General features: G+C 65.4%; 56 protein-coding genes (2 of these 56 only partly in view). 27 read left to right on the top strand and 29 right to left on the bottom strand.

The genetic code is table 11. The features are described 5' to 3' along the window. Positions 1-949, bottom strand: the 5' portion of a protein-coding gene (locus tag ACVINW_RS33995; protein WP_456755309.1) for an MFS transporter. The gene continues 539 nt to the left of window position 1, outside the view; 949 of the gene's 1488 nt are visible here — the first part of the coding sequence; its start codon is at positions 947-949; its stop codon lies beyond the left edge, outside the window. 141 nt (positions 950-1090) lie between these two features. On the opposite strand from ACVINW_RS33995, the gene ACVINW_RS33990 reads away from it, so the two are divergent. From ACVINW_RS33990 to ACVINW_RS33975, 4 genes are all read left to right on the top strand, one after another. Next, a complete protein-coding gene (locus ACVINW_RS33990; RefSeq protein WP_456756561.1) occupies positions 1091-1342 on the top strand; it encodes a hypothetical protein in 252 nt (83 codons plus the stop codon). A gap of 181 nt (positions 1343-1523) precedes the next feature. Then, a complete protein-coding gene (gene guaB, locus ACVINW_RS33985) occupies positions 1524-3014 on the top strand; it encodes an IMP dehydrogenase (RefSeq protein ID WP_456755308.1) in 1491 nt (496 codons plus the stop codon). 235 nt (positions 3015-3249) lie between these two features. Continuing rightward, the gene (locus tag ACVINW_RS33980; RefSeq protein ID WP_456755307.1) at positions 3250-4272 is read left to right on the top strand and encodes an NADP-dependent oxidoreductase; all 1023 of its coding nucleotides are present in this window, start codon (positions 3250-3252) and stop codon (positions 4270-4272) included. A gap of 143 nt (positions 4273-4415) precedes the next feature. Beyond that, positions 4416-4676, top strand: a complete 261-nt coding sequence (locus tag ACVINW_RS33975) for a hypothetical protein (protein ID WP_456755306.1) — start codon at positions 4416-4418, stop codon at positions 4674-4676. A gap of 178 nt (positions 4677-4854) precedes the next feature. On the opposite strand, the gene ACVINW_RS33970 is transcribed toward ACVINW_RS33975, so the two are convergent. After that, entirely contained in the window at positions 4855-5691 is an 837-nt protein-coding gene (locus ACVINW_RS33970; RefSeq protein WP_456755305.1) for a metallophosphoesterase family protein, read from the bottom strand. Positions 5692-5818: 127 nt separating this feature from the next. After that, positions 5819-6256, bottom strand: coding sequence for a hypothetical protein (locus ACVINW_RS33965; RefSeq protein WP_456755304.1), 438 nt, complete (start codon positions 6254-6256; stop codon positions 5819-5821). 139 nt (positions 6257-6395) lie between these two features. On the opposite strand from ACVINW_RS33965, the gene ACVINW_RS33960 reads away from it, so the two are divergent. Then, entirely contained in the window at positions 6396-6818 is a 423-nt protein-coding gene (locus ACVINW_RS33960) for an MAPEG family protein (RefSeq protein WP_456755303.1), read from the top strand. A 22-nt stretch (positions 6819-6840) separates the two neighbouring features. Further along, positions 6841-8139, top strand: coding sequence for an RsmB/NOP family class I SAM-dependent RNA methyltransferase (locus tag ACVINW_RS33955; RefSeq protein ID WP_456755302.1), 1299 nt, complete (start codon positions 6841-6843; stop codon positions 8137-8139). A gap of 144 nt (positions 8140-8283) precedes the next feature. On the opposite strand, the gene ACVINW_RS33950 is transcribed toward ACVINW_RS33955, so the two are convergent. Beyond that, positions 8284-9531 (bottom strand): MFS transporter, encoded by a 1248-nt coding sequence (locus ACVINW_RS33950; protein ID WP_456755301.1) that lies wholly within the window; start codon positions 9529-9531, stop codon positions 8284-8286. A 129-nt stretch (positions 9532-9660) separates the two neighbouring features. Here ACVINW_RS33950 and ACVINW_RS33945 point away from each other — a divergent pair, with 129 nt between their 5' ends. Further along, positions 9661-10113, top strand: a complete 453-nt coding sequence (locus tag ACVINW_RS33945; protein WP_456755300.1) for a winged helix-turn-helix transcriptional regulator — start codon at positions 9661-9663, stop codon at positions 10111-10113. A 162-nt stretch (positions 10114-10275) separates the two neighbouring features. Here ACVINW_RS33945 and ACVINW_RS33940 read toward each other — a convergent pair whose 3' ends face one another. Both ACVINW_RS33940 and ACVINW_RS33935 read right to left on the bottom strand, forming a co-directional pair. Further along, positions 10276-10608, bottom strand: a complete 333-nt coding sequence (locus ACVINW_RS33940) for a DHCW motif cupin fold protein (RefSeq protein ID WP_456755299.1) — start codon at positions 10606-10608, stop codon at positions 10276-10278. 198 nt (positions 10609-10806) lie between these two features. Next, positions 10807-11178, bottom strand: coding sequence for a nuclear transport factor 2 family protein (locus ACVINW_RS33935; protein WP_456755298.1), 372 nt, complete (start codon positions 11176-11178; stop codon positions 10807-10809). Positions 11179-11313: 135 nt separating this feature from the next. On the opposite strand from ACVINW_RS33935, the gene guaA reads away from it, so the two are divergent. Both guaA and ACVINW_RS33925 read left to right on the top strand, forming a co-directional pair. Continuing rightward, positions 11314-12912 (top strand): glutamine-hydrolyzing GMP synthase, encoded by a 1599-nt coding sequence (guaA, locus tag ACVINW_RS33930; RefSeq protein ID WP_456755297.1) that lies wholly within the window; start codon positions 11314-11316, stop codon positions 12910-12912. 253 nt (positions 12913-13165) lie between these two features. After that, positions 13166-14557, top strand: a complete 1392-nt coding sequence (locus ACVINW_RS33925; protein WP_456755296.1) for a hypothetical protein — start codon at positions 13166-13168, stop codon at positions 14555-14557. A 79-nt stretch (positions 14558-14636) separates the two neighbouring features. On the opposite strand, the gene ACVINW_RS33920 is transcribed toward ACVINW_RS33925, so the two are convergent. Both ACVINW_RS33920 and ACVINW_RS33915 read right to left on the bottom strand, forming a co-directional pair. Continuing rightward, entirely contained in the window at positions 14637-15923 is a 1287-nt protein-coding gene (locus ACVINW_RS33920; RefSeq protein ID WP_456755295.1) for an RNA-directed DNA polymerase, read from the bottom strand. Between the two features lie 780 nt (positions 15924-16703). Beyond that, a complete protein-coding gene (locus tag ACVINW_RS33915; RefSeq protein WP_456755294.1) occupies positions 16704-17267 on the bottom strand; it encodes a TetR/AcrR family transcriptional regulator in 564 nt (187 codons plus the stop codon). Positions 17268-17381: 114 nt separating this feature from the next. Here ACVINW_RS33915 and ACVINW_RS33910 point away from each other — a divergent pair, with 114 nt between their 5' ends. Next, the gene (locus ACVINW_RS33910) at positions 17382-18035 is read left to right on the top strand and encodes a glutathione S-transferase (protein WP_456756560.1); all 654 of its coding nucleotides are present in this window, start codon (positions 17382-17384) and stop codon (positions 18033-18035) included. 136 nt (positions 18036-18171) lie between these two features. On the opposite strand, the gene ACVINW_RS33905 is transcribed toward ACVINW_RS33910, so the two are convergent. Next, positions 18172-18771, bottom strand: coding sequence for an NADPH-dependent F420 reductase (locus tag ACVINW_RS33905; RefSeq protein WP_456755293.1), 600 nt, complete (start codon positions 18769-18771; stop codon positions 18172-18174). Positions 18772-18843: 72 nt separating this feature from the next. Next, complete coding sequence (locus ACVINW_RS33900; protein WP_456755292.1) at positions 18844-19578, bottom strand: SDR family NAD(P)-dependent oxidoreductase; 735 nt, start codon at positions 19576-19578, stop codon at positions 18844-18846. A gap of 293 nt (positions 19579-19871) precedes the next feature. On the opposite strand from ACVINW_RS33900, the gene ACVINW_RS33895 reads away from it, so the two are divergent. Further along, the gene (locus tag ACVINW_RS33895) at positions 19872-20768 is read left to right on the top strand and encodes a LysR family transcriptional regulator (RefSeq protein ID WP_456755291.1); all 897 of its coding nucleotides are present in this window, start codon (positions 19872-19874) and stop codon (positions 20766-20768) included. An 86-nt stretch (positions 20769-20854) separates the two neighbouring features. Here ACVINW_RS33895 and ACVINW_RS33890 read toward each other — a convergent pair whose 3' ends face one another. Continuing rightward, positions 20855-21091 (bottom strand): hypothetical protein, encoded by a 237-nt coding sequence (locus ACVINW_RS33890; RefSeq protein ID WP_456755290.1) that lies wholly within the window; start codon positions 21089-21091, stop codon positions 20855-20857. 231 nt (positions 21092-21322) lie between these two features. Next, complete coding sequence (locus tag ACVINW_RS33885; RefSeq protein ID WP_456755289.1) at positions 21323-21961, bottom strand: glutathione S-transferase family protein; 639 nt, start codon at positions 21959-21961, stop codon at positions 21323-21325. A 911-nt stretch (positions 21962-22872) separates the two neighbouring features. Between ACVINW_RS33885 and ACVINW_RS33880 the strand changes: the two genes are divergently transcribed. After that, a complete protein-coding gene (locus ACVINW_RS33880; protein WP_456756559.1) occupies positions 22873-23349 on the top strand; it encodes a VOC family protein in 477 nt (158 codons plus the stop codon). Between the two features lie 65 nt (positions 23350-23414). Here the strand turns inward: ACVINW_RS33880 and ACVINW_RS33875 are convergent, their stop codons facing one another. Continuing rightward, complete coding sequence (locus ACVINW_RS33875; RefSeq protein ID WP_456755288.1) at positions 23415-24398, bottom strand: toll/interleukin-1 receptor domain-containing protein; 984 nt, start codon at positions 24396-24398, stop codon at positions 23415-23417. Between the two features lie 176 nt (positions 24399-24574). Here ACVINW_RS33875 and ACVINW_RS33870 point away from each other — a divergent pair, with 176 nt between their 5' ends. Then, the gene (locus tag ACVINW_RS33870) at positions 24575-25837 is read left to right on the top strand and encodes a serine hydrolase domain-containing protein (RefSeq protein WP_456755287.1); all 1263 of its coding nucleotides are present in this window, start codon (positions 24575-24577) and stop codon (positions 25835-25837) included. Positions 25838-25962: 125 nt separating this feature from the next. Here the strand turns inward: ACVINW_RS33870 and ACVINW_RS33865 are convergent, their stop codons facing one another. From ACVINW_RS33865 to ACVINW_RS33850, 4 genes are all read right to left on the bottom strand, one after another. Continuing rightward, positions 25963-26460 (bottom strand): peptide deformylase, encoded by a 498-nt coding sequence (locus ACVINW_RS33865; protein WP_456755286.1) that lies wholly within the window; start codon positions 26458-26460, stop codon positions 25963-25965. 69 nt (positions 26461-26529) lie between these two features. Then, the gene (locus ACVINW_RS33860) at positions 26530-27402 is read right to left on the bottom strand and encodes a bifunctional helix-turn-helix transcriptional regulator/GNAT family N-acetyltransferase (protein WP_456755285.1); all 873 of its coding nucleotides are present in this window, start codon (positions 27400-27402) and stop codon (positions 26530-26532) included. 70 nt (positions 27403-27472) lie between these two features. Further along, positions 27473-28333, bottom strand: a complete 861-nt coding sequence (locus tag ACVINW_RS33855) for a DMT family transporter (RefSeq protein WP_456755284.1) — start codon at positions 28331-28333, stop codon at positions 27473-27475. Continuing rightward, positions 28330-28836, bottom strand: a complete 507-nt coding sequence (locus ACVINW_RS33850; RefSeq protein ID WP_456755283.1) for a MarR family winged helix-turn-helix transcriptional regulator — start codon at positions 28834-28836, stop codon at positions 28330-28332. Before ACVINW_RS33850 ends, ACVINW_RS33855 begins: the two co-directional genes overlap by 4 nt. Before the next feature lie 209 nt (positions 28837-29045). On the opposite strand from ACVINW_RS33850, the gene ACVINW_RS33845 reads away from it, so the two are divergent. Next, a complete protein-coding gene (locus tag ACVINW_RS33845; RefSeq protein WP_456755282.1) occupies positions 29046-29843 on the top strand; it encodes a DUF899 domain-containing protein in 798 nt (265 codons plus the stop codon). Between the two features lie 33 nt (positions 29844-29876). Here ACVINW_RS33845 and ACVINW_RS33840 read toward each other — a convergent pair whose 3' ends face one another. After that, positions 29877-30779: a LysR family transcriptional regulator gene (locus ACVINW_RS33840; protein ID WP_456755281.1), complete on the bottom strand. Its 903-nt coding sequence runs from the start codon at positions 30777-30779 to the stop codon at positions 29877-29879. A gap of 104 nt (positions 30780-30883) precedes the next feature. On the opposite strand from ACVINW_RS33840, the gene ACVINW_RS33835 reads away from it, so the two are divergent. Genes ACVINW_RS33835 through ACVINW_RS33825 form a run of 3 tightly spaced genes read left to right on the top strand, consistent with a single transcriptional unit; the run spans position 30884 to position 34327 of the window. Next, positions 30884-31642, top strand: a complete 759-nt coding sequence (locus ACVINW_RS33835; protein ID WP_456755280.1) for a GNAT family N-acetyltransferase — start codon at positions 30884-30886, stop codon at positions 31640-31642. Continuing rightward, positions 31639-32817 carry an MFS transporter gene (locus tag ACVINW_RS33830; protein ID WP_456755279.1) on the top strand — a complete coding sequence of 393 codons (1179 nt, stop codon included), beginning with the start codon at positions 31639-31641 and terminating at the stop codon, positions 32815-32817. The genes ACVINW_RS33835 and ACVINW_RS33830 overlap by 4 nt, the downstream gene beginning before the upstream one ends. Positions 32818-32863: 46 nt before the next feature. Next, the gene (locus ACVINW_RS33825) at positions 32864-34327 is read left to right on the top strand and encodes a M20/M25/M40 family metallo-hydrolase (RefSeq protein WP_456755278.1); all 1464 of its coding nucleotides are present in this window, start codon (positions 32864-32866) and stop codon (positions 34325-34327) included. Positions 34328-34344: 17 nt separating this feature from the next. On the opposite strand, the gene ACVINW_RS33820 is transcribed toward ACVINW_RS33825, so the two are convergent. Then, on the bottom strand, positions 34345-35781 hold the full coding sequence (locus ACVINW_RS33820) for an MFS transporter (RefSeq protein ID WP_456755277.1): 1437 nt from the start codon (positions 35779-35781) through the stop codon (positions 34345-34347). A gap of 116 nt (positions 35782-35897) precedes the next feature. On the opposite strand from ACVINW_RS33820, the gene ACVINW_RS33815 reads away from it, so the two are divergent. Further along, positions 35898-36809, top strand: a complete 912-nt coding sequence (locus tag ACVINW_RS33815) for a LysR family transcriptional regulator (RefSeq protein WP_456755276.1) — start codon at positions 35898-35900, stop codon at positions 36807-36809. Positions 36810-36825: 16 nt separating this feature from the next. Here ACVINW_RS33815 and ACVINW_RS33810 read toward each other — a convergent pair whose 3' ends face one another. Next, on the bottom strand, positions 36826-37725 hold the full coding sequence (locus ACVINW_RS33810; protein ID WP_456755275.1) for a LysR family transcriptional regulator: 900 nt from the start codon (positions 37723-37725) through the stop codon (positions 36826-36828). Between the two features lie 214 nt (positions 37726-37939). On the opposite strand from ACVINW_RS33810, the gene ACVINW_RS33805 reads away from it, so the two are divergent. Next, positions 37940-39457: an MFS transporter gene (locus tag ACVINW_RS33805; RefSeq protein WP_456755274.1), complete on the top strand. Its 1518-nt coding sequence runs from the start codon at positions 37940-37942 to the stop codon at positions 39455-39457. Positions 39458-39508: 51 nt separating this feature from the next. Here the strand turns inward: ACVINW_RS33805 and ACVINW_RS33800 are convergent, their stop codons facing one another. Beyond that, positions 39509-39928, bottom strand: a complete 420-nt coding sequence (locus ACVINW_RS33800) for a cupin domain-containing protein (RefSeq protein ID WP_456755273.1) — start codon at positions 39926-39928, stop codon at positions 39509-39511. 85 nt (positions 39929-40013) lie between these two features. Continuing rightward, positions 40014-40415, bottom strand: coding sequence for an Ohr family peroxiredoxin (locus ACVINW_RS33795; RefSeq protein ID WP_456755272.1), 402 nt, complete (start codon positions 40413-40415; stop codon positions 40014-40016). A gap of 147 nt (positions 40416-40562) precedes the next feature. On the opposite strand from ACVINW_RS33795, the gene ACVINW_RS33790 reads away from it, so the two are divergent. Beyond that, positions 40563-41030 carry a MarR family winged helix-turn-helix transcriptional regulator gene (locus tag ACVINW_RS33790; protein ID WP_456755271.1) on the top strand — a complete coding sequence of 156 codons (468 nt, stop codon included), beginning with the start codon at positions 40563-40565 and terminating at the stop codon, positions 41028-41030. Positions 41031-41097: 67 nt separating this feature from the next. Here the strand turns inward: ACVINW_RS33790 and ACVINW_RS33785 are convergent, their stop codons facing one another. Both ACVINW_RS33785 and ACVINW_RS33780 read right to left on the bottom strand, forming a co-directional pair. Beyond that, positions 41098-42441 (bottom strand): ATP-binding protein, encoded by a 1344-nt coding sequence (locus ACVINW_RS33785; protein ID WP_456755270.1) that lies wholly within the window; start codon positions 42439-42441, stop codon positions 41098-41100. Continuing rightward, on the bottom strand, positions 42438-43160 hold the full coding sequence (locus ACVINW_RS33780; protein WP_456755269.1) for a response regulator: 723 nt from the start codon (positions 43158-43160) through the stop codon (positions 42438-42440). The genes ACVINW_RS33785 and ACVINW_RS33780 overlap by 4 nt, the downstream gene beginning before the upstream one ends. Positions 43161-43493: 333 nt before the next feature. Here ACVINW_RS33780 and bamA point away from each other — a divergent pair, with 333 nt between their 5' ends. Further along, positions 43494-45965: an outer membrane protein assembly factor BamA gene (gene bamA / locus ACVINW_RS33775; protein ID WP_456756558.1), complete on the top strand. Its 2472-nt coding sequence runs from the start codon at positions 43494-43496 to the stop codon at positions 45963-45965. 136 nt (positions 45966-46101) lie between these two features. After that, complete coding sequence (locus ACVINW_RS33770; protein WP_456755268.1) at positions 46102-46653, top strand: carboxymuconolactone decarboxylase family protein; 552 nt, start codon at positions 46102-46104, stop codon at positions 46651-46653. Positions 46654-47012: 359 nt separating this feature from the next. On the opposite strand, the gene ACVINW_RS33765 is transcribed toward ACVINW_RS33770, so the two are convergent. Continuing rightward, positions 47013-47822, bottom strand: a complete 810-nt coding sequence (locus tag ACVINW_RS33765) for a phosphotransferase (protein ID WP_456755267.1) — start codon at positions 47820-47822, stop codon at positions 47013-47015. A gap of 224 nt (positions 47823-48046) precedes the next feature. Between ACVINW_RS33765 and ACVINW_RS33760 the strand changes: the two genes are divergently transcribed. Further along, positions 48047-49267 carry an MFS transporter gene (locus ACVINW_RS33760; protein WP_456755266.1) on the top strand — a complete coding sequence of 407 codons (1221 nt, stop codon included), beginning with the start codon at positions 48047-48049 and terminating at the stop codon, positions 49265-49267. Between the two features lie 31 nt (positions 49268-49298). Here the strand turns inward: ACVINW_RS33760 and ACVINW_RS33755 are convergent, their stop codons facing one another. Both ACVINW_RS33755 and ACVINW_RS33750 read right to left on the bottom strand, forming a co-directional pair. Further along, the gene (locus tag ACVINW_RS33755) at positions 49299-49943 is read right to left on the bottom strand and encodes a Vgb family protein (protein WP_456755265.1); all 645 of its coding nucleotides are present in this window, start codon (positions 49941-49943) and stop codon (positions 49299-49301) included. 28 nt (positions 49944-49971) lie between these two features. After that, complete coding sequence (locus ACVINW_RS33750) at positions 49972-51192, bottom strand: helix-turn-helix domain-containing protein (RefSeq protein WP_456755264.1); 1221 nt, start codon at positions 51190-51192, stop codon at positions 49972-49974. Between the two features lie 92 nt (positions 51193-51284). Here ACVINW_RS33750 and ACVINW_RS33745 point away from each other — a divergent pair, with 92 nt between their 5' ends. After that, entirely contained in the window at positions 51285-51533 is a 249-nt protein-coding gene (locus tag ACVINW_RS33745; RefSeq protein ID WP_456755263.1) for a hypothetical protein, read from the top strand. Positions 51534-51538: 5 nt separating this feature from the next. On the opposite strand, the gene ACVINW_RS33740 is transcribed toward ACVINW_RS33745, so the two are convergent. Further along, positions 51539-52630, bottom strand: a complete 1092-nt coding sequence (locus ACVINW_RS33740) for an adenylate/guanylate cyclase domain-containing protein (protein WP_456755262.1) — start codon at positions 52628-52630, stop codon at positions 51539-51541. Positions 52631-52706: 76 nt separating this feature from the next. On the opposite strand from ACVINW_RS33740, the gene ACVINW_RS33735 reads away from it, so the two are divergent. Further along, complete coding sequence (locus ACVINW_RS33735) at positions 52707-53159, top strand: SRPBCC family protein (protein WP_456755261.1); 453 nt, start codon at positions 52707-52709, stop codon at positions 53157-53159. Positions 53160-53171: 12 nt separating this feature from the next. On the opposite strand, the gene ACVINW_RS33730 is transcribed toward ACVINW_RS33735, so the two are convergent. Further along, positions 53172-53813: an HD domain-containing protein gene (locus ACVINW_RS33730; protein ID WP_456755260.1), complete on the bottom strand. Its 642-nt coding sequence runs from the start codon at positions 53811-53813 to the stop codon at positions 53172-53174. 207 nt (positions 53814-54020) lie between these two features. Between ACVINW_RS33730 and ACVINW_RS33725 the strand changes: the two genes are divergently transcribed. Together ACVINW_RS33725 and ACVINW_RS33720 are read left to right on the top strand one after the other, a co-directional pair. Continuing rightward, positions 54021-54986 carry a GlxA family transcriptional regulator gene (locus ACVINW_RS33725; RefSeq protein ID WP_456755259.1) on the top strand — a complete coding sequence of 322 codons (966 nt, stop codon included), beginning with the start codon at positions 54021-54023 and terminating at the stop codon, positions 54984-54986. Between the two features lie 72 nt (positions 54987-55058). Next, positions 55059-55185: the start of a histidine phosphatase family protein gene (locus tag ACVINW_RS33720; protein ID WP_456755258.1), read on the top strand. It continues 443 nt past the right edge of the window; 127 of the gene's 570 nt are visible here — the first part of the coding sequence; its start codon is at positions 55059-55061; its stop codon lies off the right edge, out of view.

Below are 55185 nucleotides of genomic sequence, written 5' to 3'. Positions count from 1 at the left end.
TGCGCGCCGCCAGCGTCTTCATGCCCATGGCGCCGACCGCCGACGCAAAGGTGACGAGGCCGGACTGGAACGGCGACAGGCCGAAGCCGACCTGCATCAACAGCGGCAGCAGGAACGGCAGCGCGCCGATGCCGAGCCGGAACATGAAGCCGCCGACGATCGACGCACGCATGGTCGGCAGCCGCAGCAGCCCGAAATCGAGCACCGGCGAGCCGGTGCGCCGCGCGTGCAGGACATAGAGCGTCATCGAGATCGTGCCGACCCCGACCAGCGCGGCGACGATCGGCCACGGCAGCAGGTTGAGCCCCGCGACCGACAGTCCGAAGGCGATGCCGGCAAGGCCGATGCCGGCCAGCACCAGTCCCATCAGATCGAAGCGCTCGGGGTCCTCGCTTTTGATCGGGTCGATGTATTTCAGCGCCAGGAAGATGCCGAGCAGCCCGATCGGGATGTTGATCAGGAAGATCCAGTGCCAGGAGAAATAGGTGGTGATGAAGCCGCCGAGCGGCGGCCCGATCACCGGGCCGATCAGCGCCGGCACCGTCACCCAGGCCATCGCGTTGACCAGCGCGCTCTTGTCGACCGAGCGCAGCAGCACCAGCCGCCCGACCGGCGTCATCATCGCTCCGCCGAGGCCCTGCAGGATGCGGGCGAACACGAAATCGGTCACCGAGCCCGACAGCGCGCAGCCGATCGAGCCCAGCATGAAGACGGCGACCGCGCCGGCAAACACGATGCGGGCGCCGAAGCGGTCGGCGGTCCAGCCGCTTGCCGGGATGAACACCGCAAGCGACAGCAGATAGGAGGTGATCGCAAGCTTCAGCGTCAGGGGGCTGGTGCCGATATCGGCGGCGATCGCCGGCAGCGAGGTCGCAATCACCGTGGAGTCCATGTTTTCCATGAACAGGGCGGTGGCCACGATGAGCGGGATCAGGCGTTGCTTGTTCATCAAAATAGGACAGCCGTGCTGAAAAAGGCGGGCGAGGGGGCCATATCATCCTGTCCGCGGGCACGCTATTGCGGAACCGGCCAAACGCCCTAAATCCTGCGTGACGCTGGTATGCATCCGCCCGCGTTGGAGGTGTCCGCCGTGATTTACGTCCTAGCCGCTCTCTTGCCGCCGATCGGGCTGCTCCTGAACGGACAGCCGTTTTCGGCCATCTTCAATCTGGTCCTGATCGTGTTTTGCGCGATTTTCGGGCTGTTTTTCCACGTCTTGCTGCTGGTGCCGTCGGTCCATGCGGTGATCGCGGTCCACATGAAGCGAGAGGACCGGCGCCACCGCGAGATGGTCGAGGCGATCCGCCGCCACGGGCCGCCGCCCGGTTACAGGGTCCCCTGAATCGGCCTGCAAAAAGGCCTGTGCATGGCTGGCAAACGCTTTGATTCGTCATGCCGCCATGCTATCGACCAGCGTCAACCCCACCGATGGGCGCCGATTCGACGGTGACGCAGTGAGCGTCGCCGCAGGCGGCGTTCATCCGTAAGACCATCGCGGCTGGGCCGCAGATAAGGAGTTGGCAATGGCCACGGGATTTCCGGCTATCCGAGAAGCCTTCACGTTCGACGATGTGCTTCTGAAGCCCGGTCTGTCCGACGTCCTTCCCTCGGAAGTCGATATCCGCTCGCGCGTCACCCGCGCGATCCAGCTCAACATCCCGATCATGGCGTCCGCGATGGACACCGTCACCGAAGCGCGTATGGCGATCGCGATGGCGCAGGCCGGCGGCCTCGGCGTCATCCATCGCAACTTCGATCCCGAGGGCCAGGCCGCGCAGGTCCGGCAGGTCAAGAAGTTCGAATCCGGCATGGTGGTCAACCCGCTGACCATCGGCCCCGACGCCACCTTGGCCGACGCGCTGGCGCTGATGAAGGAGAACGGCATCTCCGGCATTCCGGTCGTCACCGGCGCCGCCAAGAATGTGCCCGGCAAGCTGGTCGGCATCCTGACCAACCGCGACGTGCGTTTCGCCAGCGACCCCAGGCAGAAGGTCTCGGAGCTGATGACGCATGAGAACCTCGTCACGGTGCGCGAGGGCGTCGGTCAGGACGAGGCGAAGCGGATGCTGCACAAGCATCGCATCGAGAAGCTCCTGGTCGTCGACGACCAATATCGCTGCGTCGGCCTGATCACGGTGAAGGACATCGAGAAGGCGGTGGCGCATCCGCTCGCCTGCAAGGATGAGCACGGCCGGCTGCGCGTCGCTGCCGCCACCACGGTCGGCGAGACCGGCTATGAACGCACCGAACGGCTGATCGATGCCGGCGTCGACGTTGTCGTGGTCGACACCGCGCACGGCCACTCGCGGCATGTGCTTAATGCCGTCAACCGCATCAAGCGGCTCTCCAATGCCGTGCAGGTCGTGGCCGGCAATGTCGCGACCGAAGGCGGCGCGCAAGCCTTGATCGATGCCGGCGCCGACTGCATCAAGGTCGGCATCGGCCCGGGCTCGATCTGCACCACGCGGATCGTCGCCGGCGTCGGCGTGCCGCAGCTCACCGCGATCATGGATGCGGTCGCGGCCGCGAAGAAGGCCGACGTGCCTGTCATCGCCGACGGCGGCATCAAATATTCCGGCGACCTCGCCAAGGCGCTCGCCGCCGGCGCCGACATCGCGATGGTCGGCTCGCTGCTCGCCGGCACCGACGAGACGCCGGGCGAGGTCTTCCTTTGGCAGGGTCGTTCCTACAAGGCCTATCGCGGCATGGGCTCGGTCGGCGCGATGGCGCGCGGCTCGGCCGACCGCTACTTCCAGCAGGACATCAAGGACACGCTGAAGCTCGTCCCCGAAGGCATCGAGGGCCAGGTGCCGTACAAGGGCCCGGTCGGCAACGTGATGCACCAGCTCGCCGGCGGCCTCCGCGCGGCGATGGGCTATGTCGGTGCCAAGGACATCACGGATTTCCACGGCAAGGCCGAGTTCGTCCGCATCACCGGCGCCGGCCTGCGCGAAAGCCACGTCCACGACGTGACCATCACGCGCGAAGCCCCGAACTATCCGGGCGGGGTGTAAGTCTATCACCGTCATTCCGGGGCGGTCCGTAGGACCGAGCCCGGAATCCATCGGCACGCAGCGTTGGTGGATAAATGGATTCCGGGCTCGTGCTTCGCACGCCCCGGAATGACGGCCGTCATTTCAAACAGAATTTCAAACACCGCGCGCATCAGAACAAAATCCATCTCCCTTGCGGGGAGGCGGATTGCATGCCTACGTGTGCGCCACGAACCAATCATCTCAAGAGGAAATCATGTCCCAAGGTAAGCGCATCGTTCTGGCTTCGCGCCCGCATGGCGAGCCCACGCCGGCCAATTTCAGGCTCGAGGACTACACGCCGCCGACACCAGGCGCGGGCGAGGTGCTGCTGCGCACCATCTGGCTATCGCTCGATCCCTATATGCGCGGCCGCATGGCCGACGGTCCGTCCTATGCCGCACCGGTGCCGGTCGGCGGCGTGATGGAAGGCGGCACGGTGAGCGAAGTGATCGCGTCGAACAATCCCGGCTTTGCCAAGGGCGACATCGTGCTGTCGCGCGCCGGCTGGCAGACCCATGCGATCTCGGACGGCAAGGGCCTTGCCAAGATCGATCCCAAGCTCGCGCCGATCTCGACCGCGGTCGGTGTGCTCGGGATGCCCGGCATGACCGCCTATACCGGCCTGCTCGAGATCGGCAAGCCGCAGGCCGGCGAGACGGTGGTGGTCGCGGCCGCGTCCGGCGCGGTCGGCTCGGCGGTCGGCCAGATCGCCAAGATCAAGGGCGCGCGGGCGATCGGCATTGCCGGCGGCAAGGACAAGTGCGCCTACGTTAAGAACGAGCTCGGCTTCGACGAGTGCCTCGACCATCGCGATCCCAATCTGGCGGCCAAGCTCAAGGAAGCCTGCCCGAAGGGCATCGACGTCTATTTCGAGAATGTCGGCGGCGCGGTGTTCGATGCGGTGTTTCCGCTGCTCAATGCGTTCGCGCGCATCCCGGTCTGCGGCCTGATCGCGCATTACAACGACACCGAAGCGCATGCGCCGAAATGGGCCGGCGCGATGATGCGCAACATCCTGACCAAGCGGCTGACCTTCCGCGGCTTCATCGTCAGCGACTTCGCCGCGATGCATGGCGACTTCCTGCGCGACATGTCGCAGTGGGTGCGCGAGGGCAAGGTCAAGTACAAGGAGTTCGTGACCGAGGGGCTGGACAGCGCGCCGGAGGCCTTCATGGGCCTGCTCAAGGGCGCCAATTTCGGCAAGCAGCTGGTGCGGGTCGGGCCGGACAAGGCGTGAGCCGGGCGCGTTTGGGCTCCCATTCCGCGCAACAAAGTATCAAAAACGCCACATTGGCGGGGTTTTGGGGGCCTTTTGGCCCCCATTTGCTTGACGGAGACCCGCAGCAGTTGATTCAATATGGCTATATTTCAGGTGTAGCCATGGTTTTTGAAGTCATTGTTTCCGGGGTCATTGTCCTCGCCGTCGGCTATTGGGCGACGATGTTCGTCATGGGCCGCCGCGACGACGTCCTGCATGGAAAATTCGTCGAGGAGGAGGAGCCGGCCGTTGAGCCGGTTCGCTTCACGCGACAGATGCCGCGCGCGCGGCCCGCGCCGGCGGCGCCGCAACCGAACAAGGACTCGCTGCAGGCGCTGCTCACCGTCATCAAGCGGGACCTGAACGACGCGGCGCGGAGCTGACGCCCTCAATCGGAACTGGTGCGCTCCGCTCTCTCCACGTCATTGCGAGGAGCGATAGCGACGAAGCAATTCATCTTTCCGCTTGCCGAGCGATGGATTGCGTCGCAGAGCCTGTCATCCGGCGGCGCTTCGCGCCGACCGGGTGGCTCGCAATGACGGTGGTGCCTGCCGTCACCGCTTACGCCGGCTCTTTGCCGAGCAGCGTATCCAGATCGACATCGACCTGGCCTTTCGCCCTGACGTGACGGACCTCGAAACTGTCGGGCTGGAAGCGGTACTCGACGAGGCCGACTTCCTTGACGCCGATCGGTTCCTGCCGTGCGTCGGAGATGACGAAGCCGGTCGAGGGCGCCCAGACGTGCCTGACATGCTCGAACGTGTAGTCGCGGCGCTGGTGCACATGGCCGCTGCCGACCAGCCGCCAATCGACCTTGCCGAACATCTCGATCAGGCGCCGCCGCGCCGGCTGCGGCACGTAGCGGAACGAGGTCTCGACGCGTTCGGCATCGTAGGGCAGGTCGAGATAGAGCGGCTTGTGCACGAACAGCGCCACCGGCCTGCCGACCGCCTTGTCGAGCGCGCTCGCCAGCCAGTCGAACTGCTCGGCCTCGCTGTCGAGGCCGGTGTTCATGATCAGCGAATTGAGCCCGATGAAGCACCAGCCGGCGGCGTCGAAATGCCAGCGGTCCTCGCCGAGCACCGAGGTGAAGGCGCCGCAGGTCGCTTCGGTCGGCAGCTGTGCCGGCGCGGGGCCGACCGCGGTCGGGTTGTCGCCGATGTCGTGATTGCCCGGCAGATACAGGCAATCGACCGGCAGCGCGTTGTGCAATTGCTTGGCGAACGCCAGATCGTCGCGGCTGGTCGGCCCGTCGAACGAGACGTCGCCGGAGTTGAGCACGAGATCGGGCCGCGTCGCGTCGATGTGTTCGCCGACGCGATGAAAATTGTCGATCAGCGGCGTGAAGCGGCGCGCAAGGTGGGTGTCGGAGATTTGCGTTAGGCGGAACTGGGCCATGGATCGATCCTTTCGCCCGGAGCATAGGTCGGCGCGAAGTCGGAACGATGACGTTTTCGACGACTTGTTCGCTGCTCTGTTTGATGCGTTGTTTGATGTCTTGTTTGAACGAGGTTCGGGCGTGGCGCTAGATCGCGAACGTCTTGATCGCGCGCGTGGGGGCGGCCGGCGGGCTCCTGCGGCTTCCGAACAGGCCGGTGTTGGGCAGATTGGTTCGCGCGTCCGAGGGCGCCGCGCTCGGTCCGAAATAATCGCGCATGTCGTGCCGCATATCGTAGACGGCAAAGCCGAGCAGGCCGAGCACCAGCGCCGTGGCGAAGGAGTGCCTGACGATGTCGCGCGTCGAGCGATAGCCGGTGCGGAAATAGACCGAGAGCAGGATCGCGACCAGGAGCGCCGCGGCGATGCCGGCCAGCCCCGACATCACCATGCCGAGCCCGCCATCCGCCGCGTCGTCGAACCAGCCGGCTGCGGGATCGACCGTCTGGAGCAGGGAGCCGGCGAGATCGCCGAGAGTTGCGGCCGCCAGCGCCGCGCCGTCGAAGATCGGGGTGACGATGCTCATTGCGTCATCCGTCAAGTACTGAAACCGCCATTGGTCCTGGGAGTTGGTCACCTGGGCTCGGGTGATGGTTCAATGGGTTACCGCGTACGCTTCATTGTATTGGGCCGCTCCGGCGGCTAAGAGGGCTGAGGAGATTCTGATGTCTGTTCAAATGGTTCTGTTGCCGGTCTTGATCCAGATTGGGCTCACCTTCGCGCTCTTGTTCGGGATGGCGACGTTGCGCACGCGGACGCTGGCGAGCGGCGAGACCAAAATGGCCGATATCGCGCTGCGCGAGCCGAACTGGCCGGTGCGGGCGACCCAGCTCGGCAACTGCTTTGCCAACCAGTTCGAGCTGCCGGTGCTGTTCTACGTCCTGATCGCCATTGCGCTGCCGCTGCGCCGCGCCGATCTGTTCATCGTGCTGATGTCCTGGGTGTTCGTGGTGACGCGGTTCGCCCATGCCGGCGTGTTCGTCACCTCCAACGACGTGCGGCCGCGCTCGCTCGCCTGGTTCGCCGGCGTGCTGGTGCTGGCGGCGATGTGGCTGTATTTCGCGCTCAGGCTGCTGCTGCTGATCTGATGCGCCCAACCGGAAGAGTTCTATGACCCCCGCTGCCCGGCTTTCCGCCGCGATCGAGCTGATCGCCACCATCGATGCACAGCGCATTCCTGCGGCGAAAGCGCTGAAGGAATGGGGCACCGCGCACCGCTATGCCGGCTCCGGCGATCGCGCCGCGATTTCCGGCCTGATCTGGGACGTGCTGCGCCGGCAATCCTCCGCGGCCTGGCTGATGGACGACGACAGCGCCCGCTCGCGCGTGCTCGGCATGCTCAAGCTCGAGCGCGGCATGGATGTCCCGACCATTTCCGCGCTGTGCGACGGCGGCCGGTTCGCGCCGGAGCCGCTGACTGCGACGGAGGAGGCCGCGCTGACCTCGCGCTCGCTGGCCGATGCGCCGGCGCATGTCGCGGGCGACTATCCCGATTGGCTCGATCCGCATCTGGCAAACGTGTTCGGCGACGACCGCGCGGCGGAGGCGACCGCGATGGCGAGCCGCGCGCCGCTCGACCTGCGCGTCAACACGCTGCGCGGCAAGCGCGAGAAGGTGCTGCCGCGGCTGGCGCATCTCGGTGCCCGGGAGACGCCCTGGTCGCCGCTCGGCCTGCGCATCGCGCTCGGCGCCGATGCGCGCAATCCCGGCATCCATGCCGAGGAGGATTTCATCAAGGGCGCCATCGAGGTGCAGGACGAGGGCTCGCAGCTCGCCGCGCTGTTCTCGGCGGCAAAGCCCGGCGAGCAGGTGATCGATCTCTGTGCCGGTGCCGGCGGCAAGACGCTGGCGATCGCGGCGATGATGCAAGGCAAGGGAAGGCTGATCGCGACCGACAGCGACAAGCGCCAGCTCGCGCCGATCCACGAGCGGCTGTCGCGCGCCGGCGTGCACAATTGCGACGTCCGCACGCCGCGCGGCGAGGAGGAGGTGCTGTCTGACATCAAGGCCTCCGCCGATCTCGTGCTGATCGACGCGCCCTGCACCGGCACCGGCACCTGGCGTCGCAATCCCGACGCCAAATGGCGGATGCGCCCCGGTGCGCTCGAGGTGCGGCTGAAGGACCAGGCCGAGGTGCTGGCGCGCGCCGCGCCGCTGGTGAAGGCCGGCGGCCGGATCGCCTACATCACCTGTTCGGTGCTGTCGGAGGAGAACGGCAAGCAGGTCAGGGCGTTCGTCGCAGGGCATCCGGAGTTTTCGGTGCAGCCGCCGGAGCAGACCGCATCGGTGCTGTGGGACAAGGCCGAGGCGTTTGCCGAGGCTGTGCTGCCGTCGCCGGAGGGCCTGCTGATGACGCCGCGCCGCACCGGCACCGACGGATTCTTCGTCTCGGTGTTGAAGAAGGCGTGAGCCTTTCTCCGCCGTCATTGCGAGAAGCGCAGCGACGAAGCAATCCATCGTCCTGCACATGCGGGCAGGTGGATTGCTTCGCGGAGCCTGTCATCCGGCGGCGCTATGCGCCGACCGGGTGGCTCGCAATGACGGATGAACTCGCTACGCCTTGGAGCACACCCCCGCGGGCACCTTCGTCCTGCTCACCACGATCACCCAGAACAGCAGCGCAATCGCGCTGATCGAAGCCCCCAGCATGCAGACGCCGAGCCAGCCGGCGGCCGCGTACGCCAGCGTCGAAGAGATCGCGCCGAATCCCGTTCCGATCGAATAGAACACCATGTAGCCGCCGACCAGGCGGCTTGCGGCGTCGGGCCGGGCGGCGACGATCAGGCTCTGGTTGGTGACGTGGATCGCCTGCACCGCGAAGTCGATCATCACGACGCCGGCCAGCACCAGCCATAGCGAGGTGTCGAGGCAGGCGATCGGCACCCAGCCGGCCAGCATCAGCAGCAGCGACAGTCCGGTGGTGCGCTGGCCCCAGCCGCGATCGGCGAGGCGGCCGGAATTGCGCGCCGCCAGCGCGCCGGCAAGGCCGGCGATCCCGAGCAGGCCGATCGTGGTGTGCGACAGCGACAGCGGAGGGGCTGCGAGCGGCAGCACGACCGAGCTCCAGAACACGCTGAAACTTGCGAAGATCAGCAATGCGAACACCGCGCGCTCACGCAAGACCGGCTCCTCGACGAACAGCGCAGCCGTCGAGCGCAGCAGTTTCGCGTAGGACGATCCGGCCATCGGCTGCGGCGCGTGTCGCGGCAACGCGCGGGCCAGCAGTGCCGCCAGTACCAGCGTCAGCGCGGCCGAGGTCAGGTAGACCACGCGCCAGCCGGCGAGATCGGCCAGCGCGCCGGCGGCAAAGCGCGCCAGCAGAATGCCCGACACCACGCCGCTGGTGACGGTGCCGATGGTGCGGCCGCGATCGGCCGGCGCGGCCAGCGTCGCGGCGTAGGCGACCAGCACCTGGATCACGACGGCGAGCAGCCCGACCGGCACCATGCCGATCAGCAGCACAACGGCGTTCGGCGCGGTGCCGACGATGGCAAGCGCCATCGCCGACAGCACGGTCTGGCCGACGATCAGCCTGCGGCGGTCCCAGAGATCGCCGAGCGGCACGATCAGCATCAGCCCGAAGGCGTATCCGATCTGGGTCAGCGTCACGACGCCGCCGATCACCGCGGGCGTGATGGCCAGATCCCGCGCCATGGTGTCGAGCAGCGGCTGGGCGAAATAGATGTTGGCGACGCTGAGCCCGCAGGCGACGGCGAACAGCAGCACGACGGCCGGCGAGAGGGCGCTCGCGTTGCCGCGCTGGTCGTCCGCGGTGTCTTTGGCCGCCCGGGCCTCTGCCATCGATCGGTTCGTCATCCTGCCTCCGCTGCAATTCGCAATCTGGTCTTATCATGAGACCAGTTGCATCGCGCGCTGTCTAGTCCTATTTTAAGACCAGTTCGGAATCGTGATCGAGGGAGGCGGAGCGCGATGAAGCGGACCGGCTTTGCAAAAGCGGACTGCCCGGTGGCGCGCGCGCTGGATGCGATCGGCGACTGGTGGTCGCTGCTGATCGTGCGCGACGCGTTCGACGGCCTGCGCCGGTTCGGCGACTTCCAGAAGAATCTCGGCATCGCCAGGGGCATGCTGACGGCGCGGCTGCGGACGCTGGTCGAACTGGGCGTGCTCGAGCAGGTGGCGGCGTCAGACGGCAGCGCCTATCAGGAATACGTGCTCACCAGGCGCGGCCGCGATCTGTTCCCGATCGTGGTCGCCTTGCGGCAATGGGGCGAAGCGCATCTCTATGCCCGCGGCGAGCCGCATTCGGTGCTGCTGGACCAGGCCGGCCAAGCGGTCGGCCAACTCGTGCTGCCGTCGAAGAGCGGCAAGCCGCTGGTCTGGTCGGACACCAAGGTGAAGAAGGTTGCTGCGCGGAGGCGGTGAGTGCGCGAACCAGGCTCAACCCGCCGTCATTGCGAGGAGCGAAGCGACGAAGCAATCCATTCTTGCTCTCCGCGTGCGTGGAGAGGTGGATTGCTTCGCGGAGCCTGTCATCCGGCGGCGCTTCGCGCCGACCGGGTGGCTCGCAATGACGAAGGCGTCAGCTCAATCCACGATAAACAACGTCGCGCCCGTCTTCGTCGACGAGCGATGCGCGGCGTCGCCGAAATCGGAGACCTGGTAGCTCATGCCGGGCTTCAGCGTGAATTGGCGGCCGTCGCGCAGCTCGGTGTCGAGCTCGCCGGTGACGACATAGAGCACATGGCCGCGATCGCACCAGTGATCGGCGAGGTAGCCGGGCGAATATTCGACCATCCGCACCCGCAGCTCGCCGATATTGAGCGTGCGCCACAGCGCTTGCCCGGTTTCGCCGGGATGCACTGAAGGTTCGACGTTACTCCAGTCGGTGACGGTGAAGGGCAGGGGCGGGATTTTCATGGCAGGGTCCTGGTTATTCGTTCGTCATATGTTTTTGCATCCCCAAACGCCGACGTCATCCTGAGGTGCGCGTCGTGCTGCGCAAGCAGCGCTCGGCGGGCCTCGAAGGATGGGGATGGAGCCGGGCTGTCGCCCTTCGAGGGCCGCCGAAGAAGCGGCCACCTCAGGGTGACGGGAAAGAAGGAGTGGCGCAGCAACTCAATGCACCAGATGGTTCGCCGAGCCCTGCCGGATCTTGCCCTCGGCATCGAGCCGCAGATATTCGCAGATCCTGTTGCCGCGTTCGTTCCGGTAGAACACGACGACGCTGTCGGGCGAGACGTAGAGGTCGATCAGCTCGAAATGCAGCTCGGGCAGTTTGGCGAGCGCAGCGCTCCAATAGGCCCGCAGTTGCGCCTTGCCGCGCACCGTGCCTGATGGGCCGAAGCCGAATGCCGGGATCCGGTCCGAAGTCATCTCGGTATCCTCGGCATACAGTGCCAGCACCCGCTCGAGGTCGCGCGCGTTCCAGGCGGCGATCCAGTCGTGGCCGAGCGCGGTGAGGCGCGACGGGTCGTGAAAATCCGGCATCGATTTCCTCCTTTTGTTATGGCCAAATTAGGTCAATAATATTGACCTATATCGATTTGTCCATGCCCAAAGAAGAATGTGGGCGCGCGGCTCACCGCGGTTGCGGGGGCGGGCCGTGTCGCGTATCTGCTTGCCATGACAGCCCAGCACACAGCCCGCGACTCGTCGACGCCTTCCGTGGCCTCGGCGCATGACAAGATTCTGATTGTCGATTTCGGCAGCCAGGTGACGCAACTGATCGCCCGCCGCGTCCGCGAGATGGGCGTCTATTCCGAGATCGTGCCGTTCCAGAAGGCCGAGGCCGCATTCAAGGAGATGAAGCCGAAAGCGGTGATCCTCTCCGGCGGCCCGGAATCGGTGCACGAGACCGGCTCGCCGCGCGCCCCGCAGCTGATCTTCGAATCCGGCGTTCCCGTGCTCGGCATCTGCTACGGCCAGATGACGTTGGCGGCCCAGCTCGGCGGCGAGGTCGAGGGCGGCCATCACCGCGAGTTCGGTCGCGCCGATGTCGAGGTCAAGACCGACAGCCAGCTGTTCGACGGCATCTGGAACCACGGCGAAAAGCACCAGGTGTGGATGAGCCATGGCGACCGCATCACCAAGATGCCGCCCGGCTTCTCGGTGGCCGGCACCTCGCCGAACGCGCCGTTCGCGATCATCCAGGACGAGAAGCGGAAATATTACGGCCTGATGTTCCACCCCGAGGTGGTGCACACGCCCGATGGCGCCAAGCTCTTGCGCAACTTCGTGCGCAAGGTCGCAGGCCTCACCGGCGACTGGACTATGCGCGCGTTCCGCGAGGAGGCGATCGAGAAGATCCGCGCCCAGGTCGGCAAGGGTAAGGTGATTTGCGGCCTCTCCGGCGGCGTCGATTCCGCGGTCGCGGCGGTCCTGATCCATGAGGCGATCGGCGACCAGCTCACCTGCGTGTTCGTCGATCACGGCCTGCTGCGGCTCGACGAGGCCAAGACCGTCGTCGACCTGTTCCGCAACCACTACAACATCCCGCTGGTCCATGTGGACGCGTCGAAGGAGTTTTTGGGCGAGCTCGATGGCGTCACCGATCCCGAAGCGAAGCGCAAGACCATCGGCCGCTTGTTCATCGACGTGTTCGAGGCCGAGGCCAAGAAGATCGGCGGCGCGGAATTTTTGGCGCAGGGCACGCTCTATCCTGACGTGATCGAGAGCGTCTCCTTCACCGGCGGACCTTCCGTCACCATCAAGTCGCACCACAATGTCGGCGGTCTTCCGGCGCGCATGAACATGAAGCTGGTCGAGCCGCTGCGCGAGCTGTTCAAGGACGAGGTGCGCGTGCTCGGTCGCGAGCTCGGCCTGCCCGACGTGTTCGTCGGCCGCCACCCGTTCCCGGGCCCGGGCCTCGCGATCCGCTGCCCCGGCGACATCACCAGGGAAAAGCTCGATATCCTGCGCAACGCCGATGCCGTCTATATCGACCAGATCCGCAAGCACGGCCTCTACGATGCGATCTGGCAGGCCTTCGCCGTGCTGCTGCCGGTCAAGACCGTCGGCGTGATGGGCGACGGCCGCACCTACGAATACGTCGTCGGCCTGCGCGCCGTCACCTCGACCGACGGCATGACCGCGGACTTCTACCAGTTCGACATGAAGTTTCTGGCCGAAACCGCCACGCGCATCATCAACGAGGTGAAGGGCGTGAATAGGGTGGTGTATGACGTGACGAGCAAGCCGCCGGGGACGATTGAGTGGGAGTAGGGGACAGTGATGAATGGCGACGCTCACAGGGTCGCCAGTGAATTCACGGAGCGCTCTGGAGCGTAGAGTGATTGTAGACCTAGCCGAGTGGGCCGAGGACAAGTTCTCCGAACTTTGCTCGCGGGCTGGCGTTACGCGAAACAAGTCCGCCCAGGACCGAACCGGGTGGGACTATCTTGTTGAATTTCCGCCGACAGTAATACGTGATGCACCTAGGGACCTCCAACCGGTTGACGCCGCTGCGCATGTGCAAGTGAAATCGAAGCGGACTGGCCGCGCTAGCGTTCCTGTAAAGCTGTCCAACGCGCTCCGTTTTGCGAAGAATCCTTTGCCTTGTTTTGTAGTGCTGTTCTTGGGGACGCAGGGCGGCGAACCTGTCCGAATCTTTGCGAAGCATTTTTGGGAAACAGAGATTCGTGAAGCGCTGAAACGCGTGCGAGAGGCGCATGCCAAGGGCCGTGAAGATCTCCATAAAGTGACGTTCACATTGAGTTTTGATGCTCAGGATGAACACAGCGAGGATTTGCTGAAGTGGATGGAGGCAGCCGTAGCGTCACACGGCGATCGGTACGCAGACGTCAAGGGCGCCTTTGGGCGCACGATCGGTTTCGAGGAAGGTGCCATCCACGGCAGCATTCGTTTCAATATCGCCGATCTCGGAGCGCTTGTAGACCATCAAATTGGCCTTGCCGCCATCGCGCCGCCAATCAATATCACTATCAGAGAACGCCGATTTGGAATTAATTCATCGCAGCCCCTGTTTGAAGGCATCCCCAGCGTTGTCCGGATGCAGTCACTACCTCACCCTTGCCGGGTGCGGCTACGCGGTGGTGACCGTGATGATATTTGGCTTGAAGGTAAGCTGTTTGCCCCCGCGCTGCCTAACCTGCCGTTGGAATTTCGCAAACTGCGTGTAGTCGCTGATTTCCTCGAAATTATGATTATCGGTCAAAATGCAGGTCATATCACCGTCTCTCTGGATCCAGATGCCCATCGATCCCTGATTGGATTGCGGGCATTTGTAGACGTGCTGAAAATTGGTGATCAAGGGCCGCTTCAGATACAGATTAGCTGCAACGGTCGTTCCTTGCCGTCATTCTCGGTCAAGCTTCCAATCGAGCAAGACGCCGATATGATACGCCGCGTTTCTGACGCCATCACTGGTTTGGAGAAGGCATCCGTTGGTGCTTTGCTTCCTGAGCTAGCTCTCTCGCTGTCGGAGATCAGCCAGGCTTGGAACTCGATCCTTGCGTTCAACGATTTGGTTACCAGTAGCGGTATGAGCGGCACATTTACGCTCGATCGCGACATCCTGCCCGAAGTAAGCCAGGCAACTTCGATCTACTTCTACGATTATGTCGATGTTGGAGCTTGGACCTTTATGGCGGTTGTACGCCGGCAGATTCTTGCGCTTGAGACGGAGGGAGCTGGAGCATCGTTCAAGCTTGGGGCCTCTCGAGTCATTGAAAGTATCGTGCGGCAAGGAAGAGGAGAAGATTACCTCACCGACCTTCGCAAGCTCTACGCAAGCGCGTGCAAAATCGAGGGTGATGGGGTCCTTGACTTCAACGGCGGCGACTATCGAGGGCTTACGTCGGGAGCTGCACGGCACGTCCCGCTTCTTCTTTCACGAGGAGCGCGATAGCCGCCGATGATCTTCAACGGCTCAGACCGTCCTTTTTCGTCTGCGCGTCGCGACCCTAGCTTACGACGACAGGGGCCGATTAGGGCGAGATCGTAACATCCGAGATGACCCGAATCACTTCACGGAGATAGTCATAGCCAGATTGGCCGGCCACTTCCGTTGCGATGGTGTCAATCGGTAGCTCGACGCTTACACCTCGTCGAGAGTTTATGACAGCGAGAGCTCGGGGTAATCGCCCAGTGCTGTTGAGGTACAGTGCGCCGTAGATGGTGACCTGTCGAAACTCGTATGATCGGAACGGTCGATCTCCATCCTTCAGGCGGCGCGCCAACGTGATATCGACCCGAGATTTCTTGATCTCCGCGCGAATGAGTTCCATGATGGGGTAGCGATCAAGTTCTTCCCGTAGCGCTTCGTAATCTTCGGCGGCAGTTGGCGAATACGGATCGTAGTGCACGTTGATAGACATGATTGCTTGACGTGCCGCGCCAAGCGGAACGGCCACGTTGACTTCCTCATCATCATGGACCAGCGGATTGCTTGCTATGAACTCGGCTGAAGACATGATTCTTGTCTTTGCCTTCTGCAATTGAAGGCCTTGATTGTCGATCAAGAGCCGCGTCAGCGTTACCAGGGACTTGAAACTCTGATCCGGACTATTTGAAAAAATATAGTAGTCATCTGCATATCTTAGGAAATCGACGCCGTTAGAGAGCAGCAGGCCGTCGATTTGTGCGAGTACGAGTTCTGCGATTAGACGAGAGGCCGGGCCACCGACTGGTATTCCGAACGAGTAGGTTCCGGATAAATTTGAAAGGAATGCTTTAATGCGGGAAATGGCATAGGCGGCGTCGGGAAGATGTTGGATTGAGTTTTCAATACGGTGATGGTTTATCCGCAGATAGAATTCCGAAATGTCGCAGCTCACCACGAAGCTGTTGGAGGCGGCTTTTTCAATGGCATGGTCGATGAAGTTTCTCCACGTGACTTGCTTATTGAAGCACGTCGCCTGTTCCTCGTCCCATTGATATCGATACGAGAAGACCCTCTGACGCTCCAGTGGTATTCGCGCGGCCTCGATCTGGTCCGCGATAGACAGGACCCAGCTTAGGTAAGCAACGTTCCAGATGGGGTCGATCTGCATTGCCCAGCGAAAGCCCGTATAGCCGACAGGGGCAAGCGCTCCGACATTCATTGGAGGATACTCGGCTAGGCTCCGGGGTACGTCGATATCGAGCCTCGTTAGAATTTCGACGGCTCGATCCGGCAGATCATGCAGTACATGATTTTCAATCGGGAATGGGAAAATGTCCGTGTCCCCGTGTCGCACGATGTTTCGGATCGCTCTACGATAGAACTGCTCCACCACTCATCCTCCCCAGCCACGCACAGCGCTAGCAGATGAGGTGTCGATTCACCAGTGGTTGATTCCGGGCGGCGCCGCTACCGCGTCATCTAACTGGCTCGACCCGGCAAGCATGGCGACGCGTCGCTTATCGGGGCGCCGGGGCTAATTGTCTTGTACACAAATCAAATCTCACTTCGCCACCTGCGACAAATCACCCCGACGGGCAACTCACCAAAACCTGTCAATCCGCAAATAAGAAAATATTCCGCTTGGCGTTTGACCCAACTCAGATGTTCAATATGTGCGTCTCACCCGATCGAGGGGCGGATCGCGATCGTCACGAACGCGGGTCGAGATGCGGTGGACGCTGAATGCGCAACTGACGAGTGCGCACGAGGTGGACGGCGAAATCGTGCAGGCCTGACGCCCTAGTGGTAGGTGTCTCTTCACATTGCGCGTTGCGCGTGGCGAAGACGGTGACAACAAAGCCCAGTCTCGCCGGGGAGAGCACGTATAAGCCGTAAGCCATCGCGCAGGGAAGGCCGGGTTGTTCCCGGTTACACCTGTGGTCCTACCCCCCGTGCTTACTACCCCTTGCACGGGGCCCATGGGTGCGATCGGCACCCGGTCTTCCCTGCGCCCTCTGCCAAGCGAGGGCGAAACGACACGCAAGGCTCGGACGTTTCAGTCGCGAGAATGCCGTTGCATGCCCTTGCGCCGGTTGAAGCGCGAGGGTGGAGAGGGCGGATCAGCCGGAGGCGCGATGCACCATATCAGCTCGATTGACCCATGAACGATCTACTTCGGCAAAAGACCCGCGGCGCGATAGCTGTCGATCGCCGCGTCGTAGAGCGAAATGTCGCAGCGGCTTCTGGCGATGAGCTGCGCGCCGGCGATGGCGGCGAAGATGGCGCGGGCGCGCTGTTCGCTCTTTCTTGCACTGACCAAGCCCGCCGCCACCAGCAGCTTGCTCAGCCACGCCACGTTGACGTCGGCAAAGGTCTGCACCTCCTGCTTCACTTCGTCGGGCAGGTCGTCGACCTCAGCGGACATGAAGCTGCACAGGCACATGCGATTGTCGTTCTCGAGCGCCTTGCGAAACATTTCGGGATAGCGGCGCAGGCAGCGGACCGGATCGGCGGTGTCCGCCAGCATCGCCTCGAGCTGGGCGGCGGTGTCCTCCCAGTAGCGCCGTGCGACGGCGGCGCCAAGTTCGGCCTTGCTCGGGAAATGGTGATAGATGCTGGCGGCCTTGATCCCGACTTCGTCAGCGAGATCGCGGAAATTCAGGCCGCCATAGCCGCGCGCCTGCGCGGTCCGCTTTGCTGCCGCCAAGATGGCCTCCCGCGCACTTGAACTCACGTCGTCCTCTCACTGCTTCGTTATCTACCAAGTGACAGGTAGGCCTTGACCGTCAGGATTAAAAGTCCTCATATCGGTCCTACCAAGTGACAGGTAGACAAAAGAGGAGTCATGATGAAGATTTACGATTTTCCGACCGGTCCGTATCCGGCCCGCGTTCGCATCGCCTTGGCCGAAAAGAACCTGCGGCCGCGCGTGCAGTTCGTCCTGGTCGATCTCTACAAGGGCGAGCACAAGCAGCCCGAATTCCTCGCCAAGAACTACTCCGGCACCCTGCCGGTGCTCGAACTCGACGACGGCACCTACATTGGCGAGTGCACGGCGATTACCGAGTACCTCGACGCGCTCGATGGCGCGCCGACGCTGACCGGCAGGACGCCGCGCGAAAAGGGCATGATCCACATGATGAGCAAGCGTGCCGAACTGGAGGTGCTCGACGCCATCAGCGTCTATTTCCACCACGCCACGCCGGGGCTGGGGCCGCATGTCGAGATCTATCAGAACCCCGAATGGGGATTCCGTCAGCGCGACAAGGCGCTCAGGGGGATGCACTACTTCGACGGCATCCTGCAACGACAGCCGTTCGTCGCCGGCGAGGCGTTCACGATGGCCGATATCACGCTGATCGGCGGCTTGATCTTCGCAGGACTCGTGAAGGTGCCGGTGCCGGCAGAGTGCGAGGCGCTTCTCGCATGGTACGCAAGGATGCAGGAGCGTCCAAGCGTCAAGAACCGGATCACGATGTCCGAGCCGGCCAAGGCATCTTGATTGAGCAGGCGTGGTCCGCAGTGAGCGAAGCGATATCCGGGGACTTCGTGCGCGTCCCGCATGTCGCTACGCTCACGCGGGCTACTCGCTGCTCATGCGGGCCACTCGCACCCGGAGTCAATTACACCATCGTGGGTCACTGCTCCCTCTTGAACAGATCCTGGAAGATCAGCGGGCCCCAAACCCGGCCGCGTGCGTGCACCAGCGCGCCGCCCTCGTTGAGCTTTCCGAGCTTGACCGGCGCGAACCCGAGTTGCTTGGCCAGGGCCGCAACCGGAGCGATCGCGTCGTCGTCGTCACCGGACAGGAAAACCACCCGGTGGCCGCCCTCGACGACCGGGTCGGCAGCCAGTTTGGCCGCAACCAGATGATTGAAGCCTTTGACATACCGGGCGCCGGTGAACGACTTCGCGGCGAAGGCGGAGGACGGAAGATCGTCGAGCTCCTCGGGCGGAAGCAACGCGTTCATCGCGTCGATCACGGTCTTGCCTTGCCAGCTCGGCAGCGCCTTTGCGACCTCGCGATGCTCCCCGAACGGGACCGCCAGGATGATGGTGTCGGCCGCGAGTGCATCCCGCAGCGATTTGGCGACGACCGTGGGTCCGATCGCCCGGGCCTGCGGCGCCAGCTCCGCGGGCGGCCGGCGGCTCGCGACGGCCACCTCGATGGTCTTGCGGGCGAAGGCCGTGGCAAGCGCCTGACCGACCTTGCCGAAGCCGATAATTGCGTAACTCATATGCTTCTCCTCTGGTTTGCCGCGCCGTGCGGGTTGCGAAGATCGAATGGAGTGACCGGCCGGCGTTGCCCGTCAGATTTGCGCCAGGCCGCCGTCGACGGCGACTTCGCTGGCGGTCATGAAGCTGCTGTCCGGCGAGGCGAGGAAGGCGGCCACCGCACCGATCTCCGCCGGATCGGCCATGCGCTTGAGCGGATTGAGCGAGGCGAACACCTTCATGCCTTCCTCGCCCAGCGCTTCCACCGCGAGTTCAGTCGCCGTCGGCCCGGGCGACAGCACGTTGACGCGGATGCCGGTGCCCTTCAGGTCCTCCGCCCAGGTCCGTGCCAGGTTGCGCACGGCGGCCTTGCTCGCGCCGTAGGCGCTGAATGCCGGAGCGCCGGTGGTGCCGGCGCTCGATCCCGTCAGGATGATCGAACCGCCCTCGGACATCAGCGGCAGCGCCTTCTGGACCGTGAAGATCGAACCCTTCACGTTGGTATCGAAGATTTCGTCGATGTGCTCGGCGGTGATCTTGCCGAGCGGAAGCTGGCTTCCTGCACCGGCATTGGCGAAGACGACGTCGAGGGTTCCGCGCTCGGCTTTGATCGCCGCGTAGAGCCGGTCGAGGTCGGCCTGATCGGAGACCGAGCCCTGCACCGCGCGAGCCTTGGGCCCGAGCTCGGCGATGGCGGCGTCGAGCGCCTGCTGCCGGCGGCCGAAGATGAAGACGAAGGCGCCTTCCTCGATGAAGCGCTTTGCTGCCGCGCGGCCGATGCCGGTCGCGCCACCCGTGATCACTGCAACCTTACCCTCAAGCTTTCCCATGATTGTCCTTCAGGCTCCATCTTCGACGCGTTTGGGGGAGGGCCCCCGAGAGCCTCGACATAGGCCCGCCGGCCTCACGCGTAGAGTGCGGAAGCGCGCACATCGGTGGTGCGAAATCGATCCACCTGGACGGCTGACGCCAGCGGCGGGGCATCGGTGTCCGCCGTTCGTGAATTGCGCCGCGTGCTTACCGGCATAGGCTTTGATCACCGCCAATGTCTCCCCACATACGAGCTTCTGATGTGTCGGATACGAGCTTTGGAAGGGGCGCCGCGGTGGTGCCGGATTGCACCATGATCGACTGGGATGACGTTCGCTACTTTCTGGCGGTTGCGCGCGGAGGCTCGGTGCGGGCCGCCGCCGAGCGCCTCGGGGTCAATCACTCAACCGTGCTCCGGCGCATCGCCCAGCTCGAGGAACGCCTCGGGGCGCAGATGTTCGAACGGCTGCCTTCGGGCTACCGCCTGACGGCTGCGGGGGAGGAGGTGCTCGAATTCGCCGACCAGATGGAGGCGTCGTCGCACCAGCTGGAGACGCGCGTGTTCGGGCGCGACCAGAGCGTGCGCGGGCGTCTGCGGGTCACGCTGGCGCCGACCCTTGCGACACACCTGCTGATGCCGGACTTCGCCGAGTTCGCGCGTCTGTATCCGGACATCGAGATGGACATCCTGTCGTCCGGCGAACTGGCAAACCTGACCAACCGGGAGGCCGACGTCGCGATCCGCGTCGTCTACGACCGCAAGACCCTGCCGCTCAATCTGCACGGCCAGAAGGGACCGGAGCTGTTCGGCGGCATCTACATGTCCCGCGATCGACTGGCCGCGTGGCGCGCCGGCGCGCCTGAGCCGATGCGCTGGATCGTCATCAGCCTTCACGGAATCCCGGACTGGGCCCACGAGGGCGAGGTGCGCGCCGCGGGGGTTCCGTTCAGGATCACGGACGCCGAGGCGCAGCTCGTTGCCGTCCGGCAAGGGCTCGGGATGACGACCCTGCCGTGCTTCGTTGGCGATGCCGACCCACTCCTGGTAAGGGTGCCTGGCACCCACCTGCACATGTACGGAACGCTCTGGCTTCTCACCCAGGGGGAGACGCGCAAGACCAAGCGCGTGCGGTTCTTCACCGAGTTCGTCTCCCGCCGGCTCGCCGCCTACGCGCCGCTGTTCGCGGGGCTGTCCGTGTCGCGCGACTGATGCGCGGACGTAGCGAGCGTAGCGGTGACATAGCGCGCCGATCAAGCGGCCAGCGGCCGCTCGACCGGTCGATGCGCGCTGTGCGATCAATACGGACCGGGTTCGCAGGGGACATTGTCGCCGGTCCAGGGCGCGGTGGCAAATGCGCCGACGCGCGGCGCCGGAATGCAGGCGCGGCCGTTGACGTAGACCGGCTCGGCCGGCACGGCGGCGCTGGCCTCTGCGACGTGGCGGGACACTGCATGGCTTTCACGCGCCATTGCCGGCGACGCGATCATGGCAACCGCGATCAAAGCAGCCGACAGCAGTTTGACGTTCGTCATTGCGTTTCTCCGTTTGTTGATGGGGCCAAGCAGTCTGGCCTCGTCGGATAAGTGCGCGCAGCAACGGCGGAGTTAAATGCAATCCTCGCTCACGCCGGCTCAACGCTGCGTGAGTCATGCGGCCGTCGCGGTTGGGTTACAGCGATGTGTATCGTCGCTGAAAGACCGGATGAATGAAACGTGATCCATCGCGTCTTCGCGTGATGAACGTGAGGCGGGCTGCGTCCGCCGCTAGCGCGTGTTGACCGCAAGCTGCGCCGCGAACGCCCGCCGGTAAGCCGGCCGCGCTTCGCCGCGCGCGACATAGGCGGCGACGTTCGGGTATTCGTCGAGGAGGCCCGATGCTCTCAGTCTGAGCAGCACCGAGACCATCATCAGGTCGCCCGCGCTGAATCGGCCGTCGAGCCAGTCGGCCTCGCCGAGACGCGCGGAGAGCTGTTTCAGCCGCTCGCGAATGCGATCCATCACCAGCGGCAGACGCGCTTTGCTCCAGGGCTTGTCGCCCTCCAGTATCCTCGTGGTGACGAGTTCGAGGATCGCCGGTTCCACGGTGTTGACCGCGGCAAACATCCAGCTGATTGCGCGGGCGCGGGCGTTGGCATTGTCGGGTAGCAGGCCCGCATGGCGCTCGGCGATGTGGAGCACGATCGACCCCGTCTCGAACAGCGCGAGATCGCCGTCCTCATAGGTCGGAATCTGACCGAACGGATGCAGCGTGAGATGTGCGGGCTGCTTCATCGCCTCGAATGAAACCAGGCGGACTTCGTAAGGCTGCCCCACTTCCTCCAGCGCCCAGCGGACGCGCGTGTCGCGCGCCAACCCCTTGCCGCCGTCGGGGGATCGCTCGAAGGCGGTGATGATAGGTGGCATCGTGTCTCTCCGTGTCCTTGCCAGGCGTCCCGAGGACGAATGCGCGGCGCGTGCCCCGACAGCCGATGTTGGGTTTCTTTTGACCGCAATCGTAGCCCGGATGGAGCGAAGCGTAATCCGGGTCCTTGCGAATGGCAGACCCGGTCCCGGGATTGCGCTGCGCTCCATCCGGGCTACGGACTACAGTGGAGACGTCGCGCGGCTGAGTTGCCTCGATGCAAATCAAATTGCTTCGCGCGACCTGCGACATATCACCCCGACGGGCAACTCAGCAAACCCTGTCAATCACCTCGCGTGAAAATATTTCGCTTTATCAGAAGGAAAATTCAGTATACAAATGCGCCGTCTCGCCCGACACGAGGGCGCTTCGCGGTCGTCACGAACGCGGGTCGAGATGCGGTGGACGCCGAATGCGCAGTTGACGAACGTGCATGAGGCGGACGGCGAAGTCGTGCAGGCCTGACGCCCTAGTAGTGGCAGGTGTCTTTTCGGATTGCGCAAATGCGCGTTGCGAAGACGGTGACAACAAAGCCAAGTCTCGCCGGGGAGAGCACGTATAAGCCGCACAACCATCGCGCAGGGAAGGCCGGGTTGTTTCCGGTTACACCTGTGGTCCTACCCCCGAGCTTTCTACCCATTGCTCGGGGCCCATGGGTGCGATCGGCACCCGGTCTTCCCTGCGCCCTCTGTTTCGAAAGCGGGCGAAACCAGACGCAAAGGCCCGGGCGGTTCCCGTCGCGGCAATGCGGACGTATGGCTCGCGGTATCGCAACAGGTTCGACGTGGTCCTGGCTTTTCGCCAGGGCGACAGTGGTGTGTTTGGAGGCGGTGGTGTTCCGCGAATTATTTTCATCAGCCTGTCGGCCGGCGTCGTCGTCAACCGTCCTTTGCCCACACAAGGAGGACTGCACATGACCGATCTCGTCACATGCCTTTGGTTCGATCAGGGCCAGGCGCGCGCAGCGGCGGAGTTCTACGCCGCGACGTTTCCCGACAGCCATGTCGATGCGGGGCATATATCGCCGATACCGGGCATCGGGCAGGGCGAGGAACTGACGGTCGAATTCACCGTGCTCGGCCGCCGCTTCGTCGGGCTGAACGGCGGCTCCAACTTCACGCCGAACGAGGCGGTCAGCTTCATGGTGTTGACCGACAGCCAGGAGGAGACCGATCGCTACTGGAATGCCGTCACGTCGCACGGTGGCAAGGAATTGCCGTGCGGGTGGTGCCGGGATCGCTGGGGCTTTACCTGGCAGATCACGCCGCGGCGGCTGCTCGAACTCGTCAACGGCGCCGATCGCGCCGCCGGCAAGCGCGCGATGGAAGCGATGATGACGATGAAGAACATCGACATTGCCACGATCGAGCGGGCGGCGGCAAACGCGTAGGGCGGATCTGCGGCAAGCAGCAATCCGCGATGTCGTTGGTATGTGGATCGCGGACCTCGCCGGGATCAGAGCCGGAACTCGTTTGCCTCGGCAATCGGCATGATCGGCACGTCCAGAAGCTCATTGAGCAATTCCTGCCGGAAACTTTGCGACGTGTCCGTGGTCGGGGCGTGGAATGCATATCGCGTCTTCAGATAGAGCGGCGTTCCCTCGGCGATGTCGTTCGTTCGCACGATGATCTGGTATTTGGTGCTCTCCGGCGGAAGACTGGCGATGTCTCCCTGAATGATCATTGTCTCCCAGCCGACGCCGCCAAGGCGCCCATCCGCCTTCTGCTTGTAGGCTTCATCGCATACGACAATCACCTTTTTGGCCATCGCGAGTTCGTTGCACATCCACTGCGGCAGATCCATGCCACGCCGCAGATGAAACTTGTCAAGCCTTGCCTGGATGCCGTGCTCGATCAGGTAAAGCGCGAGGCTTTTCACCCACGCGACGGCTTCGTCCGATTTTGACGTGTGGCTGATGAAGACACGCGGCGACTCCGTTGATGGGGTTGTCGCCGTCTCGGTGGGGCGATCGTTTCTCAGACGCTCATAAACGTCGCGGTGAAGCACATGGATGGTCAGCGATGCATGAGACGCCGCCGTTGCGCAAAAGCCGGCCTTCAGGGCGGCCACGACCTTCTCGCTCCGCAGGCCGCCGGCGCCGGCTCCCAGGAGCGGAGCCGAGACGGCCCTCACCGAGGGGTGATCGCGGGTGAACTGGCCCAGCTTTTGGCCGATCGACTCGATGGCGGGGACGGTTGAATACCTGCCGCGAACCGACGCAGCAAAACCGACGTATTGCGCAATGTTGTCCGCACCTTCAAACGGCACGATCTCGACGGTGCCGAGCTCCATTCGCTCGCTCGGATGTGGAATTGAGTGATGAACCAGCGAACGAGCGACAAATCCGGTGATGGTGCCCGCCGTCGAGCACGGCAGCGCGATGAGATCGGAAGGCCCATCGAACAGGTCACCAAGACGCAGTCTTACGGTCGGTTCCATACCGAGCTCCAACGGAAAATGTCTTGCGAACGCGAAAAGGTCTGCGGCGGAAAGGTTGCAAGCTACATGATTTCGCCTGTGCCTAGAAGTCCTCCTTTGGCCGGCACACATGCCGGGTGTGCCGGGTGTCTGACTATGTTACGAATCCCGTATCGTCCCTCCCGGAGCCGTCATTGATGTCCGTCGCAGCCGCCGCCAATCAACAACAAAATCTCACCGCCGCCGAGAGCGATCCGCAAGTGCTCGGCTGGATGCAGGGCTTTCCGCCGCCGCAGGACAAGACCATCACGTTCCAGGACGGCTCGTTCCGCAGCTTCCCCGAGCTGCGCTGGGCCTGGAGCAACATCCGCCAGCTGGTGCCGACGGTGAATGTCTGGCGCGGGGCAGGGCCGGCATCGGAGCTGCCGCGCGAGGATCACGATATCGGCGCATCCGCGTCGGTGACGATGGACGGCCGGCCGCAGACTTTTGCGCGCATGCTCGAGGACAGCTACGCCGACGGCATCGCCGTGCTGCATCGGGGCAAACTGATCTACGAGCGCTATTTCGGCGCGTTGAAACCGCACAAGCCGCATATCGCGATGTCTGTGACGAAATCGTTCACCGGCACGCTCGCCGGCATCCTGATCGCCGAGGGCAAGATCGATCCGCGGGCGCCGATCACGGACTACGTGCCGGAGCTGAAGGCCAGCGCATTCGGCGACGCGCGCGTGCACGAGGCAATGGATATGACCACGGGGCTGAAATACACCGAGGTCTATACCGACCGGAATTCCGACGTGTGGGGGCTGCGGCGCGCCAACGGCATGGCGCCGATCCCGCCCGGCTACGACGGCGCGACCAACATCTTCGATTTCCTCTGCGGACAGCAGAAGCAGGGTGAGCACGGCAAGGCCTTCGCCTACAAGACCGTCAATTCCGACGTGCTGGCCTTCATCATCAGGCGGGCCAGCGGCATGACCTTGTCCGACCTGCTGTCCGAGCGGATCTGGGCGCCGATGGGCGCGGAGGAGGATGCGCATTACCACGTCGATCGGATCGGCACCGAGAGCGGTGGCGGCGGTCTCTCGACCACGCTGCGCGATCTCGCCCGCTTCGGCGAGACCATCCGCAACCACGGCCGCTTCAATGGCCGCCAGATCGTGCCGTCCACGGTGGTCGAGGACATCGCGCGCGGCGGCGATCCCGAGAAATTCAAGCCGGCCGGCTACGCCACGCTGCCCGGCGCATCCTACCGCAATCAATGGTGGGTGACGCACAATGCGCATGGCGCCTACATGGCGCGCGGCGTGCATGGCCAGGGCATCTATATCGATCCCAAGGCCGAGATGGTGATCGCGCGCTACGCCTCGCACCCGATGGCGGGCAACGCTGCCAACGACCCGGTGACGCTTCCGGCCTACATGACGCTGGCGAAGGATTTGATGGCGGGAGGCTAGCAACGCAGGCGGACTCGCACGGTGCCGTAGGGTGGATTAGCCGGAGGCCTAATCCACCGACCAATCTCACCAGTGATGCTGGTTTCGGCGGGTTGCGTTTCGCAAACCCGCCTTACGAATCTCGCTTAACCGCGCGACAGCTTCTCATACCGCTTGATCAATCGCTCCCGCTTCAGGCGGGACAAACGCCTGATCCAGAACACGCCGTCGAGCTGATCGATCTCGTGCTGATGGCACACCGCACGCAGCCCATCGGACTCCTCGGTCTGCATGTTGCCATCGAGATCCTGATAACGGATGCGGACCCGCGCATGGCGCTCGACCTCGTCGGTGACGCCGGGCATCGAGACGCTGCCTTCCTTGTGCAGGATCATCTCGGGCGAGGTCCGGATGATCTCCGGATTGACGTAGGTGCGCGGGCCTTCACTGGCGTCGAGCTCGAGCACCACGACGCGCAGCGGCACGCCGATATGCGGTGCGGTGATGCCGATGCCGGGCGCGGCGCGCATGGTCTCGAGCAGGTCGGCCGCCAGCTCGCGCAGCGCGTCGTCGAACACGGCCACCGGCTCAGCCGGCAGAGCGAGGCGCGGATCGGGATAGCGGACGATGGGGCGAACGGTCATGACGCTGTCTTAGGCCAGCGCAACGTGCCGGACAACACGGGCATGCAGCGGCCGCGCGCGCTACGCCGCTCAGAGCCGCTTTTCGAAGAACAGGTCGGGGTAGGGATCGTCGTTGAAGCGCGGGATCTCGGTCCAGCCCGTCCTGCGGTAGAGCTGACCGGCTTCCGCCAGCGCGCTGTTGGTGTCGAGCCTCAGCACCGCGATGCCGAGCTCGCGCGCGGCTTTCTCCGCGGCGTCCATCAGGCGGCGGCCGAGGCCGAGCCCGCGCGCGGCCGGCGCGACCCACAGCCGCTTGATCTCCGCGAACTCGCCGCCCGTGCCTTTCAGCCCGACGCAGCCGAGCGGCAGGCCGTCCGACATCGCCACGATGAAGCTGCCGCGCGGGCGCACCATGTCCTTGGCCTCGGGATCGCGCGACAGTTTGACGTCAAAGCCCTGCTTGAAGCGTCGGGCGAGCTCGGCGTAGTACTCGCCGAGGCAATAGCGCGCCTCGTCGCTGCGCGGGTCCATCTCATCCAGCGAGGTGCCGTCGCGCCCGAGTGCCGAGGCGATCAGATCCATCGCCGCCAGCAGCGCCTCGCGCTGGCTGTGGTGGCCAAGAAAGTCCTTGGCCTGCCGATTCGAGATCGCCTCATAGGCGTTGAACTCGCGCTTGCCTGTCGGCGTCAGCCTGGCGATGCGGCGGCGGGCGTCGTCGCCATGTGCGGTGGTCTCGATCAGCCCTTCGTCCTCGAGGCTGCGCAGCAGGCGGCTCATCAGGCCGGAATCGAGCCCGAGATAATCCCTGATGTCGCCGACATCGGCACGTCCGTGGCCGATCGCGTTCAGCACCCGCGCCGCCCCCAGCGGCCGGCCGCGGCCGAGGAACGAGGTGTCGAGCGCGCCGACCGCAGAGGTGACGGCACGGTTGAAGCGGCGAACGCGGGAAACGGGGTCGAGCATATCTGACTTTAGTCAGATATTGTCCGGGCGTCAATTGCGTTGGTTGCCCGGCGCGGCAGCCGATCGAAACCTAAGCCCGTGCCAGCACCAGCACATTGCCGGCAAGGATCGCGGCGGCGCCGGCGAGTACCGGCCAGCCCAGCGCGAGGTGCTCGAACAGCGCCGACAGCACGAGGGCGACGAGCGGCACGAGCGCGAGCGTGTAGGCGGCGCGGCCGGGACCGAGCCGGCGTACCAGCTCGAAATACAGCATGAAGGTGATGCAGGACGCTGCGACGGCGAGATAGAGGAAGCTCGTGACATAGGACAGCGACAAATCGACCGCAAACCGCGTGCCGGTCGCGACCGCCCACAGCGCGCTCGCGGCTGCGCCGACGAAGGCGCCCCAGGCCAGCACAGAAGAAACCGGCAATCCGGCACGCTGGTTGCGCGCGCCGACGGTGGTGCCGGCGCCGGTCGCGATCGCCGCCGTGAGCGCCCAGGCGAAACCTGCGAGCGATGCGGTGCCATGCGCGCCGGCGCCGGGCAGGAAGATGATCGCGAGCCCGGCGATCCCGCACAGCGCGCCCCACACGAAGCCGGAGGAGATCGGCACACCGAGCGCGGCGCGTGCGATCACGGCGGCGAACAGCGACGAGGTCGAGAGCACCAGCGCCGCAACGCCGCTCGGCATCCGCGCGGTGGCTTCATAGAAGGCGATGAAAGCGATGGCGAAGAACAGCAGGCCCTGCAACGCGACGGCCGAGCGGTCCTTGCGCGGGATCGCAAGCGGCACGCCGCGCAGCCGCCCGTAGCCGAGCAGGATGAGACCTGCGAGCACCATGCGCAGCGCCACCGACCATGGCGCGGGCGTGACGCCGGCCTGCATCGCGGTGGCCAGCGCGCCGCCGCCCCAGAGCAGTGCGGTCAGCGCGAACAGCGCGGCGGTCATGGCGCGCCAATGTCGTCGCGCAGCGCGCGCCAGCCGCCCACGTCGATCCGCGCGCTCTCCGCCTCGAGCCGGGTGAGGGCGGTATCGAGCGTGGTTTGCTCGCTGTCGGAGAGGCGCGCCAGCAGCCGCGCCTCGATCGCGCTGCCGAGTGCGGCGATCCGGTTGAACGCGGCCCGGCCGCTGCGGGTGATGCTGACCGCAGCGTAACGGCGGTCGGTCTTGCCGGGACGCCGCACCGCGAAGCCGAGCTCGGTGAGCTGGCCGATGCCGCGGCTGACCGCGAACGGATCGAGCGCGCAGGCGCGGCCGATCTCGGCGGCATTGGCCGCATCGCGCTCGGCGATGACGGCGAGGATGCGCCAGCCGGCCTGGCTCAGCCCGAATGTCTCGCTGTAGAAGCTCTCCAGCGGGCGCGCGATCTGGGCTGCGACCAGGAACAGGCGATAGGGCAGCCAGGCGCTGAGCTTCAGGCCGTCGTCGGAGGCACGGTCGGTCTGTTTCATGGCGAAAGGCTCGCATAAATGCTTGCAAAGTGCAAGCATTATGCAAGGAGCCCGCGGGGCGCCAATGCGCGCAAATCCCGACACACTTGTCACTCCCGTTCATCACGGCCGCCGCGCCAGATTGCGGCATGGCCAATGACGAACGGCCGCCGGCGCTGGAACTGCGCAGGGGTCCCGGAGTTCGTCCAATTCGAAAGATGGAGAGCATCATGACCAAATCAGCAGAAAACGACCGCGGCGGACTGTCGGCGATGCAGACCCCGCCGGTGGTGTCGCGCGAGGCGTGGGAGGCGGCGCGCCTGGAGATGCTGGTGAAGGAGAAGGCGCATGTGCGCGCGCGCGACGCGCTGGCGGCGGAGCGGCGGCGGATGCCCTGGATGGCGGTCGAGAAGCCGTATGTCTTCGAAGGACCGAACGGCAAGATGAGCCTGCTCGATCTGTTCGAGGGCCGCCGGCAGTTGATCATCTACCGCGCGTTCTTCGAGCCCGGCGTGTTCGGCTGGCCGGATCACGCCTGCCGCGGCTGCTCGCTCGGCGCCGATCAGGTCAGCCACCTCTCGCACCTGAACCAGCGCGACACCACGCTGGCCTACGCCTCGCGCGCACCGCAGGCCGACATCGCGCGGCTGAAGGCGCGGATGGAATGGGAGATGCCGTGGTACACCATCACCGATAGTTTTGACGCCGACTTCGGCGTCGCCGAGTGGCACGGCCACAACGTGTTCATCCGTGATGGCGAGCGGATCTTCCGCACCTACTTCGTCAACAGCCGCGGCGATGAATCAATGGGCACGGTGTGGAGCTATCTCGACATCACGCCGTTCGGTCGGCAGGAGCTCTGGGAGGATTCGCCGAAGGGCTACCCACAGGGCCCGACCTACAAATGGTGGAACTGGCACGACAACTACGAGGCCGAGACCACGCCGAACGCGAAGTGGGCGGCAGTGACCGATGCCGGCGAGGCCGCGTTCCGCAAGATCGCCGAGCAGGAACGCAAGGCGACTTGAGCGGTGGAGCAGGGAGGACGCGCGGCGTCCTCCCTAGCGCTCGTTGTCCTTCGCGGCCGAGAGCGCCTTCAGCGCCGACAGCATCTCGCGCAGCCCGCGGTCGAGGCGCTTGTCGCGGCGGATCACGACCGCGAGCCGGCGGTGGAGTTTGGGCGACAGCGACCGGACGATCAGGTCGTGTTGCTTGGTCCTGGCAGGGACGGCCATGCCGGGCAGGATTGCGCAGCCAAGGCCGGCGCGCACCATCTCCTTGATCGCCTCGACGCTGCCGAGTGACATCAACGGCTTCAGCGACACGCCGCCGCGCGCCAGCCACTCGTCGGCAGTGCGCCGGGTGTTGCCGCCGGGCTCGAACAGCAGCACCGGCCGGGTCGCCAGCACCTCCGGCGTGACCCGCGCCGGCAGCTTCATGTCGCGCGGCGCGATCAGCACGAACTCGTCGCTCATGACCGGAGTGATCTCGAAGCTGCGTCCCGACACCGGCAACGTCACCAGCGCGATGTCGATCGTGTTGTCCTCGACCGCCCGCGCGATCTCCGCGGTGTTGCCGGTCGTGACCGTGATCTCCAGCGACGGCAATGCAGTCCGCAACTCCCTGAGAATCGGCGGCAGCAGGAAGATGCAGGCCGTCGCGCCGGTGCCGAGCCGCACACGGCCGGCGGTTCCCGTGGTTTGCTGGGCGACGGCGTCGACCGCCGAGGTCACGGCGGCGTTGATCTGGTGCGCATGCGAGAGCAGGGCGGCGCCGGCGGCGGTCGGCCTGGCGCGTCGTCCGACCCTCTCGATCAAGGTCGCATTCAGGCTGCGCTCGAGCTGGCGCACCTGCAGGCTCACCGCAGGCTGCGTCAGCTGCAATCGCTCGGCCGCGGCCGAGAAGCTGCCGCTGTCAATCACGACGGCGAAGCTCTCGAGATAGTCGAGGTTGAGGCTCTTCATCAAAGTATCTTTTATGCTGCGCATAAGATGCAAAAGCTTCCCTTATATAAGGCCGGGGCGCATAGTCCGGCAAGCGATGACTTCGACAGATCGGGAAACAGGCATTGTCCGGCCTCAAGTTCATTGGCGGCGTCATCGTCGAGCTGGGGCGCTATCTTGTGGTCTCGCCGCATTCGCGGATTCGCCGCTGGCAGGCGCTGCGCGAGCTTGACGATCGCCTGCTGGCGGATGTCGGACTGTCGCGCAGCGACGTCGAGATGGGTCTATGGTGCGCGCAGCGTGCACCGACGCGAGACGAGAATGGAAAGATGAGCAACAGCGAGAACACCGTGATCCGCGACGCCACCGAGGTCGACATGGCGGAGGTGCAGCGCATCTACGCGCACCATGTGCTCAGCGGGCTGGCGACGTTCGAGGAGGTACCGCCGACGCTCGACGAGATGCTTGGGCGTCGCGCCGCCGTGCTGGCCGCCGGGCTGCCATATCTCGTGGCCGATATTGACGGACGCGTGGCCGGCTACTCCTACGCGACGGCGTACCGGCCGCGGCCCGCCTATCGCAACACCATCGAGGATTCGGTCTACGTGTCGGAAGCCCTGCGCGGCCGCCGCGTTGGCGCGGCGCTGCTGCAGGCGCTGATCGAACGATCGGAGGAGGGGCCCTGGCGGCAAATGATCGCCGTGATCGGCAATAGCGGCAACGCCGGATCGATCGCGCTGCACCGTCGCATGGGTTTCGAGATGGTGGGAACGCTGAGATCGGTCGGCTTCAAGCTCGGGCAATGGGTCGACACCGTCCTGATGCAACGGCCGCTCGGGCTGGGCGCCTCCACGCTCCCCTCGGACAGGGAAGCAACCCGGTGATCGCACGCCGGATCGTGGCCGCCCTCGGGCTGGCGCAACTGATCTCGTGGGGCGCGACCTATTATCTGATCGGCGGGTTCGGCGAGCAGATATCAGCGGATCTCGGCTGGAGCCGCGACATCGTCTATGGCGGGTTTGCCGTAGCGCTGTTGGTGATGGGGGTGACGTCGCCGCTTGCGGGAAAATGGGTCGACGGTCGCGGTGGCCGCGAGGTGATGGTTGCAGGTGCCGTCATCAACGCGCTCGGCTGCGCCGGTCTCGCGGTCTCGCATCAGATCGGCACTTACTTCGCATCGTGGATCGTTCTCGGGCTCGGCATGCGGCTGACGCTGTACGATGCGGCATTTGCGGCGCTGGCCCGGATCGGCGGACCGGAGGCGCGCCGCGCGATGTCCGGCATCACCTTGCTCGGCGGCCTGGCCGCCACCGTGTTCTGGCCGCTCGGCCACGCGCTCTCGGAACATTTCGGCTGGCGCATCGCGGTGCTGGCCTATGCCGGCTTTGCGCTGCTGACGATTCCGCTGCATCTGCTGATTCCCAACCGGCGTTTTGCCGGCGTGCCGACCGCTGCCGCGACGGCAGCCCGGAAGCCGCTCGCGGTCGGCCGGCGGCAATTGGCGGCGGCCGGCGGGCTTTATGCCGTGATCACGACCGGCGCGAACTTCCTCAACGCCGGCATGTCGGCGCACATGATCGCGGTGCTGTCAGGCCTCGGGCTCACGATCACCGTGGCGGTATGGATCGCGACGCTGCGCGGCATCGGGCAATCCGCCGCGCGTCTCTGTGAAATCCTGTTCGGCGCACGGCTCGATCCGCTCGCACTCAACCTGATAGCTTGCCTGATCATGCCGCTGTCCTTCATCGCGGGCCTGTTCAGCGGATGGTCGAAGGAGATGGGAATCGCGTTTGCGCTGCTCTACGGCGCCTGCAACGGCATTCTGACCATCACCCGGGGAACGCTGCCGCTGATCCTGTTCGATCAGCGCAGCTACGGCACGCTGGTCGGCCGGCTCATCGTTCCGAGCTTCATCCTGCCGGCAGCGGCGCCGTTGGTCTACGCGGTCGTGATCGACCGCCTCGGCGATGCGAGCGCGCTCTATCTTTCCATAGGCCTTGCCCTGACAACGCTGGTCGCAGCTGCCATGCTGAAACTGCTGTTTCCGAGGGCTGCCTGAAGGCTGTCCCGCGGCATATGCTTTAGAAAACGGGAGGAACGAGAACGTGACGTCAAAGATCAAGAACAATTTCGCTTCCTTGATGCTCGCCGCGGGCATCGTCTTCTCCGGAACCGGCTTCGGTACCGCCGAGCCTTATGGCGACCGCACGGTGGCGTTGCTCAAGAAGCTGATCGCCTTCGACACCTCGAATGGCCCGGGCGACACCCGGGCGCTCGCCGAATATCTGAAGTCGCAATTCGCGCCGCTCGGCGCCGAGGTGGACATCTTCGTCGCCCCGAACGGCAAGGCCGCGCATTTCATCGCGCGGCTGCGCGGTGACGGCTCGAAGAAACCGGTGCTGCTGGCCGCGCATGCCGACGTCGTTCCGGTCGAGCACGAGAAATGGACCGTCGAGCCGTTTGCCGGCGTCGAGAAGGACGGTTTCGTCTATGGCCGCGGCGCGATGGACTTCAAGGGCGGGCTCGCCGTCTTCGCCAGCGCGGTGATGCGGCTGGCCGAGGAGAAGACGCCGCTGTCGCGCGACGTGATCTTCCTCGCCGAGGCCGACGAGGAGCAGGGCCAGTACAGCACGGTGTGGCTGGCGAAGAACCACTGGGACAAGATCGACGCGGAATTCGCCCTGAACGAAGGCGGCTATGTGCTGCAGGAGCGCGACGGCACGGTGCGCCAGATCAACGTCACGACGGCGGAGAAACTCTCGGCAACGTTTGCGTTGAAGGCGACCGGTCCCTCCGGCCATTCCTCGCGGCCGTTCCCGGCCGGCGCGATGGCCAATGACCGCCTGATCGCGGCGCTGGCCAAGCTCGCGGTGCATGATCCGGCGGTCAAGCTGGTGCCGGCGACCGAGGCCTATTTCAAGGCGCTGCTGCCGATCAGTTCGGAGCAGACGGCTGCCGATATCAAGCAGCTGCTGGCTGCAAGGGACCAGGCCGATCTCGATAAGGCCGGACAGAAGCTGGTCGCCGACAATCCGAAGGACAGCCTGCTGCTGCACGCGCTGCTGCGCGACACCATGGTGATCACGATGATCGATGCCGGCATCAAGCCCAACGTCATTCCCGGCGACGCCAAGGCGGTCGTGAATACGCGGCTGCTGCCGGGAACGACGACAGACCAGATGATTGCCGAGATCAAGCGCGTGATCGGCGATCCCGGCATCGAGGTCAGCATCGTCACCGCGTTGACGCAGCAGGAGGCGCGGGACGCCTATCTGATGCGGAGCAAGATGCCGGGGTCGCCGGTCGAGACCGAGCTTTATGCGGCGCTGGAGCGCAACGCGAAGCGGGTCTGGACCAACGCCGTGCTGGTGCCGACGATGTTCGAGGCTGGGACCGACGCCACCGCCTGGCGCGAGCGCAACGTGCCGGTCTATGGCATCTATCCCTATCCGCTCGACGACGACATCCTGAGCCGGATGCATGGCAATGACGAAAGGATCGGCGTCGAGGCCATCAAGCAGGGCGAGGAGTGGATCTACAACACGCTGCGCGAGGTCGCGAAGAAATAGGATTGCCTCCGGCCAATTCACGCGGCGGGCTCTCGCGGCAGCCACAGCGACAGCCAGCCGCCGAGCGCCAGCAGCGCGACGTTGCAGCCGAGTGCGATCGTGAAGGCATGCGCGTAGTCGTCGGCCTGCGGATGCGGGCCGAGCAGGCTGTAGAACACGCCGCCGATGACCGCGACGCCGAGTGCGGCGCCGATCTGGAATGTCGAGATCATCATGCCCGACGCCAGCCCGGCATGACGCGGATCGATGCTGCCGATCACGGCCTTGATCACCGACGGCATCACGGTGCCGAAGCCGAGCCCGCCGCAGATCAGGCCGAACTCGAGGCTTTGCGGCAGCGCGCCGCCGACCGACAGCATCACGACGCCGAAGCCGATCACCTGGAGCGCGAAGCCCAGCGTCAGCGTGCGCGCGCCGAGCCATTGCATCACCAGCGACGACACCAGTGAGCTGACGAAGAAGCCGGTGGCAAAGGGCAGGGTGGCAAGGCCGGCCGCGAGCGGCGAAAAATGCAGTCCGCTTTGCAGGTAGACCGCAAAGGTCAGATAGAACGACGACAGCATGTAGAAGGCGAGCGCCATCACCAGCCCGATCACGAAATCGCTGTTGCGCAGGAGATGCAGTGCGACTAGCGGATCGCCGCCGCGCGCGGACAGGCGGCCCTCGAAACGGACGAAGGCGGCGAGCAACAGCGGCGACCCCAGCAGCATTGCGACGATCCAGATCGGCCAGCCGGATTCGCGGCCCTCGATCAGCGGATAGACCAGGAGACCGAGCGTGAGCGACAGCAGGAAGACGCCGCCGATGTCGAGCCGCTGGGCATGCTCGGCGCGCGAGTCGGTCAGGAACAGCAGCCCGCCGATGAGGGCGATGAGGCCAATCGGCAGATTGATCAGGAAGATCGCCTGCCAGGCCAGTCCGAACGGATGGGCCGAGACCAGGACGCCGCCGAGCACCTGGCCGCAGATGTTGGCGAGGCCGAACGTCGCGCCGTAGAAGCCGAGCGCGCGGCCCTGCTCGGCCGCGGGGAACAGCACGCGGATCGACGCGAGCACTTGCGGCGCCATCACGGTTGCGGTGAGGCCCTGAAGAATTCGTCCAGCGACGAGCACGGTGGGCGACCAGGCAATGCCGCACATCACCGACGCAATCGTGAAGCCGGCGACGCCGGTCAGGAACATGCGCCGTCGCCCCAAGAGGTCGCCGAGCCGGCCGCCGGTGATCAGGAAGACCGCGTAGGTCGCGGCATAGGCCGAGATCACGAACTGCACCTCGCCCGGGCTCGCGCCGAGACTGTCGCGAATGGCTGGCAGCGCCAGGTTGACGACGTTGAAGTCGAGGATCGGCAGGAAGGCGCCGGTCAGCAGCACCGGCAGCGCCAGCCATCGCCCCGGATCGGCTGCCGCCGGCCGCGTGTCGTGCAATCGGAATGTCTCGGTGGTCTCGCTGGTCACCTTGCAGCTCCTCTGGACAACCGGCGGCGTGTCGCGCCGGTCGATCGAATTCCCGGAAGATGGCCTGTCTGTTTGTGATAAGGTATTACCGAAGAATGCGAAGCGAGTTTGCAAAAATGCACAGTGCTCTCGACTGGAATGACCTCCGCCTCGTGCTCGCGGTTGCACGCGAAGGCAGCCTGTCGGGCGCGGCGCGCAGGTTGGGCGTCACGCATTCGACGGTGTTTCGTCGCCTCGGCGCGATCGAGACCGTGATCGGGACGCGGCTGTTCGAGCGCTTTCGCGATGGTTACGCGCCGACGCCGGCCGGCGAGACCGCGGCGGCGTCGGCGGCCCGGCTCGAGGACGAGGTGCTCGCGCTCGAGCGCAAGCTCGAGGGGCAGGACCTCAGGCCATCGGGCACGGTCCGGATCACGACGACCGATACGCTCGGCACGGTGCTGATGCGGCATCTGCCCGCGATGCGCGCCGCGCATCCGGAGATCCAGCCGGAGATCATCATCTCCAACGCGATGGCGAACCTGACGCGCCGCGAGGCCGAGATCGCGATCCGGCCGACGCCGGCGCCGTCCGAGTTACTGGTCGGGCGGCGGATCGCCGATATTGCCCATGCGGTCTACGGATCGCGCAGCTATCTGGCCCGGCGCGGCGACAAGGATCTGTCGGCGCATGACTGGATCGGGCTCGACGACGCGCTGGCGGGGACCGTCATCGCGGGATGGATGCGCGAGAAGCTTCATGCGGCGCCGATCGCCTGCCGCGTCGATGCGCTGCCGGCGCTGTGTGACGCCGCGGCGGCGGGAATGGGGCTGGCCTTGCTGCCGTGTTACGTCGGCGATGTCGCGCCCGCGCTGCGGCGGGTCACGCCGAAGGCGCTCGTCGAGCCGCGCTCCGCGCTGTGGCTACTGACCCATGACGATCTCAAGCGCACCGCGCGCATTCGCGCGACGCTCGATTTCCTCGCCAAGGCGCTGGCGGCGGAGCGCGCGCTGTTCGAGGGCAAGCGCGCCGGCCGCCCGCGGCGCTAGCCGGTCTTGCAGATGTTCACATCTGAAGGACCTTTGCCGGGGTGCTGCTTGCTGTCCGATCAACTGGCGGCCGATGATGGTCGCGAAAGGCGTTGACGATCGTCTTCAGGATCGCGCGGGATCCGGCGTCGGACAATGCCGACAGCAGCACGATCTCGGACGGGGCCAGCGCAGGGAGGCCGAATTTTTCGCCAACCTCGATCGTGCCGGGAGGCGCCATCCGGCGCGAGAATACCGAAATCGCAAGGCCGGCTGAAACGGCCTCGGCAACGGCAAAGGCGCCGCAACCAAGGAAGGTCTCTGTCCACGGAAGTCCCGCAGCGTCGAGTGCATGCGTCGCGGTGTTGAGGATGCCGCAGGACGGTGAGGAGGCTGCAAGTCGAAACGGCTCGCCGGAGCGATGGACAAAGCCGGGCGTGGCAAACCAGCCGAAATGATCAGGTCCGAGCACGTCGCCGTCGCGGCGGTCGTCCTCGCGAAACACGATCACCGCGTCGATCGTCGCGCGATCGAAGGCATCGATCAGGTCACGGGCATCATCGAGCCGGACCTCGATCGTGAGTGCTGGGTCATGCGCGCTCAGCCGCGCCAGCACCGTGGGGAGCTCGGGCGCTCCGACATGGGTGGCTATTCCGAGCGAGAAACGGCGGCGCGCCGACGACAGGCCGGCGACGGCGCGGTCGTGCGCGGCAAGGAAGGCGCGCGCGGGTTCGAGAAACACCGCGCCCTGTGCCGACAGGCGCACCGATCGCGGCGTCCGCTCGACCAGCCTCTGTCCGACCTGGCGCTCCAGTCGCTTCAGCTTCACGCTGATCGCGCCTTGCGTGGTGCCGAGCGCATCGGCGGCACGGGTGAAGCTGTTGAGATCGGCGATCGTCACGAACGCCTTGACGGCATCGACATCGAGGGTGGTCATGTCATTCATCCGGAATTGTTGTCTCTGAAATATCTAGTCATCGAATTCACCAATGCTCAAGCGGTGACTAGCTTTGCGTTGTGAAGCGCCGCGGCCACCCGATTCCTGCCGCTGCTGCCTCAAGACATCGTGAGTCGATCGACCGACGCTGCTGCCAGCACCCTGGCACCAGCGCGCGGTATGCCGTTGGCTCGTCACAACAAAAGGCCCGATCATGTCAACTGAACTGAGCCGCCGCGGCGCTGTCGTGCTGTCTGCCGTATGCCTTGCCTGCCTGATGTTTGGATTGGAGATCTCCAGCATTCCCGCGATCCTGCCGACGCTGGAGCGGGTGCTGCATGCCGACTTCAAGGCGCTGCAATGGATCATGAACGCCTACACCATCGCGGTGACCACGGTGCTGATGGCGATCGGGACGGTGGCGGACCGCTACGGGCGCAAGCGCGTCTTCCTGGTCGCGATCGCCGCCTTCGGCATCACCTCGCTGATCTGCGGCGTCGCCTCGAGCGTCGAGATGCTGATCGTCGCCCGGTTCCTGCAAGGGCTGAGCGGCGGCGCGCTGCTGATCTGCCAGATCGCCGTGCTGTCGCACGAATTCCAGGGCGGCCGGCTGCGCGCCGTCGCCTGGGGCTGGTGGGGCGTGATCTTCGGCATCGGCCTCGGCTTCGGGCCGGTCATCGGCGGCGCCGTGGTCGCGGTGTCGAGTTGGGAATGGGTGTTCCTGGTCCACGTGCTGTTCGCTGCGATCGCCTTCGTGCTGACCATCGGCGGCGTTCACGAATCGAAAGACCCCAAGGCCAGCAGCCTCGACGTCGCCGGCATCGTGACGATGTCGCTCGCGGTGTTCTGCCTCGCGTTCTACATCACGCAGGGGCCTGATCTCGGCTTCGTCAGTCCGAAGGGGCTTGCAATCTTCGCCGTCTCCGTCGTGAGCTTCATCGCGTTCCTGGTTGCCGAGAAGGTCAGCCGTCGACCGATGTTCGACTTCTCGGTGTTTCGGATACCCGCATTCTCCGGTTCGATCGTCGGCTCGGCGGCGATGAACCTGAGCTACTGGCCGTTCATGATCTATCTGCCGATCTGGTTTCATGCCGGCCTCGGCTATGACAGCGTGTCCGCGGGGCTTGCATTGCTCGCCTACACACTGCCGACCTTGGTGATGCCGCCGTTCGCCGAGCGGCTGTCGCTGCGCTATCAGCCGGGCCTGATCATTCCGGCGGGGCTGTTCACCATCGGCGCCGGATTCATGCTGATGAAGTTCGGCAGTGCCGCCGCACAGCCGGACTGGCTGACGATGCTGCCGGGCTGCCTGCTTGCCGGAATTGGCCTCGGCATCACCAATACGCCGGTGACCAACACGACGACAGGCTCGGTCTCGAGCGACCGCGCCGGCATGGCGTCCGGCATCGACATGAGCGCGCGCATGGTCTCGCTGTCGATCAACATCGCGCTGATGGGGTTCATCCTGGCGAGCGGCGTGCTGGCGCATCTGAAGGCCGTGCTGCCGTCGATGGACGGCGCGCAGCTTCGCGCAATCGCCGAGCGGATCGCCGCCGGCGACGCCGCTTCGGCGCCGGAGCTGACCGGCTCGATCGTGCATCAGGCACTCGCGAGCGGGTTCGGTTGGGTGATGCTCTATGGCGGCATCGGCGTCTGGATCATGGCCGCGATCAGCTTCCTGATCTTCAATGCGCGGCAGGTCGTGCAGGCCGAAGCTCAGGGCACGAAGTGAATTGATGCCGCCGCGCCCGCCCTGAAGGAAAGGGCGGGCAGGCGGGATCGGTCACCTCACGAGGGTCAGCAGCGGCTTGTCCTTTTCGACGATATAGGTCGCAAGCTCGCTGGCCGTGACGTCGCCGACGTTCTTCGCCGCGTGGATCGCGCCTGCGGGGATGAACAGCACGTCACCGGCCCTCAGCGTTGCCGGCGGTCTGCCGTCGACATCGTATTCGAGCGTGCCGGCGAGCACATAGATGATCTCCTCGCCGGGATGGGTGTGCCGGCCGAACGCCTTGCCGGGTGCGATGTCGACGCGCACTTGCACGGCTTCACGTCCGGCCGCGCTGAGGTCGTGGCGCTGCAGGTCGGTTCGGGCGATGCCGGCCGGCTGCTCCGCCTGCGCGCTCGGGATCGTCAGGAGACTCGCCGCGAACAAGGCCGTCCTCGCGAGGAGGCGCGTCGCCGTCAACAGCTTACTGGTCATCTTGAACTCCGGATTTTCGTCTGGATCGGTCCAACCGCGAACCGGCAAGCGGCCGGTCCGCGTCGGAGGTCGTCATGTGCTGGTCTCAAACGAGGGTGGTCGTGACGTCGATGTTGCCGTGCACCGCCTTGGAGTAGGGGCAGATGCCGTGCGCGGCTTCGATCAGCTGTTGCGCGACGTCGCGCTCCACGCCGGGAACGTGGACGTTGAGGCGCGCGCTCAGGAAGAAGGCGCTGCCGGCCTGGTTCAGATCGATCTCGGCGTCGACCTCGGGCTCGCTCGCGAGCTTGACCTTGCGCTGTCCGGCCGCGAGCTGGATCGCGCCGATGTAGCAGGCCGACCAGGCGGCGGCGAACAGGTTTTCGGCGGCCGGGTGCGGCTGCGGCAGCTTGACGTCGAGGAAGCCGTCGCGCGAGCGGGCGGCACCGTTCGAGCCGGCGGTGACGTGGGTCTGTCCGGTGACGAGAACCTTGGCATTGGTGGTCATGGCAAATTCCTCTGGTTGAATTTAGATCGCATCCGATCTAATCGGACGCGTGTCGAAATAAGCCGCGTGCCCGGGCGTGTCAAGCACTTCCGATTTAATCGGATACGATTTATATTGACCCGGACTTCACAAACTCCGGAGCCGCCCGTGACCCGCCTCGCCAAGGCCGAAAGCAAAGGCCGAAAACTGTCGAATTTTCTGTGCTTTGCGGTCTATTCGGCCAATCTGGCCTTCGGCCGCGCCTACAAGCCGATCCTGGACGCGGTCGGCCTGACCTATACCCAGTACATTGCCATGATCGCGCTGTCGGAGGCGGACGACCAGACCGTCAGCGCGCTCGGCGAGAAGCTGTTCCTGGAATCCAACACGCTGACGCCGATCCTCAAGAAGCTCGAGCAGAGCGGCTATATCAGCCGCACCCGCGATCCCGCCGACGAGCGGCAGGTGCGGGTGAGCCTGACGGCCGCCGGCCGGCGCCTGCTCGACAAGGAGATCAACGCGTCGCTGGTCGAGGCCACCGGGCTCGGGGACGAGTTTCCGATCGTGCAGAAGAGCGTGGTCAGGCTGCGCGACAATCTGCTGCATCACACGCGCGGCGATACGAAGAAGGGCTGAGCCTCCGGCGGCGACTGCTGTGTCACGCCGGACGAGCTGAAACCGCGTTCTCAGAAGCTCACTTGAGTTAGCCCGACACGAGCTCGCGCAGCGCGGGGCGAGATGGGCTCGCTTCGGCGCGATCCGATCCAAGATGCACGGCCCCCGGCAGCGCGATGCGGACCAGAAGGCCGTGCGGCTCGTTGTCGTGCAGGGACAGCTCGCCGCCGTGCCCACGCACCAAGGCCTGCGCGATCGAAAGACCAAGCCCGAAGCCGCTCTTCTCGTCCATGGTGCGGGCCTCGTTGCCGCGGACGAAGGGCTTCAGCATATCGGCCCGGAGGTGCTCCGGAATCCCCGGACCGTCGTCGGAGACGTCGATGACGGTCCGATCGGCGGATGCGGAGAGCCGGATATCGACCTCGCTGCCGAACCGCAGCGCGTTTTCCACCAGATTGGTCACGGTGCGGCTGATCTCGCTGGGGCGAATCAGCAGCGATCCCCTGGTCGGGCCGTGGTAGCGCACGACGTGGCCGCAATCGGAGAATTGCTCGCAGACCGTCTGCAGCAGCGCGGCCACGTTGACCAGCGTCGGCTTCGCCGCGCTGCCGCCGCTCAGGAACGACAGCACGGATTCCAGCATGGCCTGCATCTGGTCGAGATCGTGCAGGGTCTCCGCGCGCTGGGCGTCGTTCTCGATATATTCGGACCGCAGCCGCAGCCGGGTGATCGGCGTCCGCAGATCATGACTGATGGCAGCCAGCATCCGCGTGCGATCGTTCATCAGGGTGGTGATGCGTTCGCGCATGCGATTGAGTGCGACCGCGGCAGCGCGGATTTCCTGCGGACCGGTTTCCGGAAGCGGAGCGGCCGCCTGGCTGATGCTGAAATTCTCGGCGGCGCGGGCAAAGGCGGAGAGCGGCGCGCTCAGCGCGCGACCGGCCCAGACGCCGAGCAGCGTGACGCTGACGAACAGGAACAGGAACGTGCTGACCCAGAATGCGCCGAAGAAAGGCGGCATTTTCGTCGGGCCGATCGTCGCTTCGATCAGGGCTCCGTCCGGTAACCGAACCGCCGCCGCCGCGGCCTTCGCGGAAAACTCATCGATATCGTCGACGCCGGGCGTATCGGACGAAGCCCTGTCAGACAAGCCTGGAGCGGCGTCGCGCAAGGTGAAGTGCAAGCGGGGAAAGGCCCGGTCGGCCGCCTGCAACAGCGCTGGGCGATTGGCCTGAGGCGCCTCGGCCAGAAGCTTGGCAACCAGCTGGAACTGATGGATCGGCCGGTCGGCGAACGATTTCGGTTTCTGGCTGGTGAAGTAAAGCCCGATCAGCGCGTGGATCAGCACCAGCGACAGCAGGATCAGGGCTGCGATCTGGCCGCTGATCCGGTGGAAGCTGAACAGCGCGGCAATCCTGCGGGTCCAGCTCATGCGTCCTCCACATGCGGCGTGAAGATGTATCCGCCGGTGCGCACCGTCCTGATGACAGACGATCCTTCGGTGATATCGAGCTTGCGGCGAAGCCGGCTGACCAGCACGTCGATGCTGCGCCCGAACGGGCTGGCCGGCCGGCTGCGCGTCATGGTCAACAGACCATCGCGCGTCAGGATCCGGCCGGGCCGCTCGCAGAACACCTGCAGCAGATCGAACTCGGCGCTGGTCAGCGTGACCTGGGCGCCGTCGGGATCGCGCAGTTCGCGCAAGCGCAGATCGATGGTCCAATCGTGGAAGCGCAGGCGGGCGGCGCTCTGGCCGGAGCGCCCGGCAAGGTCGGCCTGCGCCTGGCGGCGCAGCACGGCATTGATCCGCGCCAGCAGCTCGCGCGGATTGAACGGCTTGGCGAGATAGTCGTCCGCGCCCATCTCGAGCCCGAGGATCCGGTCGAGGTCCTCGCCCTTCGCGGTCAGCATGATGATCGGGATCGTCGAATCGCCGCGGAGGCGGCGGCACAGGGTCAGTCCGTCCTCTCCCGGCAGCATCAGATCGAGCACGACGAGATCGAGCGAGTGCCCGGCAAGGTAACGATCCATTTCCCGGCCGTTCGAGGCCGTGGCGACCAGACAGGATTGGTCGCGCAGGTAGCGGGCGATCAGGTCTCTGGTTGGCAGATCGTCCTCGACGACGAGGATCTTTGGCGTATGTGCAAGCATGGTCCGTCACGAGCCTCATGATAAGGGCATTTCACGCGCGTTGCGGCGCGCTCAGCCACCAATCGACCAGCATAGGCGTCGCTTGTGGGCGGCATTACGCCTTTTCGTAAGCATAGTGTTTCTGAACTGTGAGCGGCGCACGCAGGCGGAAACAATCCGGGCGGGCGTCACGCCTCGTTGCGCTCACAGTCCCAAATCACTGGAAATAATCCCGCAATCCTGCAGCCACACCGCAGCCATCACCATCCCGTCACAACGGGTGACTTGTTCGCGAGGTGTGGAATGAAGACGTGGCGGAGCCTTGTCGCGGCGATCGTGCTTACGGGCTTTTCGATGCCGGGGACGTCGGGGACATCGCTGATGACTTGGCTATTGGTGGCACCGGTGGCGGCTCAATCGGTTGATGCGATCACGATCGAAGGCAATCGCAGGGTCGAGGCGGAGACCGTCCGCTCCTATTTCAGGCCCGGGCCCGGCGGCCATTTCGATCAGGCGGCCATCGACGACGCGCTCAAGGAGCTGGTCGGGACCGGCCTGTTCCAGGACGTCAAGATCAATCGCGTCGGCGGCCGGATCGTGGTTTCGGTGATCGAGAACCCGGTGATCGACCGCGTCGCGTTCGAGGGCAACAAGAAGGTCAAGGACGAGCAGCTCTCGGCCGAGATACAGTCGAAGCCGCGGGGCACGCTGTCGCGGCCGATGGTTCAGTCGGACGCGCTGCGGATCGCGGAGATCTATCGGCACTCCGGCCGCTACGACGTGCGTGTCACGCCCGAGATCATCGAGCGCTCGAACAACCGCGTCGATCTCGTCTTCACCGTCGACGAGGGCGCCAAGACCGGCATCAAGACCATCGAGTTCATGGGCAACAACAGCTTCTCGGCATCGCGCCTCAAGGACGTGATCAAGACCCATGAGACCAACTTCCTGAGCTTCCTCGGCAACGCCAACATCTACGACCCCGACCGTGTCGAGGCCGACCGCGACCTGATTCGCCGTTTCTATCTGAAGCACGGCTACGCGGACGTGCAGGTGGTGGCCGCGCTCGCCGAGTATGACCCGGAGCACAAGGGCTTTCAGGTGACCTTCAAGATCGAGGAAGGGCAGCTGTACCGCGTCGCGACCGTGAGCTTCCAGTCCGGCATTGCCGGCTTCGATCCGAACAGCCTGCGCTCGCTGTCGCGCGTCAGCGTAGGTTCGCTCTACAACGCAGAGGCAATCGAGAAGTCGGTCGAGGAGATGCAGATCGAGGCATCGCGCCGTGGCTACTCCTTCGCAGTGGTCCGTCCGGACGGCAACCGGAATTTCGAGTCCCATACGGTAGGGATCGTGTTCCATGTGGACGAAGGGCCACGCACCTATATCGAGCGGATCGACATTCGCGGCAACGGCCGCACCCGCGACTACGTGATCCGTCGCGAGTTCGACATCTCCGAGGGCGATGCGTACAACCGCGCGCTGGTCGACCGTGCCGAGCGGCGATTGAAAAATCTCGACTACTTCAAGACGGTGAAGATCACCACCGAACCCGGCTCATCGAGCGATCGCGTCATCCTGGTTGTCGATCTGGAGGAGAAGTCGACTGGCGACTTCTCGGTCTCGGGCGGCTATTCGACCACCGACGGCGCGCTCGCCGAGGTCAGCATCTCCGAACGCAATCTGCTCGGCCGCGGCCTGTATGCGAAAGCATCGGTCAGCTACGGCCAGTACTCGCGCGGCCTGACGTTGTCCTTTGTCGAACCCTATCTGCTCGACTATCGCATCGCGCTCGGGCTCGATGCCTATTACAAGGAGCAGCTGCCGACGGCCTACACGACCTATGGCGTCAAGACGATCGGGTTCTCGCCGCGGCTCGGCCTTGCCCTGCGCGAGGACCTGACCCTCCAGCTGCGCTATTCGCTCTATCAGCAGGAAATCTCGCTCGATAGCGCCTATAATAATTGCAACAACAACGCGGCCAACACCTCGCTCGCGTTCAATCCGACGCCCGCCTACATCCAGAGTGTGCTCCACGGCGTCGACCCCACCAATTCGGTCTCGTCGGGGCTTTATGGATATGGTTGCTATGGCGACGGCGAATCGACGCTGCCCGTGCGTGAAGAACTGGCGCAGGGCGCGACCTGGACCTCGGCGGTCGGCTATACGCTGACCTACAACACGCTCGACAACAACAAGAACCCGACCGACGGCTTGCTGATCGACTTCAAGCAGGATTTTGCCGGCGTCGGCGGCGACGTGACCTATCTGAAGAGCGCGGTCGACGCCAAATACTACACGCCGTTGGTGTCCGATCTCGTCGGCCTGATCCATCTGCAGGGTGGCCTGCTCAGCAAGGTCGGAAACAATGATCTGCGCATGCTCGATAATTTCCAGATGGGGCCGAATCTGGTGCGCGGCTTTGCCTCCGGCGGCATCGGGCCGCGTGACATCACCTATGCGAGCTTGGGGGCGACCGGGGATGCGCTCGGCGGCACCAAATATTGGGGCGCGTCGATGGAGCTGCAGATGCCGTTCTGGTTCCTGCCCTCCGAGGTCGGGTTGAAGGGCGCGGTCTATGCCGACGCCGGCTCGCTGTGGGATTACCAGGGCCCGACCTCGTGGGCTGCGACCGGTGAGGTGAATACGGCTGCCTGCAAATGCGGCCTGCAATACGACGACGAGAACGTGGTGCGGACCTCGGTCGGCGTCGGCCTGATCTGGGCGTCGCCATTCGGCCCGCTGCGCTTCGACTACGCAGTGCCGATCACGAAGGGCAAATACGACATCGTGCAGGAGTTCAGGTTCGGCGGCGGCACCTCGTTCTAGGCAGGGCGACGCCTTTGCCGGCACTGCGCGCGCGGCACCGATCCGGCGTGATATTTGCCATGCCGCCGGGCGGCTTGCGGTATCGGACGAAGCGGGGCAGGTTGCATCGGTTCAATTCCGATCCGAGGCAATATCCATGTCACGCGTGTCCATCAAGACCAGGAACGACCTGCCGGCCGAGCTCAAACCGCTGTGGGACAAGATGACCACTTATGGCGCGTTCGAGAACCAGGCCGGGGTCATGGCGCTGCGTCCGCCGATCTTCAAACACATGTGGTCCCTGCTGGTCGATCTCGCCGACGAGGCGGTGATCTCGAAACGGCATCTCGAGCTCGCGCTGGTGACGGTCTCGCTGTTGAACAAGTGCGACTATTGCGTGTCGCACCACGCGCCGAAGCTTGCGATCCAGGGCGTCTCGGAGGCGGGCGCCGACCGATTGCTCGACTATCAGGATCACCCCGAGCTCGATTCGCTCGACAAGCTGGTGGTCGAATATGCGATCGCCGTCACCAACAACTGGAATAGGACCCGCGACGAGGTCTTCGTGCGCCTGCGCGAGCATTTCTCGGAAGCGCAGATCGTCGAGCTGACCTGGCGGATCGCGCTGTGCGGCGCCTTCAATCGCTTCAACGACATTTTGCAGCTCGACGTCGAGCAGGGCGTCCCGCAGCGCGAAGCCGCGGAGTGATGGTCTGATCGCGTCTCCTTGCAACACCTATTCCTGCTGGGCGCCGACCGGGTCTGGCCGCATCAGATGGTCGGCACCGCGCGCGGCTCGGCGGCAAGGTGGTCGGGACCAAATGCATGCTGGCGACCGAGGCGGATTTCTCGCCCTGATCAGGGAGATCGCCGCGAACAAGACCAAGGTGCCGCTGTACGTGGTGAGGGCGGGATGGATTCATCTGGCAGGCCGACGAGGCCGGGTCGCTCAAGGACATCATCGCCGAAGCGGACGGCACTGGTGCAGGTCCGAGCCGCTTGGCCAGATTGCGCCGCAGCCGGGATGCAGTCTGGCCGGTCGCTGAGACTGGCGTGCGACCATTCAATTCAGCCATCCGAGCGCAGGGCCGCCTCGACGCGCTGGATCAGCCGCTCCCGCATGTCGGGCTTGGCCCCGCCGAGCAGAAGGAAGACGCGGACGATCGGCAAATAGGGCTGCATCGCCGCCGTCAGCGCCGCAGGGGTGATGGCGGCCAGCCGCGCATACTCCGCCTGCAGAACCGAATTGACCGTGGCCCGCTCCGGATCATCGGCGTATTCCAGGTCAAGCTCGGCCATCAGGACATGGCACTGCGCAATCTCGTAGGCGGCGGGCGCACGGGCCGCGCCGAGCCAGTCGATCAATCTCGGACCCTGCGCCGTCATGATCACGTTGCCGGGGTGAAGATCGGAATGGCACAGCACATCATCGGGCGCGAGGTGCTCGATCAGCGCGAGGACGCCGGTGGTGATGCGCTCCGGAAGCACGCTGCCGGCAAACCGCAATCGGGCGTCCATCGCCTCGCGCAGCGAGAATGCGACCGGCGGCGGTCGCGTCTTGTGAACGGCAAGGCAGAGCGTCGCAAGAATTGCGCCGGCTTGTTCACGCGTGATGGCGCCGGTGCGCATCGCCTGCAACAGGGTCGGCCCATCGAACCGCGGCAGTACGATGCCGAAGCGGCCGTCGAGAGTGACTTCGCCGAACACCTCCGGCGCCGGGCCGCCGGCGGCGAAGACCGCGCGGGTTATTTGCGTCTCGTGCTGGACGACCCAGCGCGGGATGCCTGGCTTGGATAGCTTGACGACCTGACCGGGCGCCCAGGCGTGGACATCCGCGAAAAGCCCACTGCCGATCTTCTCTCCCAGCGACCCCTGCATGCCCATTCTCCGCCGTGATAGAGGAAACACCGGCGGCGAGAGAAAAGGAACCCCTCCCGTCGCAGGGCGGACCGACACGATGATCGCCTCTCAGCGTGCAGAGGCCTTCGTCCGCTCCGCTCGACGCCAGGCTCGAAAAAAATGAGCTGGCGCGGCCCTTCGTTGTCGGTTCCAGTCCGCTCCGTTCGTCTTCCAGCCAGAACGGACGGCATGGGAGTTCCGGAATGAGCAATTCGACCTATCGTTGGGTGATCGTCGCGGCCGGCGGCCTGCTTGGCTGCGTCGCGATCGGCGGCATGTTCTCGCTGCCGGTGTTCCTGCAGCCGATGGCGCGTGAGACCGGCTGGTCGGTGACCGGGATCTCTAGCGCGATGACCATCGGTTTCCTTGCGATGGCCTTCACCAGCATGATCTGGGGCACGCTGTCGGACCGGTTCGGGCCGCTCCCGGTGGTGCTGACCGGATCGATCGTGCTGGCGGCAAGCCTGGCGCTGGCAAGCCGGGCGACCTCGCTGCTGGCCTTTCAGTTCATGTTCGGCGCGCTGGTCGGCGCGGCCACGGCGGCGATCTTCGCCCCGATGATGGCCTGCGTCACCGGCTGGTTCGACACCCATCGTAGTCTCGCCGTGTCGCTGGTGTCGGCCGGCATGGGCATGGCGCCGATGACGATGTCGCCGCTCGCGGCCTGGCTGATCTCCCACCACGACTGGCGGACCGCGATGCTGATCGTCGCGGGCGTCGTCGGCGCGATCATGATCCCGGTGTCGTTGCTGGTGCGGCGTCCGCCGGCACTGCAAGGCGACGCCCCTGAAGCGGCGGTTTCCGCCAACGGAGAGCCGCCGCTGTCGCTGGCGCAGGCCCTGCGCTCGCCGCAATTCCTGATCCTGATCACGACCAATTTCTTCTGCTGTGCCACCCATTCGGGACCGATCATCCACACGGTGAGTTACGCGGTTACCTGCGGCATTCCGCTGGTTGCCGCGGTCACGATCTACAGCGTGGAGGGGCTCGCCGGCATGGGCGGTCGCATCGCCTTCGGCCTGCTCGGCGACCGCTTCGGCGCCAAGCGCGTGCTGGTGCTCGGCCTGCTGGCACAGGCATTCGGCGCGCTCGGCTATGTCTTCGTGCGCGAGCTTGCCGCGTTCTACGCGGTCGCGGCGATCTTCGGCTTCATCTATGCCGGCACCATGCCGCTGTACTCGGTGCTGATCCGCGAGAATTTTCCGCTGCGCATGTTGGGCACCGTGATCGGCGGCACCGCGATGGCCGGCAGCCTCGGCATGGCGACGGGGCCGTTGGCCGGCGGCCTGATCTACGACACCTTTGCGAGCTACACGTGGCTCTATGTCGGCTCCTGGGCCACGGGCCTCGGCGCGTTCCTGATCATGATGACCTTCCGGCCGATGGCATCGGCGCGGCCCACCGCGGTGCCCGCACCGGCGTGAGCAGGCTCAGCGCGTGGAGCGGTTGGTCGCTTCACGCGCCGCTGAGCTTCGGCCGGCGGATCGCGCGCACCTTGTTGTTGGTCGAGCCGCTGCCGCAGAAGAACCGGTCCTTGCCGTCGGATTCGAGTCCGGAGACGAACGTGCCCTTCGGCATCTCCAGCCGCTCCATGACTTCGCCGGTTTGCGGATCGATGCGCCGGACGTCGCTCTGGTCCTCTTCCCAAGTGCCGTGCCAGAGCTCGCCATCGACCCAGGAGACGCCGGTGACGAAGCGGTTGCTTGCAATGGTGCGAATGACCTTGCCGGTGTCCGGATCGACCTGAACGATGGTGCGGTCGCGATACTGGCCGACCCACAGCGAACCTTCCGCCCACGCGAGGCCGGAGTCGCGGCCGCCGCCGGGCGCGGGGATCGTGGACAGCACGCGTCCGCTGCTCGGCTCGATCTTCAGGATGCGGTCCTCGGCGATCTGGTAGAGGTGCTTGCCGTCGAAGGCGGTGCCGGCATGGGCCGCGATGTCGAGGGTACGGGTGGTGTTGCCGCTGTCGGGATCGAACGCGACCAGCCGGCCGCCGGCCGCGAACCAGACCTGCTCGCCGTCGAAGCTGACGCCGCCGACGCTCTCGACGCCCTCGAAGGCATATTCCCGGATGATCTCGGCTTCGGACTTCTTCATGCTCGACTCCTGTAGTCTCGGCCCGATGCTAGCCGTTCGGCAGCGGGGCAGGGAGTAACAACGTCGTCGTGAATCCCGGCACCGGGGGCGTCATCCAGCGCCGGGCGCGGGCGCGGCCGACCGGCTGCACCTTGCCGCTGGCTGCCAGCGCATCGAGCGCGCGCTGCACGGTGCGCTGGCTGGCGCCGAGCGCGACCGACAGCGCCGAGCTCGACCACGCCTCGCCGTCGGCGAGGAACGCCAGCACCGCCGCATGCTCCTCCTCGACCGGCAGCGCCAGCACGCTGACCTCGCGCCGGCCGTGCGGCTCCAGCACGAAGCCGTCGGGCGTGGCGTTGAGATCGGCGAGCGGCCGCAAGGCCCGGCGCAGCCGTCCGATCTCGACCCGCAGCCGCGCCCGGTGCGATTCATCGGCGTGCTTGCCGCGAAACGCGCGCGCGATCAGCGTGCTGCGCGACACGTCCTGCGGCCAGGCTTCGCCCAGCGCGCGGGCGAGCGCGAACAGCACCGGACGCCGATTCAGAGAAATAGTTGTCCGGGCATCGCGCACGGCATAGCGGCAGGCATCGACGACAAGCGCCTTCGACACCATCAGGGCCTCGACCTCCTCGAGCAGCAGCGGACGCTCGCCGCCGCGCGCAATCAAGCGTGCCGCCGGCGTGGCGAGCAGGCGCGCCGTGCTTTCGACCTCGGCCGCAAGCTCGGCGATGCCGGCGCGGTGCGCGGCGTCCCTGGCTCGTGCCAGCGCTTCGCGCGCCGGCTTGGTGCGCAGCCGGCGCATTGCGATCCCGGCGACGACCAGTTCATGGCCGACGCGCAGAGCCGGCGGGAAGGGCGCCGGATCGAGGTCCTCGAGCATGCGCTCGGCCGCATCGAGGCTCCCGATCAACAGCAGGCGACGGATCTCGAGATAGCCGGCATGGGCGGCGTTGAGCGCATCGCCCCGCGCCGCGAGCGTCGCGCGCGCCGCGGCGAGGCTCTTGCCGGGAAAGGACAGATCGCGCGACACCAGCGCGATCTCGGCCTCGGCCACCACGCAGCGCGCCCGCGCGATCGCTTCGCGTGGACCGAAGGCGCGGCCGGCACGCCGCAACAGCTCCTTGGCACGCGCGAAATCGCCGAGCCGTGCCATCGCGATGCCGCGCAGCGCCAGCGCCGGCGCATCGTCGCGCAGGGCCACCCGTTTCAGTGCGCCGAGGGGATCACCCGCCGCGAGCGCGCGCGCCGCAGCTGTAATCAGCGAGTCCATTCGAATCCCGACACACTTGTCACTCTCGCCCTCCGAGGCCCGGTCCTAACCTAGCACATGACGACATGGATCATCTCCAGAGAGATCGAACGATGAGCGGTATCGAAACACGTGACGATTGGTTGAAGGGCAGGCTCGGCGGGCGCGGTTCGACGGCGGCGCGCTGGCTGTCGCTTGCGGCGGCGCCGACCTTCGCGGTCATGGCGCTGCTGGCCGCGATGGCGCCGGCCGACATGATCTGCGGCGCCATGCAGGGGCCGTTGTCATTGCAGGGGATGGTCCCGATGTATGCGCTGATGAGCGCGTTCCACCTGGCGCCGTGGCTGCGGCTGTTCCGATGACCGGCTCACGCCTCCGGCAGCGTGAAGACCGCGCAGGGCCGCACGATGCCGCGCAGCGCATGGGTGCCGAGGGCAACCAGCGGCGTCTCGGCCTCGGCGGCAACGGCCTCCGAGACCAGTACGCTCTGCTCAAGCGGCTTGCACAGGCCTTCGAGCCGGCTGACCAGATTGACCGCGGCGCCGATCGCGGTGAAGTCGAGCCGGTCGGCGGCGCCGATATTGCCCCAGTGCACCTCGCCGAGATGCAGCGCCGCGCCGAACGACAATGGCGGCAAGCCCCGCTTGCGGCGCTCGGTGTCGAGATGCGCCATGCCGACGCGCGCCGCCGAGACCGCGCGCAACGCCGCCTCGCATGCGCTGCGCGCGCTGGTGGTGACCGGAAAGATCGCGAGCAGCCCGTCGCCGATGAACTTCAGCACCTCGCCGCCGAAGGCGTGGATCGCGCCGGCGATGCGGTCGAACCAGGCATCGAGCGCCGCGATCACCTCGGCAGGCGGATGGCTTTCGGAGAGCGCCGTGAAGCCGCGCAGGTCGGCAAACAGCAACGCTGCGCGGATGGTTTCGCCGGTGTTGCGTCGCAACGGCGATGCCAGCACACGCGCCGCGCTGCGCCGGCCGAGATAGGCCTCCAGCGCCGCCGTCAATGTCGCGCGCGCCGCAAGCGCGGCAAGCGGTGCCGCCATGAAGCGCGCTGCCTCGCGCAATCGATCCGCCTCGGCAGGCGTGAAGGGATCGGTCCCGATCCAGCTCAGGGTCGGGCCATCCGGTCGCGTTCCGATGGTGTCCTGGTGGATCGGGCCGCGCGCGAGGGCGCCGAGCCAGCGCCGGCCGGCATCGCCGGATCCGATCATATCGGGCATCGCAAAGGGTTGTTCCGGCGCGAAGCCGAGCGCTTCGATCACCTCGCCGGTCTCGGCACGCCACAGCCAGGTTCGTCGTGCGATCAGCGGGTGCGGAACTTCGAGCGTCAGCGTACCGCCGGCAAGCGGCAGGCCATCCGTGATAAGGTGGCTCCCAAGATCCGCCAGCAACCGGTTGGCGCCCGCGGTCTCGGCGGCGGCGTCGACCAGCCAGCTCAGTGTCGAGGACATCTGCATCACCCCATCATGGGGTTGACGCGCCATCCTTGTCACGAATTATCCCGAAACCTGACTGCCCATGGAGGATAGACCGATGACCGAAGCCTTCATCGTCCAACGCGAGATGCAGATCGCAGCCCCGCCCGCGACCGTGTTCGCGTTCCTGACCGATCCGCAGAAGATCGTCAGCTGGATGGGATTAGAGGCCGAGACCGAGCTGCATCCAGGCGGGCTCTATCTGCTCAAGGGCGTCTCCGGCGATCTGTCGCGGGCGGCACGCGGCGCGTTTCGTGAGGTCGTGCCGGTGCATCGTCTTGCCTACAGCTTCGGCTGGGAGGGCGGCGCCGAAGTGCCGCCGGGATCCAGCCTGATCGAGATCGACCTGATCGACAAGGACAGCGGCACGCTGCTTCGGATGACCCATAGCGGCCTGCCGAACGCGGCGCAGTGCGCGGCCCATGACAAGGGCTGGGCGCACTATCTGGGTCGGCTCTCACTCGCGGCGGCCGGTCGGGATCCCGGACCGGAACGCGGTCCGCACGCTTGAGGTCCCCTGACCTCATGTCGGCCATTTCGAGCCGAGGATGATCGAGCAGAAGTTCGTCCTTCTGTAGTTCATGTCCTTTAGCGCCAGCACGTCGGCCTTGACGTTGCCAAAGGTGGTATGCGGCTTCTTGATGGTGCCGCCTGCGAAATGATCGATAATGTTCTCCTTGAAGTTCGCCTCGCGCGGATGATGCGCGCAGACATGGTCGCGGTGCGCGTCGGAGAAATCGTCATAGGCGATGCCGAGTACGTCCATCTCGACCCCGGCGGTGACCAGCGCGACGGTCGGACGCATATGCTCGGGAATGCCGGGCGTGGTGTGCAGCGCGATCGAAGCCCAGACGTCCTCGATGTCGCGTTCGGCGACGCCGTAGCCTTTGAGGAAGTCGCGCGCGGCGTTGGCGCCGTCGACCTCGAAGCGCAGGTCGGGGCTCGCATGCGCCGGCGTGAGACCCATGTCGTGGAACATGGCGCCGATATAGAGCAGCTCGGGATCGAAGTTCAGCTTGCGGCGGTTGCCGGTCAGCGCGCCCCAGAAGAACACGCGGCGGCTGTGATTGTAGAGCAAATCGTCCTCGGAATCGCGCACCAGCTGGGTCGCGGCGCGGGCCATGGCGCTGTCGGGTACGCGGATGCCCGCGATGATCTCGGTCATTTCAAGACGCTCCTCGATGTGGCAAGACGGGACCGTGGCGTGGGATCACGCGGGCGGCGTTCGTCTCTGCGGTGTGTTCTGGATCGCCTTCCGGCGTGGTCCGTGGTGGCGCTGTTGTCGCTTGTTCTGGGCCGATCCCGCAACGATCGCGCGCCGCCGGATCGGGCCAACGAGACGTCGTTTCGCGCCAGCGGGCAGGGAGAAGGCATGGCGGTTCAGAAGGTCGCGGTCGCGATTCACGAAGGGGTTCAGGCGCTCGACGTCGCCGGTCCCGTCGACGTGTTCGCGGAAACGAACGGCTTTGTGCCTGCCGGGAATGGCTATGAGACGGTGCTGGTCGGCGTCAGCCGCGAACCGCTGCGCGCATCGAACGGCATGAAGATCGCGGCCGACCTCAGCTTCGACGAGGCGAGCGAGAAGTTTGACATCCTGCTTGTTGCCGGCGGGCCCGCGCTGCCCGAGGCCGCGCCGGATCCCGAAATGACGCGGTGGCTGCGCGGGGCGCCGCAGCGCGCTGAGCTCTACGGCTCGATCTGCACCGGCGCCTTCGCGCTTGGACACGCCGGGCTGCTCGATGGCCACAAGGTGACGACGCATTGGCAGAACGCGCAGCGGCTCGCGGCGCGCTTTCCGGCCGCGGACGTGATCCCCGATCGGATCCACATCCGCGACGGGAGGCTGATGACGTCGGCCGGCGTGACTGCGGGGATCGATCTCGGGCTCGCGCTGGTCGCCGAGCGTCATGGGCCGGAGGTCGCGGTCGCGGTCGCAAAGCGGCTGGTCGTGGTGGCGCAGCGCCAGGGCGGGCAGTCGCAGTTCAGCCCCTATCTCACCGCGCCCATCGACGAGGCCTCGCCGGTTGCGCGGGCGCAGGCGCACGTCATGCAGCATGTCGGCGCGCGCCACACGCTGCAATCGCTGGCGGAGGCCGTCGGCATGAGCGTGCGCAATTTCGGCCGCGCCTTTGCGCAGGAGACCGGCATCACGCCGCACGAATTCGTCGAGCGGGCGCGGGTCGATGCCGCGCGCCGGCTGCTCGAGGGCTCGGACCGGCCACTGAAAGCGGTTGCGTTCGACTGCGGCTTCGGTTCGGCCGATCGAATGCGCATCGTGTTCACCGAGCGGCTCGGCGTCTCGCCGGCGCAGTACCGGTCGAGTTTTCGCAAATTGTGATGCGGTTCATCAACCGCAGGCTGTATCGAGGCTAGGATCGTTCCGCCCCATATCTGCTCCGGAGAGGCCGCCATGGACGCGCTCACGCTCTTCATCATCCGCCATGCCGAGAAGCCTGATGACGGCTGGCCGGGGCCCGGCTTCACCGCGGACGGCGTGTCCGATACCGAGTCGCTGGTGCTTCGCGGCTGGCAGCGCG

The organism is Bradyrhizobium sp. USDA 4461 (genome assembly GCF_054055655.1).
Note: the sequence above shows the minus strand (reverse complement) of the source record. Positions and strands in the feature narration are given on the sequence as shown.

Bases quoted from the DNA above. Each gene is read 5' to 3' on its own strand.
- ACVINW_RS33950 (WP_456755301.1), bottom strand. From the start codon at position 9,531: ATGGCAGAGGCCCGGGCGGCCAAAGACACCGCGGACGACCAGCGCGGC.
- ACVINW_RS33845 (WP_456755282.1), top strand. From the start codon at position 29,046: ATGACCAAATCAGCAGAAAACGACCGCGGCGGACTGTCGGCGATGCAG.
- ACVINW_RS33880 (WP_456756559.1), top strand. From the start codon at position 22,873: ATGACCGATCTCGTCACATGCCTTTGGTTCGATCAGGGCCAGGCGCGC.
- ACVINW_RS33905 (WP_456755293.1), bottom strand. From the start codon at position 18,771: ATGAGTTACGCAATTATCGGCTTCGGCAAGGTCGGTCAGGCGCTTGCC.
- ACVINW_RS33805 (WP_456755274.1), top strand. From the start codon at position 37,940: ATGTCAACTGAACTGAGCCGCCGCGGCGCTGTCGTGCTGTCTGCCGTA.
- ACVINW_RS33975 (WP_456755306.1), top strand. From the start codon at position 4,416: ATGGTTTTTGAAGTCATTGTTTCCGGGGTCATTGTCCTCGCCGTCGGC.
- ACVINW_RS33940 (WP_456755299.1), bottom strand. From the start codon at position 10,608: ATGAAAATCCCGCCCCTGCCCTTCACCGTCACCGACTGGAGTAACGTC.
- ACVINW_RS33860 (WP_456755285.1), bottom strand. From the start codon at position 27,402: ATGCTCGACCCCGTTTCCCGCGTTCGCCGCTTCAACCGTGCCGTCACC.
- ACVINW_RS33750 (WP_456755264.1), bottom strand. From the start codon at position 51,192: ATGGACTCGCTGATTACAGCTGCGGCGCGCGCGCTCGCGGCGGGTGAT.
- ACVINW_RS33910 (WP_456756560.1), top strand. From the start codon at position 17,382: ATGAAGATTTACGATTTTCCGACCGGTCCGTATCCGGCCCGCGTTCGC.
- ACVINW_RS33765 (WP_456755267.1), bottom strand. From the start codon at position 47,822: ATGCAGGGGTCGCTGGGAGAGAAGATCGGCAGTGGGCTTTTCGCGGAT.
- ACVINW_RS33935 (WP_456755298.1), bottom strand. From the start codon at position 11,178: ATGCCGGATTTTCACGACCCGTCGCGCCTCACCGCGCTCGGCCACGAC.
- ACVINW_RS33770 (WP_456755268.1), top strand. From the start codon at position 46,102: ATGTCACGCGTGTCCATCAAGACCAGGAACGACCTGCCGGCCGAGCTC.
- ACVINW_RS33945 (WP_456755300.1), top strand. From the start codon at position 9,661: ATGAAGCGGACCGGCTTTGCAAAAGCGGACTGCCCGGTGGCGCGCGCG.
- guaB (WP_456755308.1), top strand. From the start codon at position 1,524: ATGGCCACGGGATTTCCGGCTATCCGAGAAGCCTTCACGTTCGACGAT.
- ACVINW_RS33885 (WP_456755289.1), bottom strand. From the start codon at position 21,961: ATGCCACCTATCATCACCGCCTTCGAGCGATCCCCCGACGGCGGCAAG.
- bamA (WP_456756558.1), top strand. From the start codon at position 43,494: ATGCCGGGGACGTCGGGGACATCGCTGATGACTTGGCTATTGGTGGCA.
- ACVINW_RS33850 (WP_456755283.1), bottom strand. From the start codon at position 28,836: ATGAAACAGACCGACCGTGCCTCCGACGACGGCCTGAAGCTCAGCGCC.
- ACVINW_RS33840 (WP_456755281.1), bottom strand. From the start codon at position 30,779: ATGAAGAGCCTCAACCTCGACTATCTCGAGAGCTTCGCCGTCGTGATT.
- guaA (WP_456755297.1), top strand. From the start codon at position 11,314: ATGACAGCCCAGCACACAGCCCGCGACTCGTCGACGCCTTCCGTGGCC.
- ACVINW_RS33815 (WP_456755276.1), top strand. From the start codon at position 35,898: ATGCACAGTGCTCTCGACTGGAATGACCTCCGCCTCGTGCTCGCGGTT.
- ACVINW_RS33740 (WP_456755262.1), bottom strand. From the start codon at position 52,630: ATGCAGATGTCCTCGACACTGAGCTGGCTGGTCGACGCCGCCGCCGAG.
- ACVINW_RS33895 (WP_456755291.1), top strand. From the start codon at position 19,872: ATGATCGACTGGGATGACGTTCGCTACTTTCTGGCGGTTGCGCGCGGA.
- ACVINW_RS33980 (WP_456755307.1), top strand. From the start codon at position 3,250: ATGTCCCAAGGTAAGCGCATCGTTCTGGCTTCGCGCCCGCATGGCGAG.
- ACVINW_RS33730 (WP_456755260.1), bottom strand. From the start codon at position 53,813: ATGACCGAGATCATCGCGGGCATCCGCGTACCCGACAGCGCCATGGCC.
- ACVINW_RS33900 (WP_456755292.1), bottom strand. From the start codon at position 19,578: ATGGGAAAGCTTGAGGGTAAGGTTGCAGTGATCACGGGTGGCGCGACC.
- ACVINW_RS33965 (WP_456755304.1), bottom strand. From the start codon at position 6,256: ATGAGCATCGTCACCCCGATCTTCGACGGCGCGGCGCTGGCGGCCGCA.
- ACVINW_RS33855 (WP_456755284.1), bottom strand. From the start codon at position 28,333: ATGACCGCCGCGCTGTTCGCGCTGACCGCACTGCTCTGGGGCGGCGGC.
- ACVINW_RS33735 (WP_456755261.1), top strand. From the start codon at position 52,707: ATGACCGAAGCCTTCATCGTCCAACGCGAGATGCAGATCGCAGCCCCG.
- ACVINW_RS33970 (WP_456755305.1), bottom strand. From the start codon at position 5,691: ATGGCCCAGTTCCGCCTAACGCAAATCTCCGACACCCACCTTGCGCGC.
- ACVINW_RS33785 (WP_456755270.1), bottom strand. From the start codon at position 42,441: ATGAGCTGGACCCGCAGGATTGCCGCGCTGTTCAGCTTCCACCGGATC.
- ACVINW_RS33960 (WP_456755303.1), top strand. From the start codon at position 6,396: ATGTCTGTTCAAATGGTTCTGTTGCCGGTCTTGATCCAGATTGGGCTC.
- ACVINW_RS33745 (WP_456755263.1), top strand. From the start codon at position 51,285: ATGAGCGGTATCGAAACACGTGACGATTGGTTGAAGGGCAGGCTCGGC.
- ACVINW_RS33755 (WP_456755265.1), bottom strand. From the start codon at position 49,943: ATGAAGAAGTCCGAAGCCGAGATCATCCGGGAATATGCCTTCGAGGGC.
- ACVINW_RS33810 (WP_456755275.1), bottom strand. From the start codon at position 37,725: ATGACCACCCTCGATGTCGATGCCGTCAAGGCGTTCGTGACGATCGCC.
- ACVINW_RS33795 (WP_456755272.1), bottom strand. From the start codon at position 40,415: ATGACCACCAATGCCAAGGTTCTCGTCACCGGACAGACCCACGTCACC.
- ACVINW_RS33725 (WP_456755259.1), top strand. From the start codon at position 54,021: ATGGCGGTTCAGAAGGTCGCGGTCGCGATTCACGAAGGGGTTCAGGCG.
- ACVINW_RS33890 (WP_456755290.1), bottom strand. From the start codon at position 21,091: ATGACGAACGTCAAACTGCTGTCGGCTGCTTTGATCGCGGTTGCCATG.
- ACVINW_RS33780 (WP_456755269.1), bottom strand. From the start codon at position 43,160: ATGCTTGCACATACGCCAAAGATCCTCGTCGTCGAGGACGATCTGCCA.
- ACVINW_RS33870 (WP_456755287.1), top strand. From the start codon at position 24,575: ATGTCCGTCGCAGCCGCCGCCAATCAACAACAAAATCTCACCGCCGCC.
- ACVINW_RS33800 (WP_456755273.1), bottom strand. From the start codon at position 39,928: ATGACCAGTAAGCTGTTGACGGCGACGCGCCTCCTCGCGAGGACGGCC.
- ACVINW_RS33955 (WP_456755302.1), top strand. From the start codon at position 6,841: ATGACCCCCGCTGCCCGGCTTTCCGCCGCGATCGAGCTGATCGCCACC.
- ACVINW_RS33865 (WP_456755286.1), bottom strand. From the start codon at position 26,460: ATGACCGTTCGCCCCATCGTCCGCTATCCCGATCCGCGCCTCGCTCTG.
- ACVINW_RS33875 (WP_456755288.1), bottom strand. From the start codon at position 24,398: ATGGAACCGACCGTAAGACTGCGTCTTGGTGACCTGTTCGATGGGCCT.
- ACVINW_RS33760 (WP_456755266.1), top strand. From the start codon at position 48,047: ATGAGCAATTCGACCTATCGTTGGGTGATCGTCGCGGCCGGCGGCCTG.